The organism is Burkholderia torrens, assembly GCF_984668525.1.
The window spans coordinates 512,967-570,108 of record NZ_OZ480213.1; the positions used below are offsets into that span (position 1 = coordinate 512,967).

Genomic DNA, 57,142 nt, shown 5'->3' on the forward strand with positions numbered 1-57,142 from the left:
GACCGGCGATCCAGTAGGGCGCCGTCCCCGCGCGCATGACGCCGTTCGGGTAGCTCAACCAGCCCGTCGCGGCAGGTACGGTGTCCCAGCTCCAGCCGAGCGTCGTGACGACGGTGATCAGCGCGGCCTCCCGGGACGGAGTGCGGGCGCGCAACAGGTGGGCGCCCGCGAGCAGCACGGCGCACACTGTGCCGATCCAGCCTAGCCGGTGCGCCGCGCTCAGCACGCAGACGAGCCAGCCGGCCTGCGACAGCACGAGATAGGCGGCAGTTTCGGCGAGGGCGGAATCGTTCATGGGCCGATCCGTGCGAGGGGCGGTGGTGGTCATCGTTGCGCGTTCCGCCGTCAACGTGCGGTGTCGCCGAGCAACTGGCGGCGCAACGATTGTGCACGGGTGCGCGGATCGAGCCAGATGTCGAAGAAGGCGCGCGCGAAGACCGGATCGGCGATGTCGGCCGTGAGGCGGCCGTTCGCGTAGAAGCGTGCGCCTTGATCGGGTAGATAGACGCCGCACAGCACGTCGCCGCGCACGACGTCGGTGAATGCGCGCGCGATGTCGGCGCGCCACGCGTCGCGGGTCGCCGCGGGCAACGGCGCGGTTGCAAGGCGCTCGATTTCGGCCATGCCGGCCGCGACGAGCCGCGCGCCGCTCACGTCGTGGCGGTACGTGAGCGAAAGTGCGAACGGCGTGTCGAATGCCGCGGGCGACCGCTGCGCCCACAGCTGCGCGTCGTACAGACAGACGCCGAATACGCAGAACTGCCCGGCCCCGATCATCCGTGCCGACGCGACGTCGTCAACGCAGCGCGCGACGGCCTCCGGCACCGCGGAAAACGCCGCAGCCAGCGCGAGGATCGCAGCCCGGCCAATCATGTTCATGTCAGCGCGCCGACGACACGACGAAATGCATCACGTCCGTGCGCCGCTCGGCGAACCCAGCCTCGCAATAAGCGAGGTAAAGCCGCCACGTGCGGATGAAGGTCTCGTCGAACCCCAGTGCGCGCACGGCGTCGACGTGATCCTCGAACGCCGCCCGCCATGCGCGCAACGTGCGCGCATAGTCGAGTCCGAACGCGAGCACCGGCTCGGCGGCGAGACCCGCGCGGCGCGCCGCGTCGACGAAGCGCTCGGCGCTCGGCAGCATGCCGCCCGGAAAGACGAACTCGCGGATAAAGTCGCTCGACGCGCGGTACGCTTCGAACTGCGACTCGGCGATCGTGATCGACTGGATCAGCGCGCGCGCGCCCGCTTTCAGGCGCTGCCCGAGTGTGTCGAAATACACGGGCCAGAAGGCTTCGCCGACGGCCTCGAACATTTCGATCGACACGATCGCATCGTATTGCCCATCGATGTCGCGGTAGTCGCGCAATTCGACCGTCACGCGATCGGACAGCCCCGCGTGCGCGATGCGCTCGATCGCCAGCGCGTACTGCGCCTGCGAGATCGTCAGCGCATGCACGCGGATACCCTGGCGTGCAGCATGCATCGCGAAGCCGCCCCAGCCGCAGCCGATCTCGAGCACGTGCATGCCGGCGCGCAATCCGAGCGACTCGACGATCCGCTGGTACTTCGCCGCCTGCGCATCGGCGAGCGAACGTGTGTCGTCGTCGTCGAAGCAGGCGCTGGAATACGTCCACGTGTCGTCGAGCCACAGCCCGTAAAAGCGGTTGCCGAGATCGTAATGCGCGTGGATGTTGCGGCGGCTGCCGGCGCGCGTATTCATTCTCAGCCGGTGGCGCAGCGCGTACCAGAGACGGGCGAGCCGGCCGCCCGTCACCGTCTGCGCGATCGCGGGCTCGTTGCGGATCGCCAGACGAAGCAGCGCGACGAGGTCGGGGGTGTCGACCTGGCACGCGCGATACGCTTCCGCAAACCCGATGTCGCCTGCGCGCAGGATCGCGCGGCACGCGCGCCAGTCGCGGATCTGCAGCGTCGCGGCCGGCTGGCGATGCGGATCGCCGAACACGTGTTGCGCGCCATCGGGCGTCACGAGTGTAAGGTGCCCGTGACGCAGCCGCCGCAGCAACGCGACGAACAGCCGGGGCGCGAGCGACATCGCCGGTTGCGATGCGCCCGAGAGCAGACGCGGCAGGGTCATGGGCGGACCTCGTGATCGGACATCGTCGGACGACATGGCGATGCGGCCTGCGCCGGCGGGGGCAAGGTCGCATCGGCGGCGCGTGCCCGGGAGGGCGGCATCCTGCCGTGGAACGGCACGCGCTTGAGCCAGAGCCGCAGCGCCTGCCAATGGATGCGGACGACGACGTTGACCGCGTTGAGCGGCTGCCGTGCAAGCGCGCGCCACGCGCGCGCGGCGGTCAGCGGCTGGGCCCGCATGCCGAGCGCGGTCCGCAGCAGCAGGCCGTCGTCGTCGCAGTAGTCGATCGCGACGAACAGGCGGTCGCCGCTCTGCCGCACGCGAAACATGTAATGTCCGACGACGTCGCAGAACGGCGATACGTGGAACGTCTTGCGGCACACGAGCACGGTGTCGCCGCCGATCGGCGCGTGGCGCGGCGCGCTCAGCAGATAGCCGTGGTGTGCGCCGAACGTGTTGCGCACGTCGGCGTACAGCGCACGCAGCCGGCCCGCGCGGTCGTAGCAGTACCAGAAGCTCACGGGATTGAATGCGTGGCCGAACAGGCGCGGAATGGTCTGCAGCCAGATCGGGCCGTCGGCGGGAATGCCGGATTCGGCGAGGCGGCCACGCATCCACGGCGCGAGCGGCTGGCCGTCGCGCGGGCCGTAGTCGCGCGAAACGAGCGCGAGCGGCCGCCAGCGATCGACGCCGAACCAGGCACTGTCGATCTCGCCGAGCCGCTCGACGTCGCAACAGACCTGGAAGAGCGGACAGCTGAATGTGTGGTGCATGGGCCGCAGCCGTTCGTGCATCACGTGCCCGACGAGAAGCCGCGCGGCGCCGCCGTCGTTCGCGAAAGGCGCGTTCATGGCTTGGCCCACGCCGGCTTCACGCCGAAGTCGACGGCTACGCGCAGTGCGGATTTCACGCCGTCCTCATGAAAGCCATAACCCGTCCACGCGCCCGCGAACCACGTGCGGCGCCGCCCCTGCAGCATGGGCAGGCGTTGCTGCGCATCGACGGCGGCGAGATCGAGCAGCGGATGCTCGTAGTCGTAGCGGCCGAGCTGCGTGTCGGGCGCAGGCGCGTCGACCGGATTCAGTGTGACGACGACCGGCGTGCGGAAAGGCAGCGGCTGCAGCTGGTTGATCAGGTAACTGACGCATACGGGCGATGCGCAGCCGGTAGCAGGCGCCGCGCCGCTGCTCAGATAGTTCCACGCGGACCACACGCGTCGGCGGCGCGGCAGCAATGCCGTATCGGTATGCAGCACCGCGACATTGCGCTGATAGCGGACGGCGCCCAGCACGCCGCGCTCGGCGTCGCTGGCGTCCGCGAGCAGCCGCAGGCTCGTCGGCGCATGGCACGCGAGCACGACGGCGTCGAACCGCTCATGGCCGGTCGCGTCGGTCGCTACCGTGACGCCGTGTTCGTCACGACGAATGGCACGCACCGGCGTGTTCACGCGCACGTCGTCGAGCGTCGCGGCGATGCGCTCGACGTACTGTCGTGCACCGCCTGCCACCGTGCGCCATGGCGGACGGTCGTTGACCTGCAACAGCGCGTGGTTCAGGCAGAAGCGCAGGAACGTCGCGGCCGGAAACCGCAGGACGTCGCCGGCCGCGCTCGACCAGATCGCGGCTGCCATCGGCAGCAGGTAGTGCTCCTGGAACGATGTGCCGTAGCCGCCCGACGCAAGCAGCTCGCCGACCGACAGACGCTGGCGGTGCGCCGTTTCGAGGTGATGCTGCGCGCAGGCGTTGAAGCGCAGGATGTCGCGCAGCATGCCGAGAAACGTCGGCGAAAACAGGTTGCGGCGTTGCGCGAACACCGTGTTGAGATTGCGGCCGGCCCATTCGAGCCGGCCGCCGTCGACCGACACCGAGAACGACATGTCGCTCGGATGCGCGGCCACGCCGAGTTCGTCGAACAGCGCGATCAGGTTCGGATAGGTCCGGTCGTTGAAGACGAGGAACCCGGTATCGACCGGATGGCTCGCGCCGTCGAGTTCGACGTCGACGGTGTGCGTGTGACCGCCGAGGTAGTCGGCGGCTTCGAACAGCGTCACGCGGTGCCGGCGCGCCAGCAGGTAGGCGCTTGCAAGGCCGGCGATGCCAGCGCCGACGACGGCGATCCGCTGGCCGGGCAGCGACACTGAAAGTTCCGGGTGCATCGCGAAGGGTCTCCGTCAGGCGGGTGAGCGGTTTCGGGAATGGTCCTCATGAGATACGGAGCAAAGCGGGCGGCGGATGCACCGTACGCCCGTCAGTCGCGCTCGCCCGGCGATGCGAAGCCCGGTTGACCGATCTGCCCGGGTGTTTGCGGCACGCGCCTGAAGCGCGACGTGTCGTAGCCCATCGCGTCGAGCCGCGCGAGCAGCGAGCGGTACGTCGCGTCGTCCATCATCGGATCGCGGGAGAAGATCCAGCCGAGCGTCTTGCCCGGGTAGCCGAGGATCGTGTAGCGGTAGCCGGGATCGACGTAGAGCGTGAGCTGCGTGACATACACCGGCCAGAACAGCCGCACGCGCCATTCACCGCCGCCGCTGCCGGGCTTTGCCGTGTCGACGAAGTGATAGCGCTTCTCGGGCCGGTCGAACGCGCCCTTGCGGCCGACGAACACGTCGTCGATCCGGCCGTCCTCGCGCAGTGTCCACTCGGCGCGGCTGCCTACGTAGTCGCGTTCCGCGAAATACGGGATGTTGGCGATCACATACCAGCGGCCCATGTAGCGGGGCAGGTCGACGGGCACGCTCGACAGCGGCACGGCGGCGCGCGGATTCGGGTTCGGCGCATTGCCCGAGCAGCCCGCGGCGGCGGCGAGCGCAAGGCCCGACGCGAGCGTGACGGCGAGTCGGCGCATGGCCTGGAGCGGCATGACGGGCGTCACGTGCGCACCGGCCGCTTGTCGAACAGGTAGTGTGCGACGCCCCATTCCTGCCCGCCGGCATAGCCGAACAGTTCGGCGACCGCCATGTAGAACATGCGCCAGCGCTGGAACCAGAGACGGGCGTCGGGGCCGTAGACGGTTTCGGCAATCGGCATGATCCGGCTGCGCGCCGCGTCGAGCGAAGCGAGCCAGTGGTTGGCCGTGCGGGCGTAGTGGGTGCCGTCGAGCCACCATTGGCGGTCGATGCGGAGGTCGTCCTGGAACCGCAGCAGCAGATCGGCCGACGGCATCGTGCCGCCGGTGAAGAAATGGCGCGACATCCAGTCGGTGTCGTCGCGTACGGCGAACTGATAGGCGATCAGCTTGTGCGCGAAGATGTGCACGAACAGCTTGCCGTCGTCGCGCATCCAGCGCGCGATTTTCGCGAGCAATTGCCCGTAGTTCTTCATGTGCTCGAACATCTCGATCGACAGCACGCGGTCGAATTCCGCTGCGCCGGGCGCGAAATCGAAGTCGACCACGTTGGCCGTGACGATTCGAAGATTGGTCAGCCCGCGCCGCGCCGCGCTTTGTTCGATGAAATCTCGCTGGCCGCGAGCATTCGACAGGCCGACGATCTGCGCGTGCGGATAGCGCTCGGCGAGCCACAGCGACAGCGAGCCCCAGCCGCAGCCGAGATCCAGGATGCGCTGGCCGTCCGCGAGGCCGGCCCGCTCCGCGTACAGCGACAGCATCGCGTCCTCGGCTTGCGCGAGCGTTTCGTCGCCGCGCGGGTAGTGGGCGCACGAGTATTTCATTCGAGGCCCGAGATGGGCTTCGAAGAAGGCGCCCGGAACTTCGTAATGCTGAGTATTTGCCGACTGTGTCTCGATCGCGATCGGGCTCGCGCCCAGTTCGTGTACCAGCCTCTCGAAGGCGGCCGCGCGCCGCTCGCCGTCGAGCAGGTGTTCATCGCGCAGGCGCTGCCGCAGCAATGCGCGCATCCCGGCGCGGATCAGCGGGTCGGGCAGCCAGCCGCGTTCGCAGCAGCGGATCAGCCACGTGTCGCCTGGAGCCGGTAGCCGGGCGGGGGACGGTTGCGAGGCGGTGGCGGTCATGATCGCGTACTCCTGTCGTCTGGATGATCGGGGTGGGCAAGGGGCGCGCGTGCGGCGTGCCTGGGCGGCCATGGAACGAGGGCGCTGGTCGTCCGCATGTAGTCCCGGTAAGCCGGCCGCGTCCGCACGAGATGCGCTTCGAGCAGCGGCAGGCCGGATACCTTGAGCAGCAGCCACGCCATCAGGAACGGCGGCACCAGCGTGAGCCAGCCCCACGGCATGCCGATCGCCAGCGCCGCGTACGCGCACCAGTGCACGCATTCGAAGAAGTAGTTGGGATGCCGCGAATAGCGCCACCAGCCCACGCTGCAGACGTGGCCGCGGTGTGCCGGGGCGGCGACGAAACGCTTGAGCTGCCGGTCGGCGGCAGCCTCTCCGGCCACGGCGGCGAGCCAGATCGCGATGGCGGCGGCGGCCGTGAACCGGGACGGTGCTGCCGGACTGTAGGCCGGAACGAAGAACGCGACCGACAGCAACATCGAGATCAGCGCTTGCAGCTGAAACAGCCAGAACATGTTGCGCGGTGCAGCATTGCCCCATTGCTGGCGGAATTGCCTGTAGCGTGCATCTTCCGGCTGCCCGTGATTGCGGCGCCACAGGTGCCGCGCGAGCCGCAGGCCCCAGAGGCCGCCGCCGAGCGCGACGAGCACGCGGTTCAAACCGGCTCCCGTGCCGAATCCGGCAGCGAGCACGGCCACGCCGCCGAGCGTCGCGGCCCAGACCGGGTCGATCATCCCGGCATTGTGCGAGCGCAGTTGCACCACCCATACCGTCGTGAACACGACGATCAGTCCGACGAAGGCAAGAAGGGCGACGGCGGCGGCAGGCATGCGAGCGGCTCCGAGGACACGATATGCGTCATATACGGAGCCGAAGACCGAACGGATGCATCGGGATGCAATGCGGCCGGTCGCGGAAGAAAGGGACGCGCACCGCGCTCGCCGGCGCCGGGCGGCAGCCCCGCCCGGCGGCGCGATGCCTGTTATGCCGCGTGCATCGCGCCGGTGGCGATTACCGGGCCGGTCGGTTGGCCGCTCGGCGAGCCGCCATGCGGCTCGATCGACACGGCGAGCACCGCGCGTGCGCTGAGCTGCGCGACGATCGCGGGCGGCAGCGTCATCGTCGCCGACGTGTCCGGCGTGAACACGCCGAGCGAGATCGGTTTCGCATTCGGCGGAATCAGCCAGAGCTCGGTCGAGCGATTCGCGGCGATCGTCGGTTTGTCCGCCGGCACCACGACCATCCGCGCCCGGCGCAGGTCGACCGTGGCAGTCCAGTGTGCGACGCCGTCCGATCGTGCGATCGTGGCCACCATGTAGCTGCCCTCGACGGCGGCCACGCGTGGCGGCGCTTCGCTGACCCGGATCAGGTTGATCGCGAGCAGTCCCAGCGCGGCAGCACTCGTGCCGATGCCGACCCAGCGCCACAGCGACAGGCTGTTCCACCATCCGCCCGATGGCGCGGCGCCGCGTGCGTGCGGCGAAGCGAAGAAGCCGAGGTCACGCTGGATTCTCGTCCAGACGCGGCCGGGCGGCGCGACGAGTGCGACGTCTTCCGCGAGGGGCGCGAAGCGGCGCTGCCAGCGTTCCAGCGTGGCTTGCAATTGCGGATCGCGCGCGGCGGACTGCTCGAGCGCGCGCCGCTCATCGGCGTCGAGCACGCCGAGCGCGTATTCCGCGCAGCGCAATTCGGGATCGTGATCGGCGGGCGTATTCATTGTTCCAGACACACCTTCAGCTGCATCAGGCTGCGCCGGATCCAGCTTTTCATGGTTCCGAGCGGCACACGCAGTCGCGCGGCCAGTTCGCTGTAGGTCGCGCCGCTGAAAAAGGCCTCGCGCACAGCGCGGCCCTGTGGCGGATCGAGCCGCTCGAGGCAGCGTTCGAGGCGTTGCCGCTCCTGGCTGGCCTCGGCCAGCGCGGCGGGCGTCGGATCCTCGTCGGGAAGCTCCAGTGCCTGTTCGTCGTCGAGTTGCGCGTCGCGATGCTGCCGCAACCGGTCGATCGTCCGGTTGCGCGCCAGCGTGGTCAGCCACGTCATCGCACCGCCGCGGGCCGGGTCGAACGCGTCGGCGTGGCGCCATGCGGCGGTGTAGACCTCCTGGAGCAGGTCCTCGGCTTCCCCGCGATCGTGAATCATGCGGAGAATGAGGCCGAACACCCGCGACGAAGTCAACCGGTACAACTCGGCGAAAGCAGCCTGATCGCCGCTCGCGACCTGCGACATGACCTGATTCAGGTGTGCGCGACGCACCGCATCCGCGTCGGCATCGCGCGAAGCGATTGACGGGTCGAAGGGCTCGGCACCATCCGGCGTGTCGTTCATGCTGAAGAAATGGCGAGCATCGCCATGGCGTGAATGTCGAGCGAAATATAGCACTGGCGGATGCATCTGATCGAGCGATCGACGGCTGATTCGTTGAATGTCGCGCATGGTGGCGAACCGTATGAATACGTTGCAGCGAGATACGAGCGAATCGAGCGCCGGGATGCAACCGGCCGCTGCCGCGGCGGAGTGGCGGCGTGCACAATGGTGCGATTTCGTGGCCGAGGGGGACTCGATGAAGCGAGCTGTTCTTTACGCGTCCATGCGGACGGCCTCCGTGGCGCTGGCTGGCGCGGCACTGTTGCTCGCGGGATGCGCGGGCCTCGCGGGAGGCCCGCGCGGCAACGTCCAGGTGCCGCAGCCGGCCAAGGCGGTCGATCTCGATCGCTATCTGGGTAGATGGTATGAGTTCGCGCGCTATGAAAACCGTTTCGAGCGCGGTTGCGACGGCGTCACGGCCGAGTACGCGAAACGGGACGACGGCCTCGTCGGCGTGCGCAATACGTGTCGCGAAGGTGGGCCGGGCGGCCGCGCGCGCAGCTCGGACGGACGAGCGAAGATCGTCGCGAACAGCCGCGACGCGAAACTGAAAGTGTCGTTCTTCGGGCCGTTCTTTTTCGGCGACTACTGGATACTCGATCACGCCGACGACTATTCGTGGTCGATCGTCGGCGAACCATCAGGCCGGCTCCTGTGGATCCTGACGCGCGACGCGAAGCCGTCCGCCGAGCAAGCTGAGGCGCTTGTCGAGCGAGTCCGGACGCTTGGTTACGACACGACGATGTTGCGGCGCATCACGCACTAGGCCGACTGCTGCGCCGTGCTGATGACGATTGCGAAGGAGGCGAGCCGGATCAGGCCGACGGCGGAGTGAGGTCGCGAGACGTTGCTCGACGCGCGTCGCGCGGAACGGCGTCTGCTCGATGTCCCAGGACACGCGCGCGGGACCGCGCACTGCGTATGCACGCCCCCGTTCCGTGCAGGAACGGGTCGTGTTCGCGCCCGACGTCGGGCGCGAGCTGGTGGGGAGGCTAGACCTGCCCGCGATTGAGCGAGCTCACGGCGACGACCGTGGGCGACTCGGCAAGCGAGACAAAACGTCGGGTGGCGCCGTCCAGCGCATCGATGCCGCCTGTCTCGATGTCGTAGACCCACCCGTGCAGATTCATGCGCCCCTGCTCGAGCGCGAGCGCGACGGAAGGGTGAGTGCGCAGGTTGGCCAGTTGCGCGATCACGTTTTCACGCACGAGCCCGTCGAGCTTCGCGCGAGGCGTATCGTATTCATGTGCGGCGTTGATGACTTTGGCGGCGTCTGCGTGACGCAGCCAGTTCGCGACAGCCGGCAGATGATCGAGGCAGGTGCAGCGCGAAATCGCGCCCATCGCGCCGCAATCGGAGTGACCGCAGATCACGATGTCGCGAACGCCGAGGACCGCGACCGCGTATTCGACGGTGGCGGACACGCCGCCGGGCTCGGGGCCGTAGGACGGCACGATGTTGCCTGCGTTGCGGATCACGAACAGTTCGCCCGGCTCGCGCTGCGTGAGTAGTTCGGGCACGACGCGACTGTCCGAGCACGTGACAAACAACGCCTTGGGATTCTGTGATGTGGCGAGTTGTTTGAAGAGCTCGACACGTTGCGGATAGATGTCGCGTTGAAAACGAAGAAAACCGTCGATGACGTCGCGCATGTTTGCTCCCGGGCTTCAGATTCGGTTCAACCTCGCGGTAGCGACAGGAACGCTCGCGCGGCGCGCGATATTATGCCGATATCTCGCGGATGCGGGCCTCCATTCGTCGTTCGATCGGTTCTCGGGGGGCATTGTTTTGTCGCTTTTGGTGACATTCAAGTCATGGGTGATGACTTTGTCAATGTAGACGTTTAAATCTATACTTGGGCACGAACCAGGATCGAACACGTCATGACGAATACACCGAGTCGCCGCACGCCCAAGCGCCCCGCTCCGGAAGCATCCAGCCCGGTGGCCGCCGTCGCCGAAGAGCACGAGCCCCGTGGCGCGCGCCGCAAGCGGGAGACCCGTGGCCGCCTGCTGGACGCCGCGCTCAGACTGATGGCCGCGAAAGGCATGGAAGGCGTCGCCATCAACGAAATCACCGAAGCCGCGGACGTCGGCTTTGGCTCGTTCTACAACCACTTCGAATCGAAGGAGGCGATCTACGCCACCCTGGTGGAATCGGTATTCGAGGAGTTCGCGGATTCACTGGATCGCTTGGCCAGCGGCCTGTCCGACCCGGCGGAAATCATTTCCGTCTCGGTGCGGCATACGTTGATGCGCGCGCGGCGCGAGCCGGTCTGGGGACATTTCCTGATCCGCGAGGGCTTTTCGGCGCGCGTGCTGACGCTGGGCCTGGGGCAGCGGCTGCTGCGGGATATCGAGCGCGGCATCGCCGAGAAACGCTTCGTGGTCGCCGATCCGTTCATCGGCTTCCTTTCGGTTGGCGGTACGGTGCTGACCGCCATCGCCGCCGAGCTCAACTTCGTCGCGCCGGGCGCACCGGCGTCCGGTGTGTTCAAGGAACTCGGCTTCAGCGGCGAGCATTTTCCGGAACGCACGGCGGCGACGCTCCTGCATATGCTGGGGCTCAAGCGTGCGGAAGCGGAGAAGATCGCAAGCCGGCCGCTGCCGGTCGTGGAAACGGCCGCGACCGCACAGTGATGCAACAGGGTGATGCGGCGCCGGCCGGGTCACCCGCACCGGTCGAGGGCGGCTGAAACGATGGGCGGGGCGATCGCCCGACCAGGCGTGAGCGTCGCGGCATCCTGGGTTGGCTCGTCGTGCCGTGGCGAACCGGCCTTTGCCGCCCGGCGATTTCACCGCTGCGGAGTGCGGTTGACGGCGGGTTTCCGCTGAAGCAGGACCGGCCGATTCAGTCGGACGACGAAGGCGGGACCACTTTCATGTCCGGTGGCGGGCATGCCGTGAGTTATCCGCGCAATCGCCATGCCGTGGCGTAGGCCCGGACGGCGCAACCTGTTCAGGCTTCCGCGCCGGGGTCCCCGATAACGCGCATTGCCGGCTCATGTTCGCATCGGCACGACGAGCAAGCTCGCGAAGCGAAAGGCGTTTTCGCCGAGATCCGCGCCACGCGCGATTTGCACATGGTTCACGCCGGGCGCGAACGGGAATATGTCGTTCGTTTCGTAATGGAAGAACTCCCGGCCGTCCTCGCCAAGCAGCGCGGGGCCGCTTCCATGCGCGGCGAGCGTGACCGAGGCGAGCGTGCGCTGCGTGTCGGGCGTCACGAGCGTCAGATTGACGAACGTGTCCGAGCTCGTCCGGACGTCTGCCAGAAGCGGGACAAGGCGGCAGGCGACAGGTGCCGCGGTCCGGTTCGTCACGACGAAGGTCAGGTGCTTGCCGACCAGGATCGACTTGCCGATCATCACGTCCGGATAGCCGGTCGGTGCGCCGAGCGTCGACGAATCCGCCAGGCTGAAGCCGCAGGTGAGGTCGAGTTCGAGGCCGACGTCGGCGCCGTGCAATTCCGCGAGTTGCGATGCGGACGAGTAGTGTCGCAGTGCCATGCCGGCATATGGAACGCTGCTGCCCGAATCTTCGCGACACGTCTTGCCGGAATAGGTGCCCGGTGCGGTCAGGAACGCCGAGACGAAGTAACCCGGCTCGAGCCTCGCCGGGTTGCCGGGCGCATACGACTGTATGTAATCCGGATTGTCGACCAGATCGAGGACGCTGCCGTATCCGTCGACTGCCGCCGAATAGCGTGTGCCGGTGCCGTCCTGCACCTGCAGCGCATAGAGATACTGGTTTTCGTTGCGGCTGAAGATCGCTCCCCGCACGGACGCTTTCCAGATGCAGCCGAGACCATCCGTCAACTCGCCCGCCGACTGATTCGCGGCGAACGAGTGCTGAATCGCGAGCAGGCTGCCCGACACACCGTCGAAGTCGCCGGTGCAACCTTGCGAGTCGATGTGGGTCGCTCGGCCTGCGCCGTCGACGAATGTCTGATTCATGCGGACGACGCACGGATCGCCGCCGTAACCGCAATGGCAGATGGCGAGCAGGTCCGTCACGTACGACGTGCGTGACGGAAGCGTGGCGTCGGCCGTTCTGCGCAAGACCTCGTGCGTGTAGATCTCCATCGAGTTGCGAAAGTCGATCTTCGTCTGGTGCAACGCCGTGAAGTAGCCCTTCGCCGAATCGAGAAACTTCGCATAACCAAGGGTATAGAAGTTGCGGACGTACTCGTTCTTCTTGTCCGGATCGGAAAGCGAGTTCAAGTGCGCGGCGAGCACTTTCTGCATGGCATTCTGGTATCGATAGATCTTCTCGCGCATCTCGCTCAGTGTCGCGGCGACCGTGTCGGGTGCGAGAGCGAGTTCCTTGCGCATCGACAGGTATACGCCATACATCGACAACTGCGCGCCGCAGGCGAGCGCATGCATCGTCAGCCCCTGATATTCGGAACCCTTGATCAGGAACAGCGGCGTGAGCATCGTGCAACCGCTCCAGAACGCCACGAACTTCGCGACGATGGTGTCGCGCATCGACGCCGAATAGGGCGGTGCGTTGTTTCGCACGAATTCGACGAGGAAGTGCAGGTCGTCGTTGATGCCCGCCAGCGTCTGACGCATGATTTCGACGTTGTTTTTCGAAATCTCGTCCGTCGCAATGCGACGGATCACCGATTCTTCATCCGGCCCGCGCTCGAAGAGCGTATTCAGGTGGGTGAACAACAGGTTCAGTACTTCGCCGACGAGCGGCCCGGCGCCCGGAATGAACGAGGCGAGTGCCTTGATCGTGACTTCGCCGAATGCGATGAGCCCCGGCAGCGTATCGGCCGACAACGCCGCATTGACGACATCCGCAATCGCGATGGCCGCCGGCTGGTATTGCTCGATTTGCGTCCTGATGTCGCCGAGCTTCATTTTGAAACCGGGAACCAGCAAGTCGTTCTCGTCGAACGCATGGAGGGGCGGAGCGGCTTTTTCCCCGAGACCCGATGCGATGGCGCGCGATCGGGTCAGTGGCGTGCCGTCGTCGCCGCCGCACGCGGCGAGAAGCGGCAGTACTGCGCTGCAGGCGCTGACCATCAGGAAGGCTCGTCGGTCGATTCGAGTTGTCATCGCGTCTCCGTAGGAAAGTGACGGTGCAACGTACGGCCGGCGCAATCGGTGGGGAATCGGCTGGCTGACGTGCGGATGCCCGGTTTTGCCGGGCAACGGGAACGGATGTGGGGAGGGGCGGTTCGGGTGCCGCGAGTGTCCTGGACGAGGTGGCGTTTTGCTTGCTCGCCTTCTGCCTTATGGTCGAAAGGATAGCACTTCTGGATATCGGATCGGATGCAGAAGCGTGTCGCGCCATGCTGCGAGGGCGGGGCGCCGCCCGCGAATGCGACGCGCGTTGCGCCGCATCGAACGGGAACATGACGCCTCGTCGGCGCCTCGGTGGACATGAGTCATGGATCGGCGCGTGGCCACCGACCGGTCACGCGCGCCCCATGATCCGGGTGCCGAGCGAGATGCCGAGTTCGGACAGCGACGCATTGGCCGCGAGCTGAAGGGCTTCCCAGCGCGACAGCGCGGCGTCGAAAGCGGGGCCGCGCGCGACGCCGCGCAGCGCCTCGGCGAGACCGACCGCATTCTCGGCCGCTTTCGCGACGCCGGCGGCCGTGTGCGGCCGGACGAGGCAGGCCGCGTCGCCGAGCAACACCGCGCGGCCGAACACCATGCGGTCGACCGCGAGATCGCGGATCGCCTGCGCGAACGGCGCGTGCGTCGCATCGACGAGCGCGGCGAGCGTCGGCGCCAGCATGCGGCGGCCGGCGTCCACGAGTTCGAGCCGGTTGTCGTCCCGCATCGCGCCGGGCGGCAGCGAACCGTCGCGCTGCGTACCGTCCCGCGCCAGGAACAGCGACGGCAAGCGGTCCTGCGCGAGCCGCCGGTACCAGACCCAGTTCACGCGCCGTTTGCCCGGTTCGATCGCACCGTCGCGGCCGGGTACGAGATAAGTCAGGAACAGATGCGCGTCGCCTTGCTGAAACGTGAAGCGGTTGCGCAGTACCTGCAGCACCGTGTCGGGAAGCAGGTGCTCGTCGACGAGCCCGCGCCACGCGACACAGCCCGCGTACGCGGGCTGCGCGTCGGGAAGCAGTTGCGCGCGGACGGTCGAGCGGCCGCCGTCGGCGCCGACCAGCAAGTCGGCCTGCTCGACGCGACCGTCCGCGAAATGCACGATCACGCCGTCGCCTTCCTGCTCGAACCGCTCGAACGACACGCCGGCGTGCACGACACCGGCGGGCAGCGCGCGTTTCAGGTCCCTGTAGATCACGTTCCACGCGGTCTGCGTTTGCGGCCGGTGGAGACGTTGCACGATCCGGTCGTGTGCGTCGAGATAGATCCGGTCGATGGAATCGACGCCCGCATCGCGCGGCATGGGCACGCCGCCGAACGTGAATGCGCGTTCGATCGGCGCTTGCAGCACGATGCCGCCGCCGCGGCTGTCGAGGTCGTTCGGCGATTGCTCGAACACCTTGACGCGCCATCCGGCCGCCCGCAGTGCGGTGGCCGTGAAAAGTCCGCCCACCGATCCGCCGACGACGACCGCCAGCGGGCCTGAAACTTCGCTCATGATTGCTTCCTCCCGATGATCCTTCGCGTGCGTGGCGATTCAGCCTTCCCAGTGCTTCAGGAAGTCGAGCAGCAGGACGACGACGGGCCCGCTGCCGGCATCGATGTAGTGCTGGCGGATGCCGTTCGCGGTGACGGTGTGATGGGTGATCGAAGGCGTGGCGTTGGTCATGCGGCGGTCCCGGTTCGGTTCGGCCTGCGCGCAACGGGCGCGGCTGCGAATGCCTGTCGAGGATAGGTGAAGCGGGCGGCGCGCCGGATAAATTGTTCTGAATTCGTCTGGTTACGCGCGCCGGCGGCGCCGGGCGGTCGCGCCCGACCTGAGCTGCTGCAGCGCGGCGGGCGTGCCGTTCAGGAACGCGTCGACCAGCCGCTCGATTTCGGTGTCGAGATCGTCGGGCACCGTCAGGCCGTAGACCCATTTGCGGACGCCGAGATAGAAGATGCTCGCGTGCAGGCTCCAGACCAGTTCGATTTCCGCATTGCGCTGCGCCTCGGTCGCCGGCGTGGCGATCGCGTATTCGTGCCGCAGTTCGCGCAGCACCGGCAGGAATACGCGTTCGCGCAGCCGCGACAGGTAGCGCGTGTTGAAACCCTCGCGGCTGAGCCCCGCGAAGATGAAGGTACGGATCCATTCGCGCCGCAGGATGGTTTGCGCGTAGTCGCGGTAGAACGCGACGAGCCGCTCCTGCAGCGGGACCTTGCGATCGGAGATCATTTTTTCCCAGTCGGGATTCCACGTGTAGATCTCGTCGTAGACGCGATCGATCAGCGCTTCCTTGCTCGGAAAGTACCGGTACAGCAGCGGCTGGGTGACGCCGATCTGCCGCGCGAGCTCGCGCGTGCTGCCGGAAAAGCCGTGTGTCGCGAAGTGCTCGATCGCCTTCTCGACGATCTGCCGCTCGCGCGCTTCCGGCGTGAGCCGACGGCCTCGCGTGACGGCGTTGCCGTCGGCGTCGGTCCCGGGTTCGCGGGTCGGCGTGCTGCGTTTTCTTTCGGTCATTCATCGGCTCCTGACGGCGCGCATGCCTAAACTATCGATCGAAAAATAACACGATCGCGGCCAGCGAATCCGGCTGGCGGCGCGGTTTGGGTGGCCGCGCGGGATGTCCTGCGTCGCATTGGGCCGGCCGCACCGTCTCGCGCGCGAGCGACGCATTCAGAAAAATTCAGGCCGCCGCCATGACATTAAGGCTGCCCTTGTCTAGTCTGGCTGACGAGCCGTTGCATGGGTCGGACGCCAGTCGGCAAGCCGGACCGGCCGGCGAAACCGGAGCGGAACATGCGTTATCTGATCTCGCCGGGCGCACGCATTGCGGTCGCCGGCGCAATCGACACCTTCAAGGAAGCCGCGTCATGCCGTCGCAACCAGTAACCGCAGGCGCCGCAGCAGTGCCCGATCGCGTGCGCGGCGAGGACGTGTTTCTCGCGTCGATCGCGGGTTACGTCGACACGCTCGGCTTCGTCGCGCTGTTCGGCCTGTTCACCGCGCACGTCACGGGCAACTTCATCCTGATCGGCTCGGGGCTGGCCGGCGTCGGGCAAGGGCTCATGATCAAGTGGCTCGCGTTTCCGGCCTTCATCGCCGGCATCGTCGGCGCGCGCGTGCTCGATCATCGGATGCGTTCGCTGGGCCATGGCGTGCGTGCACGTTCGCTGTATGCGCTGCAGGCCGTGCTGCTGGCCGGGTTCATGCTGGCGGGCGTGATGGCGTCGCCGATCGCCGACGCCGATGCGCCGCGGACGATCCTGTGCGGCCTGCTCGGCGCCGCGGCGATGGGCGTCCAGAACGCGCACGGCCGGCTGACGGCCCGCTCGGTCGTCGCCAACACGGTGATGACGGGCAACGTCACGCAGGCGGTGATCGATGCGTTCGACTGGCTCGTGCCGCTCGCGGCGCCTGCCGAACGGGAGGCCGCGCGAGTGCGGCTGCGGCGCATGCTGCCGCCGATCGTGGGTTTTGCGCTCGGGGCGGGCGCGGGTGCCACGGCCTATCTGTTCGCGGCTTTCTGGGCATTGGCGCTGCCGCTCGCGGTGCTGGGCTTCCTCACCTATCAATCCGGTCGGCCCGACGTGCGGCCGACGTCACGCTGAATGCGCGCGCAGCGGGCCGCTGCGCTTGCCACTATCAAGGAGAACACGATGATTGCACTTAAATTGCGGCAGGTATGGGGGATGACGGCCGCGTCGACGGTCGTACTCGGCGCGTTGCTGGCGACCGTGCCGGCCCATGCCGACGAGACGCGTCTGCTCGAGACCTCGTCCGCGCGTGTGCCGGCCGTTGCTGTCGGCCCGCAATACGACACGACGCACGTGTGCGTCGCGCCCGAAGACTTCGACCGCTTCACCGACAGCTTCGTCGCGACCTTCGGCGGCAAGAAGTCGCAGCAAGGTGTGTTCCAGGTCACGCCGACGCCGAGCCAGACGATGTCGCAGCTCGTGCTGACGCCGGTCGGCACGATCTCGGTGTTCGGCTTCAAGACGCCGATCCCGTATCCGTTCTGCGAGGAGCGCACCGGCTATCTCGTCACCGACATGGACGTCGCGGTGAAGTCGGCGCGCGCGCACGGCGCGGACGTGATCGTCGACACGTTCCCCGACCCGATCGGCCGAGACGCGATCGTCCGCTGGCCGGGCGGCGTGAACATGCAGCTTTACTGGCACACCCAGGCGCCGCACTACGATCCGCTGCAGACGGTGCCGGAAAACCGCGTGTACGTCTCGCCGGAAAGCGCGAGCAAGCTGGTGCGCAACTTCGTCGCGTTCTCGCGCGGCAAGGTCGTGTCCGACGTGCGCAAGGCGCCGGGCATCGAGATCGGCCGGCCGAACGACACGTACCGCCGCATCCGTATCGAGTCGGGTTTCGGCAAGATGACGGTGCTCGCCACCGACGGCCATCTGCCTTACCCGTTCGGCCGCGAGATGACCGGCTACGAAGTGCCGGATCTGGCCGCGACGCTGAAGCAGGCGCAGGCCGCTGGCGTGACCGTGCTGGTGCCGACGTTCACGTCGGACGGGCGCGACGCCGCGCTCGTGCAGTTCCCGGGCGGCTACGTCGCCGAGATCCACTCGCGGTCGAAATGATGGGCCGCCGGCCGATGAAACGGGCGTGGCGGCGCGTGCTGCCCGCCGCCGTGCTGGCGGGCGGCGTCGCGACGTACGCCGGTACGGCGGCCGGTGCCGAGGAATCCGCGGCGCCGGCATCGACCGCCGGCGCCGCGTGCACCGCGAAGCGTCCCACGGTGCTGTTCAACCGCTGGCAGGAAGACTGGTCGGTGCTCGCGAATCCATGCGTGCCGCGCAAGCCGCTCGATTCGCTGAAGTACATCCCGCTGGGCGCCGACCCGTCGACCTATCTGTCGCTCGGCGCGAACCTGCGCGAGCGCTTCGAGCTGAACAACGCGCCGCTGTTCGGGCTCGGTGCCGCGCATGACGACAATTACGTGATCCAGCGCGCGACGGTGCACGCGGACCTGCGTTATGCCGGGCATTTTCAGGCGTTCGTCCAGTTCGTCGATGCGCGGCCGTTCGGCAAGGACACGGTCGGCACGGTGGACAAGGATCAGCTCGATCTCGAGCAGGCGTTCGTCGCGTACGTCGACCAGATCGGCGGCGGCACGTTCAAGGCCCGCATCGGCCGGCAGGAGATGGCCTACGACTTGCAGCGTTTCGTGTCGGTGCGGGACGGCCCGAACGTGCGCCAGGCGTTCGACGCACTGTGGGCGGATTACGAAATCGGCAAATGGCGGCTGATCGGCTATGTGACGCGCCCGGTGCAGTACCGCAACGACGCGGCGTTCGACGACGTGTCGAACCGGCACCTGAGATTCGACGGCGTGCGCATCGAGCGCAACGGCACGGGCCCCGGCGACCTGTCGGGCTACTGGTCGCGCTATACGCGCGACAACGCGCGCTATCTCGCGGGGGCCGGGAACGAGCGGCGCGACGTATTCGACATGCGCTACGCGGGCAAATCCGGCCGGCTCGACTGGGACGTCGAGGCGATGCTTCAGACGGGGCACATCGGGCAGGACACGATCGGTGCGTGGGCGTTCGGCGCGCTGGGCGGCTACACGTTCACGAAGACGGCGGGCACGCCGCGCATCGGCCTCCAGGTCGACGGCGCGTCGGGCGACAGGCATCCCGGCGACGGGCGCATGGGCACCTTCAACCCGCTGTTCCCGAACGGCTATTACTTCACGCTTGCTGGCTACACCGGCTACAGCAACCTGATTCACGTGAAGCCTTCGCTGACGTTCAAGCCGGCGAGCAACGTGACGGTGCTGACCGCGGTCGGTTTCCAGTGGCGCGAGACGACGGCCGACGCGATCTACGGGCAAGGGATGTCGGCGGTGCCCGGCACGGCCGGCAAGGGCGGCTCGTGGACGGGCATGTATGCGCAGGCGCGCGTGGACTGGCTCGTCAATGCGAACGTGGCGCTGGCCGTCGAGGCCGTGCACTTCCAGATCGCCGACTCGATTCGCGCGCTCGGTGCGCGCAATGCCGACTATGTCGGCATGGAGGCGAAGTTCGGCTGGTAGCGCGGCGATCTGCAGGTCGTTGCGCTGTCCGACGGCACGCATCCGTTTCCGGTCGATACGGTCTTCCGCGATATGTCGAAGGACGAGATCCGGCGCGATCTCGATCGCGCGTTTCCCGAGCCGCCCGTTCAGGGATCGATCAACGGGTTCCTGGTCGACCACGGCACGACGCCGCTTCGATGACGAGCATGGCGCATGGGAGCCGTTGCCGCGCGTGACGGAATCAGCGCGACAGTTCGCGCCGCCACGCGCCGGGCGGATGGCCGACGATGCGTGCGAACACGCGGTTCAGATGGCTCTGGTCCGCGAAGCCGCAGACGGCCGCGATTTCCGCGAGCGTCATGTCGGTCGTTTCGATCAGTTGTCGGGCGCGGATCACGCGCTGCTCGAGCAGCCATTGATGCGGCGTGCGTCCCGTCGTGCGCGAGAACGCACGGATGAAATAGCCGCGCGACAGGTCGCATTCGCTCGCGACCTCCTCGATCGACACGCCGAGATCCGCCTTCTCCATCAGCAGTTCCTTGGCGAGCGCGGCCTTGGCCGGCGACAGCACGCCCTTGCGTTGCAGGTCGCGCGCGCGCGTATTGCCGTATTGGCGCGCCAGATGCGTGCCGATCGCCAGCCCCATCTGCTCGACGAACAGCGTGTTCAGCGCGCCGGGCCCGTCGAGGCTGTCGGCGACCGCGTGCGCGAGATGGCCGAGCACCGTGTCCTGCGCGTCGGGCGCGCAGGTCAGGCCGCCGATTTCCGTTCCGTCGTGCTCGCGACTCAAGTCGTCGAGGTAGCCGTGCGACAGCTCGACGAGCACAAAGTCGAACTTGCCGTGCAGGTCCGCGCGGAAATTCCGGGAAAAGTCGCGGATGTAGATCGAGTTGTGCTGAAACCACCGCTCGGATTTGCCGGCCCCGCCGTAGATCGTGCGCCGGTGCCCGCCATTGAGCGATACGCCGATCAGGAAGCCGCGATCGCTGGGCGCCATCTCGATGCGCTCGAATTGCTCGTCACGCATGCATTTGCGATGGAGCTTCAGCCCGCCGACCGACCTTTCAATATCCTTCGACAGCAGGCTCGACAGGCATCCGAGCGTGTCTTTCGGTTTCGCGACAAGTGGCGCGGCGAGGGGATCTGGCATGGCGGAACAATCCTTCGATGGGGTGCGGCGGGCGAGCATTTTTACGTGCAGTTTATATAGCACGTCTGACAGGCCCAAGATAACTTGAATAAATGTCCACTGGCTGACGGCATGCCGGATTCGGCCCGATCCGTGCCGCGCCAGGCCCGGACGGCAAGCGAAGGCGCCATTCTGATCGATATCGCCCCATTTGCAATCGCGCGACGCGGGTACGGCGGCGTGCCCGCGCGGTGGTCGCCAGCGCATTTTCCTTCAAGATTTTTATATTTCCGGCGTTTACACTCGGCCCACTTTTTTGAGATTTGCACCCGGCCTGCAGGGCTGGCCGGGTGCGCACTCCCGCCCCGGTGAACGGCCGTGTTCACATGGCGGTCATCGTGGGGAACCTGGAGGCGGCCATGATCCAGATCGGGACGTTGTCGGTGGATTTCGAGCAGCGGGACATTCGCTGCCGCGGCGCGTCGCTGCGTATCGGCGCACGCGCGCTTGACATACTGGAAGTACTGCATCGCGCCAACGGTTCCGTCGTGTCGAAGGACGACATCATGGATGCCGTCTGGCCGGGCCTGATCGTCGAGGAGAACCGCCTGCAGGTCCATGTCGCGACGTTGCGCAAGGCGCTCGGCGCGAGCCGCGACCTGATCAAGACGGTGCCGGGCCGCGGCTACGTGCTGATCGCGAATCCCGCCGTCGCGCACGAGCCGGCGCCGCGCGCGACCGCGTTGCCGCCCGACGCCGTCGCGGCTGCCCGTCCGGTGCCGCTCGTCGGGCGTCAGGCCGAGATCGAGCAGATCCTCGACATGATCGAACGTGCGCCGGTCGTCACGCTGGTCGGCGCGGGCGGCATCGGCAAGACGAGCCTGGCCGACCGGGTCGCGCACGAACTGCGCAGCCGCTCCGGCGAGCGCGTCCTGTTCGTGGCGCTGGCAAGTGCCGTGACGCGCGACGACGTGCTGCTCGCGATTGCCGCGGAACTCGGGCTCGATGCGGATGGCTTGCCGGACATCGACCGGATCGGCGATGCGTTCGCCGCGTCGCGAGGCCTGATCGTGCTCGACAACGCGGAGCACGTCGTCGACCTGGTTGCCGACCTCGTCGATACGCTGACGTCGCGCGCCGCATCGCTGCGCGTGCTCGTGACGAGTCGCGAACCGTTGCACATCTCGGTCGAGGCCGTATTTCGCGTGAGTCCGCTGGCGGTGCCGGACGGCAGCGCAACCGTCGACGAGATGGTGCGCCATTCGGCCGTCGAACTGTTCCTGGCGCGGATCCGTGCCGCCACGCCCGACTGCGCGGTCGATCCGGCGGGCATCAGGCTGATCGGCGACATCTGCCGGCGTCTCGACGGGCTCCCGCTTGCCATCGAACTGGCTGCCGCGCGCGTCGCGACGCTCGGGCTCGAGATCGTCGCGTCACGTCTCGACGACCGGTTGAACCTCCTGACGGGCGGGCTGCGCTCGGCGTTGCCGCGGCACCAGACGTTGCGGGCGACGTTCGACTGGAGCTACGTGCTGCTGGATGCGGCCGCGCGCGCGCTGTTTCGTCGGATGGCGTGCTTCATCGGCCCGTTTACGTTCGATGCCGCCCGCGAAGTTGCGATGGAACCCGGCATGTCGGCCGCCGAGATGATCGCGGTGCTCGGCGAACTGGTCGCGAAGTCGCTGGTGACCGTCGAGTTCGACGGCGCGCAGGCGCGCTACCGGTTGACGGAGTCGACGCGCGCGTATGCGCTGGAGAAGCTGCACAACGAGGGCGAATTCGACGCCGTCGCCGAGCGTCACGCGTGCTACGAACGCGAGCAGGAAGAAGCGCGGATGCAGACGCAGGCACCCGCCCTGGATCTCGCGGGCCTGCGTCTCGCCGCGCATGCGCAGGCGCCGCACGAGCCCGTGGCGGCCGGGCCGCAGGCGCTGGACGCGGACGCGCTGGCGCGCGCATTGCTGGAGCCGGCGCGAATGCGCGAATGTTCGATACTGGCGAGACGGGCGCTCGACGCGATCGAGGCCGAGGGCGTCGCGCCCGTCGAAGCGGCGCGCGAGATGCGCTTGCGCGCGGCCTATGCGGCGGCGCTGCTGCATACCGACGGCGATTCGCATACGGCCGCCGCGATGTGGGACAGGACGCTCGGTCTTGCAGGCCGGATCGGCGACGAGGCGTTCGATGCGCGCGCACTGGTCGGGCTGTGGAACACGATGCTGACGCGCTCCGACATCCACGAATCGTTGCGCTACGCGACGCGCTTCGAGCGCGCCGCCGAGCGGCGGGGCGACCGGTCGCAGCGACTGCTGGCGAACGCGATGGTCGCGACCTCGCTGCATTACTTCGGCGAGCATGCGCAGGCGCGCGAGCGGCTGGAGGCCGCGACGGACGAGCTGGCCGAGGTTGGCGAACCGTCGTGCGCGGAGGCGGCGCTGGGCGTCGACGTCGCGACGCTCGGCAGGACGATGCTGACGCGGCTCGTGTGGATGCAGGGCGACCCGGAACATGCGATGCGACTGGCTGCACAGGCGGTCGAATGCGCGCGCCGCGCCGGCGCGGGGCTGGCGTTGTGCGTCGTGCTCGGCGCCGCGGCCGTGCCGATTGCATTGCGCTATGGCGACCACGACGTGATTTCCGACTATCTCGGCACGCTGCGATCGACCGCCGAGGCGAACGGGTTCGACATCTGGCTCAGCCACGCGGAATGCCTGGCCGGACAGTTCGATATGCAGAGCGGGCACCCCGGTGCCGGTCTCGCGCGGCTCGAGCCTGCGCTGCGGCGTATCGAAGCGAGCGGATTCCGGCGCGTGCTCGCGCCGTTGATCGTCGCGTACGCGGAAGGACTGACGCGTACGGGCCGCGCGGCGGAGGCATGCGGGAAGCTCGACGCGACGCTCGTGCGCTGCCGCGCGCACGGCGAGCATCTGTTCGTGCCCGAACTGTTGCGCGCCCGGGGGCTGGCGATGCTCGAACAGGCCCGCACCGCCGATGCGGACCTTGCAATGGCCTGTGAAGCCGACGGGCACCGTCATCTCCTGATGGGAATCCATGCCGCGAACGGGCAAGGGGCCGCGATGTGGGCGCTGCGCGGCACGCTCGATCTCGCCGATCACCTGATCGAGCGCGGGCGGACCGGGCAGGCCTCGTCGCTGGTGGCCGGTCTGACGGGGCATTTCGATCCGAAATCGCGTGCGTTCGACGTTCGCCGGCTGGCGCGCGTGCAGAACTTCGTGCTACCGGAGACGGCGCCTTCGACGGGCCGTACCCGCATGCGGCACGAGGCGGCGGATGCGATGCAGCAGATGGCGTAGCGGCGCGCCCGGCCCGCGCAGGACGCAGCCGCGCCATCGCGCCGCGGCCCGTCGGTCCGATCGATCAACGTTCAAGGGGAAGTGGATGGTCCGTGTATCGTCAATCCGGGTGCGTGCCGTGTGCGGCCGCATGTCGGCTTTCGGCGCAAGCGGGAGGCACGACGGTGCTTAAGGCGACGGAATCCGCCGAAGTGGCGGACCTCATCGTATGCAACGGCAAGATCGCGACGCAGGACGACCGGCAGTCGTTCGTGACCGCGCTCGCGGTGAAGGACGGCCGGATCCTCGCGACCGGCAGCGGGCACGAAGTGATGCGCCATGCGCGCGCCGACACGCTTCGCATCGACCTGAAGGGCCGCACCGTGATCCCGGGGCTGAACGATTCGCACCTGCACATGATCCGCGGCGGCCTGAATTTCAACCTGGAACTGCGCTGGGATGGCGTGCCGACGCTGGCCGATGCGCTGGCCATGCTGCGTCGCCAGGTGCTGCGCACGCCTGCGCAGCAGTGGGTGCGCGTCGTCGGCGGCTGGACCGAATTCCAGTTCGCGGAAAAGCGCGGGCCGACGGTGGCCGAACTCAACGCGATCGCGCCCGACACGCCGGTCTTCATCATGCATCTGGGCGACAGCGCGCTCCTGAACGCGGCTGCGCTGCGTGCGATCGGCTATGGCCGCGACACGTCCGATCCTCCCGGCGGCGAGATTCAGCGCGATCGCCTCGGCAGGCCGACCGGCATGCTGATCGCGCGCCCGGACATGGCCGTCCTGCACACGGCGCTCGAGAAGGGCCCGAAGCTCGGCCATGACGACCAGATGAATTCGATGCGGCACTTCATGCGCGAACTGAACCGCCTCGGCGTGACGAGCGCGATCGACGCAGGCGGCGATTTCCAGTCCTATCCGGACGACTATCGCGTGATCCTGGCGCTCGCGCAGCGCGCCGAGATGACGGTGCGCATCGCGTACAGCCTGTTCGTGCAGCATGCCGGACGGGAACTCGACGACTACGCGCGATGGGTGACGCTGGCGAAGCCCGGCGACGGCGACGCGTTCCTGCGGATGAACGGCGCCGGCGAACTGCTGGTGGTTTCGGCCGCCGATTTCGGCAATTTTCTCGAACCGCGCCCCGATCTGCCCGAAGCGCTCGAGGCCGAACTGGCCGCGGTGGTTCGGCTGCTGGTGCGGCACCGCTGGCCGTTCCGGCTGCACGCGACGTACGACGAATCGATCGGCCGCTTCCTGAACGTGCTCGAGGCCGTGAACCGCGACATGCCGTTCGACGGGCTGCGCTGGTTCTTCGACCACTGCGAGACGATTTCCGATGCGAACATCGCGCGCATCGCCGCGCTCGGCGGCGGCGTGACGGTCCAGCACCGGATGGCGTTCCAGGGCGAGTACTTCATTGCGCGCTACGGTGCCGAAGCGGCCACGCGCACGCCGCCGATCCGCGCGATGCTGGCGGCCGGGCTGCCGGTCGGCGCGGGCACCGATGCGACGCGCATCGCGAGCTACAACCCGTTCGTGTCGCTGTACTGGATGGTGTCCGGGCGCACGGTCGGCGGCACGGCGCTCTATCCCGAACGCAACCGGCTCAGCCGGATGGAAGCGCTGCGCCGCTACACGGTCGGCAGTGCATGGTTCTCGAACGAGGACGACCGCAAGGGCGCGCTGGTGCCCGGCCAGTATGCGGATTTCGCGGTGCTGACGGACGATTACTTCACGATCGACGAAGCGCGGATCAAGTCGCTGTCGTCGGTGCTGACCGTCGTCGGCGGCAAGGTCGTGCATGCGGACGACGAGTTCGCGCCGCTTGCGCCGCCGCCGCTGCCGGTCAGCCCCGCGTGGTCGCCGGTGGCCGAATTCGGCGGTGCCGTCCCGCGTCGTCCGGCCGCGTCGGCGCAGCCGTGCTCGGCAGCCGACGCCGGCCCGGATGCCGGTTCCGCACGCGCTCGCGTCGGTCGTCTCGCGCAGCGCCTTCGCGCGGCCGCTACGGAAGTTGTCGAGCAATGCGAAGCATTTGGCCAACCCGGTGTCGTCTTGTAGGATGGCGTCGATCAGCGGGCAGGCCGGCTACCCCGGCGCGTGCCGCGCGAAGAACGAACGATTTTTCGCCCCCGGTGCGGGGCAGAGGGAGACGAGATGAGTGCTGCGCACACCTGCGCATCGGCCGATGACGAAGTCGCCGGCGTCCGCATTCCCCGGACGCCGATGGCGATCGAAGCCGCCGAAGCGGCACGCGCGTCGCTGCCGCGGGTGATCACCGATCACGCGTGCCGGGTGTTCGTCCTCGCGTCGCTTGCCGCGCGCCGTGCCGGCGAGCGCTGCGATGCCGAGGCGCTGTACGTGGCCGCGATGTACGCGAACATGGGATTGAGCCCCGCGTATGGCCGCTCGACCGAGCGCTACGAGCTCGACAGCGCCGATGCCGCGCAGGCGTTCCTGTTGCGTCATAAGACGCCGCAGCATGTGTGCGACGACGTGTGGCGCGCGATTGCGCTGCATACGACGCCCGGCGTGGCCGCACGCGTGTCGCCGCTCGCACGTGCGCTGGCGTCCGCCGTAGCGACGGACCTGATGGCAACCGACTTCGACGCGTATTCGGTCGACGAGCGCCGGGCGTTGCTCGCCGCGTACCCGCGCGGCGACGGGTTCGGCAATGCGTTCCTCGACGCGATCGCGCGCGGGGTCGCGCATCGGTCGGCGTCGACGTTCGGCACGTGGAGTGCCGACGTACTCGAGCGCGCCGATCCGGATTTTCACCGGCCGAATTTCTGCGGACGCGTGCTGGGCGCGCGCTGGAAAGACGCCTGAGGGCGTCGTTCCGGAAGATCCGGCCGGCTTCGCCGGCAGCCGCGGCAGCCCGGCGACGGCCGCGCCGGGCTGCCGCCGGTGCGGCGTTCAGGCAGTTCGGCCCGTTGCGTCGAGACGCGCATAGTCGACATATCCCGCGCGGTCGCCGCCATACCAGCCGACCGTCTTCGGTGCGGCGAGCGGCGCATTCGCCGTGAGGCGTTCGACGAGATCCGGGTTGGCGATGTACGCGCGGGCGAACGCGACGAGATCGGCGTCGCCCGCATCGATCAGCGCATTCGCGGCATCCGGCGCGATACCGCCGTTGACGATAAGCGTGCCGCCAAAGGACTTGCGCGTGTTCTCGACGATGCGCGGCAGGTCGGGCTCGCCGCTCCAGCCGTTGGTGTCCGCCGCGTGCAGATAGGCGACGCCGGCTTCGTCGAGCATGCGGCCGACGTACGCGTACGTCGCATCCGGATCCGCGTCGCGCACGTTGTTGTACTTCGCGTACGGCGAGATGCGCACGCCCACACGGTCGAGCGGCATCACGTCGCCGACCGCGTCGACGATTTCCTCGAGAAAGCGTGCGCGGTTCGCGACCGAGCCGCCGTAACGGTCGTCGCGGCGGTTCAGCGTCGACGACAGGAACTGGTGCGGCAGGTAGCCGTTGGCCGCGTGGATCTCGACGCCGTCGAAGCCGGCTGCCATCGCATGGACGGCCGCCTGGCGGAATTCGTCGATCGTCCCGGCGACTTCGTCCGTCGTCATCGCACGCGACGGCGTTGCGTGGATCTTCGTGTAATAGCCGTTTTGCAGCTGGGCCCACACTTGCAACTGCTCGAGATCGTCGTTGACGCCGGACGGCGACAGCGGCGCATCGCCGCCCAGCAGCGTCAGCGAGCTGACCCGGCCGCCGTGCCACAGCTGCGCGAAGATGCGGCCGCCGTTCGCGTGGACCGCGTCCGTGATCTGCTTCCAGCCGGCCGCCTGCTCGTCGGTGACGAGCCCGGGCGTGAGTTCGAACGACGCGGAGGCCGGGCTGACGTTGGTCGCTTCGGTCACGATCAGGCCGGCGGACGCGCGCTGTGCGTAGTATTCGGCCATGAGTTTGGTCGGCTGGCCGCGCGACGGCGCGCGCGAACGCGTCATCGGCCCCATCACGACACGGTTGGGAAGCGGCAGGCCGCGCAGGTCGTAGTGGCTGAGCAGGGAAGACATGATGGATTCCTTTTGCGTGGAGCAGGGCGGCGCCTGTCGTGCGACAGCGTCCGGTTGCGACCGGTGCGACGGCGCGCCCTGCGGAGAGTTCGGGGTAACGCGGGTGACGTGCCGGCAGCGTTCCCGCGCGTGAACGGCATGGCCGGGATTCGCACGTGAACCGGTGCCGGCGCCGGTTCAGGTCCGTGCGTGGTGTTGCGCGTGCGGACGCCCGATCACGACGTAGTGCGCGAGCGCAACGATCGGGAACGCGCCGGCGACGGCGGCGACGAGCGGCCAGCCACCATGCTCGTACAGCGGGCTCGCGAGCGCGGAGCCGGCGGCCCCGCCGACGAAGATGCTCGTCATGTACAGCGCGTTCAGGCGGTTGCGACTTGCGGCATGCAGCGCGTAGATCTCGCGCTGGCCGAGGACCATGTTCATCTGCACCGCGAAGTCCAGCACGATGCCCGTGATGACCAGGCCATACAGTCCCGCGCCATGGATCAGCGCGACCGCATACGACAGCGTGCCGGCGACCAGGGCGATCAGCGTCGCCCGAACGGTATGGCCGGCATCCGCGAGGCGGCCCGCGACCGGCGCCGACGTCGCGCCGATTGCACCGACGAGCGCGAACAGGCCGATGGCCGATTGCGACAGCCCGTAGTGACGCGTCAGTTCGACCGGCACGGCCGTCCAGAACAGGCTGAACGACGCGAACATCAGGCCCTGGTAAAACGCGCGATGGCGCAGCACCGGCATCGTACGGACCAGATGGAGCAGCGAACCGATCAATTCGAAGTAGGTTGCGCGGTGATCGGGCTGGCGCGACGGGATCGTCAGCGCGAGCACGGCCGTCACGAGCGTCATCAGCACGGCGGCGGCCGCGAACACGAAGCGCCAGCCGAACGCGTCGGCCACCACGCTCGACAGCGGGCGCGCGAGCAGGATGCCGAGCAGCAGCCCGCTCATGATCGTGCCGACCACCCGGCCGCGCGAATGATCCGGCGCGAGATGCGCGGCGAGCGGCACCAGAATCTGTACGGCCACCGAGCTGAAGCCGACCAGCAGCGAGATCGCGAGGAACAGACCGGGGGTCTGGACGACCGCGGCCGCCGCGAGGCTCACGATCGACACGATGGCCGTGACGATCATCAGCTTGCGGTTTTCGAGCAGGTCGCCCAGCGGCACGATGAAGAACAGGCCGAGCGCGTAGCCGATCTGCGTCAGCGACACGATGAGGCTCGCGGTTTCGCCGGACATGTGCAGGCTGGGTGCGATGAGCTCGGTGATCGGTTGTGCGTAATACAGGTTCGCGACGATCGCGCCGCAACTGAACGCGAACAGCAGGATGAGGCCCTGCGTGAGCTTCGTCGCGTGCCCGTGGGAGGCGCCCGCGGTGGATTCTGCTGACATGGTCGACTCCTTGAAAAGAGATGTCGGGTGCCCGTTCGTCGAGCGGGCGTGACGGTTGCCGTCTCGGCGAAACGGAAGTCGCCGCATTGCAGTCAAGGCTATTGACCGATAACAAGGGAATATGTCCGGGGCGCAACCGAGCTTTGCGCGCCACGCAAAGGGGGCGGGCCGCGGGTTCATGCGCGGGTGCCGAGGCAGGCCGACGCGACGTGCGGCCGCCTGAGACGGCGGGGCCGAGGACGTCGAAAACGGCCTGGACGGACGGTGCGGCGATCGCGATCTGCATGACGCGCCTCTCGAAACGGGCCTCCGGTGCGGTTGTCGCGGATCGCGAAGCCCGACGACCAGTCTGGATCGGCAGGACTGAATGGTTCCCGGAGCCGTCTTGATTCGCCTGATTGATGCGATGCGCGCGGCAGCGCTGACGATCGGCATCACCTGCGGACATCAACCGCGTTTGCCCTGCAGCGTCGGAATCTGCGCGAACAGCCCCGCGAGCCAGTCGACGAAGACCTTGAGTTTGACGGGCGTATGCCGATTGGGCGGATACAGGATCGAGATCGGCCGGGGCGGCGTGTTGAAATCGGTCAGCACCTCGCGCAGGCGCCCGGACTTGAGATACGGCTCGACCAGGTACAGCGAGGTCTTGATCAGGCCGATCCCCGCGACGCCGCACTCGATGTAGGTATCGGCGTCGTTGACCGCGACCGTGCCGCACATCTGCACGATGCGCGTTTCGCCGTCGACGACGTAGTCCCAGGGCCGCGGCCGGCCCGTATCGGCCGACATGTGGCTGACCGCGACGTGCTGGGCGAGGTCGTCCACCGTTTCGGGCGCGCCGCATCTGTCGAGATAGGTGGGCGACGCGCAGGTGCAGGTCGTCAGGCTGCCGATCCGTTTCGCGACCATCCCCGAATCGTCGAGCGCGCCGATCCGCACCACGCAGTCGACGCCTTCGCCGACGAGGTCGATCTGGCGATCGGTCACGCCGAGCTCGACCATGATGCCCGGATGGGCGGCGAGAAATTCGGGCAGGGCGGGCACCATGATCTGTTTCGCCATCGCCGGCGGCAGGTTCACTTTCAGACGGCCGCGCGGCACATTGCGTGCCTGCGAGACGGCCGCTTCCATGTCGTCGATTTCGCGCAGCACGCCGACACAGCGTTCGTAATAGGCCTGCCCGTCCTCGGTCAGCGAGATCCGGCGCGTCGTCCGGTTCAGCAACCGGCAGCCGAGATGCTGCTCGAGCGTGCTCAGCAGCGCGGACACGCGCGGCGTCGTGAGCCCGGTCGTGTCCGACGCGCGCGTGAAGCTGCCCGTCTCGACGATGCGCGTAAACACGCGCATCGAAAGCAAGGTATCCATCGTTGAGAAATCTCCAGCCTGTGTGTTGCCCGCGCCGGTTCGTGCCGGCGCGATTTGTCGTGGTCGTGTCGTGCCGCTATGCGTCGATGCGCTTCCTGAGCGTGTCGCCCGCAAAGGGCATTTCGCGCAGGCGCTGGCCGGTCGCGTCGAAGATCGCGTTGGCGAGCGCGCCGGCGGTCGGCCCCATCGACGCCTCGGCCGCACCGAGGAACGGTGCGCCGGGACGATTGACCAGATGCACTTTCACGGTTTGCGGCGCAGCGTCGAAGCGGAGAATCGGATAGCTGCTCCAGTCGAAGCTGCGGATGCGCTGCGTGTCGTATTTCAGCGCCTCGTACAGCGTCCAGCTCGCGGCCTGCACGATGCCGCCTTCGATCTGGTTGCGAATGCCGTCCGGCGACACGATCTGGCCCGCGTCGACGGCCGCTTCCGCATGTTCGAGCGTCACCTGGCCGGTTTCCGGAACGACCGACACCTCCACCGCGATCGCGACGTAGGCCATCAGGTTCTTGTATTTGCCGAAGGCGAAGCCGACGCCGCGGTTGCGTGCGCGCGGCGGCCGCGGCCAGCCGAATTTCGTCGCGACGAGCTTGATCACCTGGCTCGCGCGGTGATCCTGCATGTGACGCAGCCTGAATTCGACCGGGTCGACGCCGGCGGCGTGCGCCAGTTCGTCCATGAAGCTTTCGATCGCCCAGACGTTGGTGTGCGCGCCGAGCGAACGCATCGCCGACGTCTGCAGCGGCATCGTCGGCGAGAAGTTGTTGACGATGTGCATGTTCGGCAGTGCGTACAGCGGGATCGCGTTGCGATCGCCGCCGCCCTCGGGCTGCAACATCGGCGTCGACGGCGCGGGGACGAACGGCGGCTCGAGCATCCGCGCGGGCAGCAGCCGGCCGGCATTGACGATGCGCTCGTTGTGCGAGCTGCTCCACAGTGCGTAGTTCCAGTCGACGATGCGGCCGTTCGCGTCGAGCGACGCGCTGAGCTCGGTGACCATCGCCGGCGTGAAGTGGTCCCACGTATGCTCCTGTTCGCGCATCCACTGGACGCGGATCGGCTTGCCGGGCATCGCGGCCGCGATCAGCGCCGCATGCGCGGCCGCGTCGTCCGCGCCGTTGTGTCCGTAGCAGCCCGAGCCCTCGGTGTGAATGCAGCGGACGCTCGGCTTCGGCATCGACAGCATCTCGGCGAGCGCATCGCGCAGCGGGTACACGCCCTGCGAGTGGGTCCACACGGTCAGCGTGCCGTTCTCGAGATGCGCGACCGAGCAGGACGGCCCGATCGAGCCGTGCATCAAGTAGTTCTTCAGGAACGTGGCGCTCAGTGTCTTCGCGGCCGGCAGGGTTTGCGCATGCGTATTGGCGATCTCGATGCGCTGCGTCGCGATCCGCTTCAGGTCCTGATGCACCGTATCGCGATCGGGCAGCGTACGGCCGGGCGACCAGCGGCAGCCGGCGGACAGCGCGCGCTGCGCAACGACTGCCTGCCATTCGCCCTGCGCGACGACCGCGATCATGCTGCCGTTGCGCACGATCCGCACGACATCCGGCATCTTCAGGATCGCGGCTTCGTCGAACGACAGCAGTTTCGCGTCGTACACGGGCGGCATCACGACGCGCGCATGCAGCATGCCGGGCAGTTCCATGTCCTGCACGTAGCTGACGCCGCCCGTGACCTTGTTCGGAATGTCGACGCGCGGCAGCGACGTGCCGATCACGGCGAACGTGGCCGGGTTTTTCAACGGGGAGGTCGGTGTCGCGTTGCGATGCAGGTCGACGGTCCGGACCGCGTCCCCGTAGCGCATCGTGCGGCCGTCCGGCGCCTTGATGACCGCGTCGGCGACGGTGAGCAGGCGCGGATCGACGCCGAACTGCTTCGCCGCGCCGTCGACCAGCAGCCCGCGCACCTGCGCGGCGGCGTTCAGCAACGCGGAGCCGCTGTCCGCCATCGTGTGGCTGCCGGCCGTCAATCCCTCGTCCGGCGACGCGTGGGTGTCGGCGGTCAGGAACGTGATCAGCGAGGGCTTCATGTCCAGCTCCTCGGCGGCCACCTGCAGCAACGCGGTGCGCACGCCGGTGCCGAGCTCGACCTTGCCCGTGAACACGGTGACCTTGCCCTCGGGCGTGATCTTGATCCACGCGTCCAGCAGCGGATTGGTCTTCAGGCTGCCGGCCAGCGTCTCGGTGGCCTTGGCCACGTGGACGGCGGCGCCTTCGTCCGCGATCACGACCTCGGCGGCGGCGCGCGCGACCGGTGCGAGGCTGAACGCGACGAACAGCGCGCCGGAAACCATGAAGTGCCGGCGGCCTTCGTCGATGTCGTCGGGTGGGTTCATCAGAGCCCCTTTCTGATCATGGCCGGAGCGCCTGCCGGTTCCGGTTCCGGCAAGCCCGCGACCTGGCGCACGGCCGCCAGGATCCGCATGTGCGTGCCGCAGCGGCACAGATTCGGTTCCATGTGCGTGCGCAGCTCGCGTTCGGTGGGTTTCGGGTTGCGTTCGAGCAGCGCCTGCGCGCGCATGATCATGCCCGCGATGCAATAACCGCACTGCGCCGCCTGATGATCGATGAACGCTTGCTGAAGCTTGCCCGGATGCTCGGCGGTGCCGAGGCTCTCGAGGGTCCTGACGCGGCGCTCGCCGATCGCGGCGACCGGGATCAGGCACGAGAACATCGGCTTGTCGTCGACGATCACGGTGCATGCGCCGCATTGTCCGAGGCCGCAGCCGAACTTCGCGCCGTGCAGGTGCAGGTCGTTGCGCAGCGCGTAAAGAAGCGGCGTGGACGGATCGATGTCGAGCGTGTGCCGCACGCCATTCACGGTGAGGGTGATCATCGCGCGCTGTCCTCCTTTCTGAGCTTCGCGGCCAAGGTGTCGATGCCGCTCCACGCGGGGCGATCGGAATACGTTTCGCGGAGGTAGGCGGCGAGATCCGCGATCTGCGCGTCGTCGTACTGGTCGAGATAGGACGGCATGTAGTTCAGCGTGTCCTCGCCATGCCAACCGATCCCGTTGAACATCATCTGGATCGCGTTGCGCGGCGTGTCGGCGGCGACCGCGGTGCTGAACGCGAGCGTCGGACGCTCGCCGATCGACTGCATCGGCGCTGCCGGCCCGTGGCACTGCGCGCACGACGCCTGGAACAGCACCGCACCGCGTCGGCCGGCAGGCGTCGTCGCTTCGCGTCCGGCGGCGGCCGTCGCGGGCCGTGGCGCGGCCGGCTTCTGGATCGACAGGAGATAGGCCGCGATGGCTTCGACATCCTCCACCGGCACCGTCGCGAGATCGCGCGTGACGGGGAGCATCGGCCCGGCGGCCGCGCCGTGCTCGCTCGCGCGGCCGGTGCGCAGGTACGTGACCAGCTGCGCTTGCGTCCATGGGTGGACGGCGTTGCCGAGCGCGTTGAGCGGCGGTGCTTCCCAGCCGTCGACGATGCCGCCGTCGAACATCTTGCCGGCCTGTTCGCCGCCGATTGCATTCAGCGGCGAATGGCAGGACGCGCAGTGTCCGAGTCCGTCGACGAGCAACCTGCCGCGATTCCATTGCGCGGATTGCGACGGGTCCGGCTGGTAGGCGCCCTCGCGCAGGAACAGCACGTTCCAGAATGCGACCAGCGGACGGAAGTTGAGCGGGAAGATCAGGTCGTTCGCGGGCGTCTTCGTCTGGACCGGTTCGCGGGTCATCAGGTACGCGTACGCGGCTGCGATGTCGTCGTCGGACATCCGCGTGAAGTGAATGTACGGAAAGGCCGGGTAGAGCGGATGGCCGTCGCGGGCGATGCCGCTGCGCAGCGCGCGCGCGAACGCGTCACGCGACCAGCGGCCGATGCCGGTGTCAGCGTCCGGCGTGATGTTGGTCGCGTAGATCGTGCCGAACGGCGTCGCGAGCGGCAGGCCGCCGGCGAACGGCTTGCCGTCCTGTGCGGTGTGGCAGACGACGCAGTCGCCCAGTGCAACCACGCGTGCGCCGGCCTTGATCAGTTGCGGATCGAACGACGCACGGGCAGGCGGATCGATCGGCGCGATCGACGGCCGAACCATGATGCCGATCGCGACCGCCAGGCCGGCGATCGCGACGCCTGCCGCGCCGAACCAGAGTCGTTTGTGCTTCATGCGCGCTCCACGCGAACCGGTTTGGCCGGTATGGGGGCCCGCGTGCGGACCGTGGCCTGCATGCGAGTGGATGGAGGCAGTCTACGCGTGCGCTGGCACCATTTCCTGAAGCTGCGCTGAAACGTTCTGAACGGGCGCACGGCCCGTTCCAGCGCGGGCGTTCATGCGTCAGCCTGTCGTCTACACCGGCAGCCGGAACGTCAGCACGGTGCCGTTCCCGTCGCGCGGCGCGGCTTCAAGCGTGCCGCCATGCGCTTCGACGATCGAGCGGCAGATCGCCAGGCCCATCCCCATGCCGTGCGATTTCGTCGTGAAGAACGGATCGAAGATCCGGTTCGCGATGTCGGCATCGATACCGGCGCCGCGGTCGGCGACGGAGATGACTGCATGACCGTCGCGGACATGCGACGCGATCTCGAGTTCGCGCAACGTGGCCAGGCCGTCGGTCGCGTCGAGCGCGTTGGTGACCAGGTTCAGGATCACCTGCTGGAGCTGGGTGCGATCCGCCATCACGGCGATATCGCCGCAATGCAGGTCGACGCGTAGCGCCACCTGCTTCGCGTCGATTTCGGTCGCGGTGAGATGCAGCATGTCGCGAATCAGGTCGTCGATCGCGAGCGGTGCCAGCGCGGGCGGTGCCTGGCGTGCGAGCGATCGCAACGCGCGGACGATGTCGGCCGCACGCACGCCGGATGCACGGATGTCTTCGAGGCTCGCGAGCGCTTCGCCGAGATCGGGTTGCGTGCCGCGCAGCCAGCGCATGCACGCGCCGACGCTCGACACGATGCTCGTCAGCGGCTGATTGATCTCGTGCGCGATCGACGCGGCCAGCTCGCCCATCACCGTCATGTGCGCGGTGCGCGCGAGTTCGGTGCGAGCATGCCGCAGCGCGGCCTCGGTTTCGAGCCGGCGCGCATTCTCGTCGATCAGTTCCGCATAGAGCCGGGCGGATTCGAGCGCATTGGCCGCTTGCGGCGCGAGCACTTCCAGCATTGCGATACGCCGCGGCGAAAACACGCCGTTGGTCAATGCATTCTCGAGATACAGCATGCCGATCAGCGCACCCTGCTTCAACAGCGGCAGGCAGAACAGCGAGCGCGTCGGGTGGGCGCGCAGGCTGTCGGCGTGGTCGGGTACGCCTTCGCGCTGTGCGTTCGCGAGCACGACCTGCTTGCGGGTCCGGGCGACGGTATTCAGGATCGACAGCGGGACATCCTGCTCGGTGGGTTCGCTGCGGGCAATATCGACGATCACGTCGCTGCCGACGACGCGCGCGGTCGCCTCGATCGTCAGCCGGTCGTGCCGGGCGAGCAGCAGCAGGCCGTAGCGTGCGCCGGCGTATTCGATCATGTTGCGCATCAGCGTCTGGATCAGGCGCTCCAGCACGATTTCTTCGGACAGCAGATGAGCCGCGCGCATCGCGAGCGCGAAATCGAGATCTTCGCGTGCGGGCATGGCCGTGCGGCCCGGCGACGGGTCCATCACGAGGAACGGATGCCGTGCTTCCATCGCCTGCGCCTTGCCGGTCGCGCCCCAGCGCCGATAGCACGCATGGGCGAGCCGCAGCTGGTGGCGCGCGGGGCCGGCGAGCTCGAGCGAGGTGGCGTGATGCGCGGCCAGTTCGTGCGCGAGCGCCTGTTCGTGCACGAAACCGTGTTCCGCCGCGAGGCTGGCCGAGGACTCGTACTGCTGCATCGCGACGACATGATCGCCGCGCACGCGCGCGAATTCGGCGTCGATCAGCGCGAGCTTGTTGCGGAACGTGGCCGGATTGTGCTCGCTCCACGCGGCGAAGCGGGCGCGTTGCGGCGCATGGCGTTCGAGTAGCCGCTCGGGCGGCGTGGCACCACGATCGCTCGCGATTCCGGCCAGCACGCCGAACAGGTGGAAGTCGGACAGCATGATGTGCGCGGGTGTCGACCACGCGCTCGATGCGGCGGCATCGAGCGACGCACGCGCCGCGTCCGCGTCGCCGTAGAGGAAGGCCGCCTGGCCGGCGAGCACGTCGGTCCAGAACTGCAGGACCGACATCGGCGTCTTCGTCGACGCACGGGCGCGCCAGGTGCCGATCGGCCGGTCGTAACCGAGTTGCAGCGCGTCGACGAATTCGGACTGGGTGGACACGAGGTCGGCGATGTCGTCGTATCGCGCGCCGCGCGCGATCTGCAGCAACGGATCGATTTCGTCGCGGATCGCCGGCAGCGCTTCGCCCATCGAGAGCAGATCGCTGACGATGTGGTTGCAGCTGTAGCACATCCAGCGCAGCTCGGCGCTCGCATTGCCCGCCGCTTTCGCATCGCGCGCGCGGCCGAGTGCGTAGGATAGCGGCTGGGTCCAGACGCTCACCTGGTCGAGCGCGATCAGCGTCGCCGAGCGGTAGCGCTCGAAGCCGTGGCGATCGACCAGCGCGAGCGCGACCTTCGCGAATTCGAAGCCTTCTTCATACGCGTCGTGATGCTCGGCGATGCCGACGCCGTACCACGCGAGCCCCTGCACCGACGCGGCGGTGACGCCATGGCGCAGGGTCAGCCGGACCATCGTCGCGAAGTGCAGCAACATCAGCCCGCCGCTCGGATAGAACATCGCGGCTTCGAGTGCGGTCAGCAGCGCCATCGTGGCTTCGACGCGCGTATCGGTCATCACGGGCAGGTCGACGAGGTCGCGGATGGCGCGGCCGCCGAGCGCTTCCCGCACGGCGTCGCAGGCCGCCGCGAGATCGGCCTCGGCCGGCTCTGCCGGCAGTTCCACGCCGAACTGCGCCAGCCCGGCCAGCGCGACGTCGACGGCCTGCCGGAAGCGCGACTCCACGGTGAGCTGCGCGGCCTTCAGCCGGTGTGCCTCGGCGCGATCGGCCGGCGTGCGTGTACGGGCCATGAGCTCGTCGATCGCGTCCGATGCCTGCGCGGTTTCGCCGATCGCGAGCAGCAGGCGGCTGCGCAGGATGCCGATCCGGCTCGCGAGCTCGTAGTGTTGCAACCATGCGTGCGGACCGAGCAGCGCTTGCGCGGACGCGAGAAACGACAACGCGCGCTCGCGCGCGGCGGCCGTGGCCGCCGCCTCCGCCGCCGCGACCAGCGCCTCCGCGAAAGCGAGCGCGAGCGTGCCGTCGAGCGGCGCGGCTTTCGCCTGCTCGATCTGGGCGGCGAGTTCCAGCAGGGATTCGGTCGACTGCGCGTTCGTACGGCCGAGCATCGCGGCGGCGATCCGGGCGTGGCACTGCGCCCGCTCCGCGCGCCCGGCGAGCGCATGGACGGCCTCGACGACGCGATCGTGAACGCAGCGCCAGCGGTTTTCCGAAAGCGACACGAAGCCCGCCTGGCGCACGGGGTCCAGCCAGAAGCGGAGTTCGGCAAACGTCTTGCCGGCGGCAGCGCACAACAGGGCGTCGTCGGCATCGGTGCCGATACACGCCAGCAGCGACAGCAGCATTCTCGATTCTGCCGGCAACCGCTGCATTCGGGTCGCGAGCAGGCTCACGACGTTCTCGGTCAGGTGGCGCGCGTCTATGTCGGCCGAATGCCATTGCCACGTTTGCGTCGCCGGGTCGTAGCCGAGGAGCCGCTCGTCGATCAGCGTGCGCAGCAGTTGCTGGATGTAGAACGGATTACCGTCCGTCCTGCGGTGAACGATGTCGCCGAGGCCAGACAGCCGGGCCGGCGCGTCCCCGAGCATGCCTGCCAGCATGTGCGTGACGTCGGGCATGTCGAGCGGCGCCAGCGTCAGCGCCGACAGGCGGGCGGGGTCGAGCTGTTGCAGGAAGCGGCGGAAGGCCGGCGGGTGGTCGTGTTGCGGGCCGCTTCGATAACCGGCCACGATGCAGAAGTTGGCCGGCGGGTCGACCGCGATCGACGCAAGAAACGCGAGGGTCGCGTCGTCTGCCCACTGAATGTCGTCCAGTGCCATGACGAGCGGTTCGGCCGGCGCCGCGAACGCACGGAAGGCATTCACGACGATCTGGCACAGATGAAATTCCGGAATCGTATCGGCAGGATCGAACGCGACGGGCTCGACATCGAGCAGCCATGCAATCTCCGGGAAGATGCCGGACAGCGGGCCGGCCTGACGGCCCACGCAGTCGCGCAGTCGCGCGGCGATTGCCGCGATCTCGTCGTCAGGCCTGGCCAGCGCACTGCCGAATAGCGTGCGCAATGCCTGCAGCACGGGCGCGTAGGGCCGTGCGGGCTGGAACTGATCGACTTTCGCCGACGTGCACCAGGGCGGGCGCGATGCCGCTCGCGCGTGGCGCATGAAATCCTCCGCGAGCGCGGTCTTGCCGATGCCCGCCGGCCCGTCGATCAGCACGATGGCCGTCTCGCCGGTTCGCGATACGGCCGCCAGCACCGCCTCGAGCCGGCGGGATTCGGCTTCGCGGCCGACCAGCAGGTCCGGCGCGTGCAAACGGGCGAGCGGATCGTTGCCGCAGAGCGCGAACGGCTCGACGCGGCCTGCCGCCAGCCAGTCGCGCAGGACACGTTCGAGATCGTGCTGCACCGATTCGCAGGACGGATAGCGATCGGCGGGCTCCTTGGCGATCAGTTTCAGGATCAGGTCGTTCAGGACGGCTGGCACGTCGTCGCGAAAGGTCGTGGCCGGCGCCGGTTGCATGGCGACGTGCGCGTGCATCCATTCGGACGTCGACGCCGCCTTGTAAGGCATCGCGCCCGTCAGCAAGCGGAACAGCGTGATGCCGAACGCGTACAGGTCGGAGCGCTCGTCGACCCATGAGCCTTCGGAGACTTCGGGCGCCGCGTAGGCAGCGAAATCCGCGCGCATCGCACTTGCCGCGGCGCGTTCCGCCTGGCGGTCCCACGCATGGGCGAACGAGCGGAGCATGACCGTGCCGTCCGGCGCGATGACGAAACTGGCCGGTTGCAGATCGCCATGCAGCCAGCCGCGCCGATGAAGCTCGCCGAGCGCGCGCACCGCCTGGATCGCCGCATCGAGCAAGACGTCGAGCGGCAGCCGCCCGTCCGCCAGCGTGTCGAGCACGCGCACGTTCGGGCGGGGATAGACGAGCACCGGGCCGTCCGCGGCGCGGATTAGCGCGACCGGCGTGAGCGCCCACGCCGGGTCCAGCGCTTCGTTCAATGCGTATTCGTGCTCGAACTGCCGGCAGCGCTGGTCGGATTCCCACCCGGTCTGGCACGCGGACCACACGCGCCCCGTTCCGGCGTCGGTCAGGTCGAACCACAGCACGTCGCCCGAGCGGACGGCATTCGACAGGCGGGCGCGCGACAGCCAGTCGGCATCCATGGGCTTCGTGTCGTCCGGGGTGCGCAAGGGTTGGTTCACGGTGGGGGCAGGCTGGGTGGAACAGGGCGTAACCGGCTCGTCATACGGAATCGGCCGGGCTGGACTGCGCACGGTCGTGCGGCGGCCCGTGCATTGTCCACCAGCCGGATGAACTCCGCAGTACCTGCGTGCACGTCGTTTCCGGCGACCGGGCCGGCCGGTACCCGACTAAACCTATGGATAATGGCCGGCGCGCCTGCCGCGCCATACGATAGGGTCAAGTCTCCCGGCACGCAGCGATGCGGGTCCGGCGGACGAACCAGGGGGTGTCGCTTCGCGAGGCGGCGCAAGGTGCGGAGCAGCATAAGCGAGTGCGGATCATGTACACGTTCGGGCGGGTAACGGTTTCCCTTGAATGCCGCGAAGTTCGCGTCGACGGGCAGCCCCGGTATATCGGCGCCCGGGCATTCGAGATTCTCGAGCTGCTGGTGAAGGCGGCCGGCCGGCTCGTGTCGAAGGACGAGATCATGCAGGCGGTGTGGCCGAACACGATCGTGGTCGAGAACAACATCCAGGTGCATATCTCGGCGCTGCGCAAGCTGTTCGGCAGCAAGCACGGCTGGATACGGACCGAATCGGGGCGCGGCTATCGGCTCGCGCCGCCGGTCGACCTGGCGCATGCCGTCCGTCAGCCGGACGGGATCGAGCCGGCGCGCGGCGTCCGCCTGGGTACCGCACCGCGCAAATGTCCGCTGATCGGCCGCGAGCAGGAAGCAGCCGAGCTGCACACGCTGCTCGAGCACGAGGCGCTCGTCACGCTGGTCGGCCCCGGCGGCGTTGGCAAGACGCATCTCGCGCTGGAGGTCGCCACGGCCTGGTCGGCGATGCACGGCATCGAGATGGCCCGGATCGATCTCGCCGGCTGGCAGGGCGGCGCGACGCTGGAGTCCGCGGTGCTGGACGCGCTCGACCTGCCGGGCGGCCCGCACGCCGGGCCGGCCGATGTCGTGCGCGCGATCGCCGCGCAGCGCGTGATGCTGGTGCTCGATAATGCCGAGCAGCATGTCGACGAACTGGCGGATCTCTGCGAAGCGATCGCGGACGCGAATGCCGGCGCGATACTCGTCGTGACCAGCCGCGAACCGCTGCGTGTCGCCGGCGAGCGCGTCTATCGCGTCGGGCCGCTGCCCGTGCCGCCGGCCGGCGCGGACGACGGCGAGATCGTCGCGTGCGGCGCCGTCCGCATGTTCCTGGCACGGGCTCGCGCGATGGGCACCGACATTGCCGCGGATGCGAATACGCTGGACGCGATCGCGTCCATCTGCCGCCGCCTGAGCGGCCTGCCGCTCGCGCTCGAACTCGGAGCGGCCCGCGTCGCGTTGCTCGGGATCCAGGGGTTGGCAGCCGATCTCGACAAGTCCGTGCTGTCGTTGTCCGGCGGTTTGCGTACGGCGCATCCGCGCCAGCAGACCCTCAGGGCCACCATCGAGTGGAGCTATCGGTTGCTCGACGATGCGGAGCGCACCGTTCTGTGCCGCCTCGCGGCGTTTCCGGATGCATTCCGGCTGGACGCGGCATGCGCGCTGGCGGCCTGCGACGAACTGGGTGCCACCCGCGTGCTCGACTGCCTGGTCGGCCTTGCATCGAAATCGCTGCTGGTCGTCCATTCGGTCGGACTCTCGAAGCGTTATTCGCTGCTCGAGGTCGTGCGCGCGTTCGCGCTCGAGAAGCTGATGGAGTCGGGCGACGCCGGCCGCGTCCATGCGCGGTGTGCGTCCGTCGTCGGCGAGGAACGCGCTGCCGCGCCGCCGCCGGCAGCGCCCGCGCAACCGCTGCTGGCGGCAGGGGCGTACGCATGACATCCGGGACGGGCGGGCGTGGCGCGCGGCGGTAACGCCTGTCGGCGCGGCGCACGCGGCGTCGCGCTGTGCTGGATTGGCAAAATTTTCAGGTTCCCATTCAATGGCGATTGTTTGCATCATCGATGACGATGCGTCGGTCCGTAAGAGTCTTGCCAGCCTGCTGAAATCGGCTGGCCATACCGCATTGCCGTTCGAGTCGGGCGAGGCATTCCTCGCGGCCGGCTTGCTGGACGGCGTGGCTTGCGTGCTGGTCGATCTGAAGCTGAAGGGGATGAGCGGTTTCGACGTCCAGCGTCTGCTGGTCGAGCGCAAGGTGACGCTTCCGGTCATCTTCATGTCGGCGCACGGCGACGACGAATCGGTCCGCCGCGCGCTTGCGCAAGGCGCGGTCGCGTTCCTGCGCAAGCCGTTTCCATCGGACGACGTGCTCAACCTGATCGAGCAGGCCGCATCCGGCGCGCCGCCGGCGTGAGCGGCGGCCCGTCGACCGGCCGCGCCGCTTTCGGTGCGGCGGTTCCGGTCGGTTCCTTCTTCGTTTATCATTCGATAATGAAGCGGATGCCTTACACGGGGAATGCAATGGCGAGCACGCCGGACATGACGTCGATCGTCTATGTGGTCGACGACGACGAAACGCTGCGACGCGCATTGAGTTCGCTGTTGCGTTCGGCGGGATGGCGCGTCGAGACGTTCGCGTCGTCGCAGGCGTTTCTCGCATTCGAGCGGCCCGCCGTGCCGAGCTGCCTGATCCTCGACGTGCGCCTTGCCGACGAGAGCGGGCTGGCGCTTCAGGAGGAAGTGGTGCGGGCGGGCCTGAACGTGCCGATCCTGTTCATGACGGGTTACGGCGACGTAGCCACGACGGTCAAGGCGATGAAGGGCGGCGCGCTCGACTTCCTGACGAAGCCGTTCGACGACGAAACGATGCTCGATGCCGTCGGCCGCGCACTGGCCCGCGACGGCGAGCGCCTCGCGCGCGATCGTGCGCTGGACGCGGTGCGCGGCGCCTATGCCTCGTTGACGCCACGCGAGCGCGAAGTGATGAGCCAGGTGGTCGCGGGCCTGATGAACAAGCAGATCGCAGCGAATCTCGGCCTGCAGGAAATCACGGTGAAGGTGCATCGGGCCCAGGTCATGAAGAAGATGCAGGTCCGCACGCTGCCGGATCTCGTGCGGCAAGCCGAAGCGCTGGGCGTGGGCCCGGCCGGCGCACGCGACTGAGCGGGCGCGCCGGATCGTTCGACGCAACGGTGCCGGCTTCGACGGGGCCGGGCGTGACGATCGTCTTCCCGCAACCGTCTTGAGTATTCCGAACGTTTTCGCGCGATCCGCGACGGGTCTTGCTTCGGCGGATGCAGCGCGATCGATTCACGCGGCGCGTCGACGTTCTTTCAGAACCGCGCTTCGCGATTCGCGACGGTCGCCGGTTTCGCAGCAGGCGGCGTCCACCCGCCGCCCAGCGCACGGACGAGATTGACCGTTGCGATGGCGAGTGCCTGCCGGCTATGGATCAGCTGGCGTTGCGCAGTCAGCGCGTCGCGGTCCGCGTCGATGACCTCGAGATAGCTGACGTAGCCGTGCCCGTAACGGCTCAGCGACAACCGCGCCGCTGCTTCGGTGGCGCGTGCCGCGCTGTCGTAGCGCACGATCCGCTCTTTCTGCGCGGCGATGTCGTTGAGTGCGTCCTGAACTTCGCGCAGCGCACCCAGCGCGGTCGTGCGATAGTTCGCGTCGGCGAGCGCCGCGCCGGCCGTCGCGGCGGCCACCGCGGCGTTGCGCTTGCCGCCGTCGAACACCGTTTCGGCCAAGCTCGCGCCGAGGCCCCACAGCGAACTGTTGCGGTCGAGAAACGTGCCGAGATCGCGGCTGGCGAACCCGCCCTGGGCGGTCAGCGTCAAGGTCGGAAGCCACGCGGTGCGGGCGACGCCGATTTGGAGCGACGCCGCGTCGACGCGGCGCGCCGCTGCATAGACGTCCGGCCGTTGCGCGAGCAGCACGGACGGCAGGCCGGGCGGCACCTCCGGCACGCGGATGGAGGAGGCCGTCGGCGCGACCGTGAATGCGGTCGGCGAGACACCGGTCAGCACGGCGAGCGCGTCGACGAGGTTTTCGCGCAGTCGCCGGCTGTCCGCGAGATCGGCACGCGCCGTATCGAGATCGGCCGCCGCACGCAGCGCGTCGAGGTCGCTTGCCGCGCCGGCCCGCACGCGCGCGGCGATCACGTCGAGCGCGGTGCGTCGCAGCTCGATCGCGCGGGCGAGCGTCGCGAGATCCTGCTCGACGAAATGGAGCGTCAGGTAGTCGCTCGCGACATCGGTCGCGACGCGCAGGCGAACGGCCGCACGATCCGCGTCTGCCTGCAGCACGTTCTGCCTGCCGATCTCCGCATCGCCGCGCAGGCGTCCCCACAGATCGACTTCATAGCTGGCATTGAACGGCACCGACCAGTTGTGCATCGTGCGTTTCGGCAACTCGTTGTCGACGGTGCCGGATACGCGCGAGCGGCTGAACGACGGATCGACGCCGACGGTGGGCGCCAGTGCGGCTTCGCGCACACCGAGCAGCGCCTGCGCCTGGTCGACGCGTGCCGCGGCGGCGCGGATGTCGTGGTTGCCGGCGAGTGCGGCATCGACGAGCGCGACCAGAGGCGGATCGCCGAACGATGCGGGCCATTCGGCAAGCGACGGGGCCGGTTCGCCGCGCGCATCCGCATGGCGGAACCGGTCGGATCCGACCGCGACGGGGGCGAGCGGCTGCGGCGCGATCGTGCACGCGCTCAGCAGGCCGGCAGCGAGCAGGGCGGCGATGCGGGTCATGGCTGCGTGCGGCCGCGTTGCAGCGAGACGATGACCGACAGGCCGGGCCGAATGCGCGGTTCGGTCGAGGCCGGGCCGTCCAGCAGGATCTTGACGGGCACCCGCTGCGTGACCTTCGTGAAATTGCCGGTCGCGTTGTCGGGCGGCAGCAGTGCAAATTGCCCGCCCGTCGCGGGCGACAGGCTGTCGACATGTCCGCTGTAGGTCCGGTCCGGCAGCGCGTCGAAGCGCAGTTGCACGACGTCGCCGGTGCGGACGTGCCGAAGCTGGGTTTCACGGAAGTTCGCCACCACCCACGGGCGCGGTTCGACGACCGTGAGCAGCGCCTGTCCGGGCGCGACGTGCTCGCCGGTCTCGACGGTCTTCTTGCCGACGGCGCCGTCCGACGGCGCCACGACGGTCGTGTACTGGCGCTGGAGCTCCGCATCGCGCAACTCGGCGTCGTTCTGGTTCGACACGGCATCGGCAGCCTGCCGCGCGGCCTGCGCGCTGCGCTGCTGCGCTTCGGCGGCTTCGATGCGCGCGCGGGCGGACTTGCGTGCCGCGTTGGCGGCATCGAATTCCTGCTGCGACAGCCCGCGCGGCGTTTCGCGGGTCAGCTCGCGTGCCCGTGCGTAGTCGAGCTCGGCCTTCTCGGCGTCCGCGTGCGCCGACACGAGCGCCGCGTCGGCCTGTTCGACCAGTGCCTTCGCGCGGCTCGCATCGGCGTGCGCCTGTGCAACGCGGGCTCGCTGCAGCGCGACGCGCACGTCGAAATCGCGCGGGTCGAGCTGCACGAGCGGGTCGCCCGCGTGCACGAACTGGTTGTCGTTCACCAGCACGCGCTCGACCGTGCCGGCCACGCGCGGCGAGATCACGTGCAGGTGGCCCGTCACGTACGCGTCGTCGGTGCCGCGGTCATGCGCGTCGAATTCGTAGACCAGCAGTGCGACGAGCGACAGCGCGCATCCGGCGATCAGTACGACTGGCCACCTGCGCGACCGTGCGGTGGCAGTGGGCGGCGTGTCCGGCGAGTTCGTGGTCAAGATCGGGATACTCCATGGAACGGACGGGATTCGTCACATCGCGCTATGCTTGCGCGAGCCTTTTGTGCGGGAGTCGCTCGACGATGAATACCACATTCGCCCCCGGTGGCGCGAAACCGGGACCGGCCGCCGCGCCGGCCGCCGACATACCGACGTTTCGTTCGATCGCCGCGATCGCGGCCGTACTGCTCGGCGCGATCATCTCGACACTGACGTCGCGCATCACGTCGCTCGGGCTCGCCGACGTACGTGGCGCGCTCGGCGTCGGGTTCGACGAGGGCGCGTGGATCAACACCGCGTTCACCGCGGCGCAGATGTTCGTCGGGCCGCTCGCGATCGCGGCGGCCTTCGTGTTCGGGACGCGCCGCGTGCTGCTGGCGGGTGCCGCAATATTCCTGGTCATCGAAAGCGTGCTGCCGCTGTGTACGAACTTCGGCGCGTTCATCGTGCTCCAGAGCGTGGCCGGCCTCGCGTCCGGCGTGTTCGTGCCGCTGACCGTCGGGTTCGTCGTCCGCACGCTGCCGCCGCGGCTGATCCCGTTCGGCATCGCCGCGTATGCGATGAACCTCGAGATGTCGCTCAACCTGTCGGCGACGCTCGAAGGCTGGTACAGCGAACACCTGAGCTGGCGCTGGCTGTTCTGGCAGAACGCACTGCTGACCGTGCCGTTCATCGTCTGCCTGATGCTGTCGCTGTCCACCGAACCCATCAAGCGCTTCGCGTCCGGCATCGACACGCGCGGCATGCTGCTTGGCGCCGGCGGGTTCGCCTGCCTGTGCGTCGCGCTCGACCAGGGCGAACGGCTGTTCTGGTTCCAGTCGCCGCTGATCGTCGCGCTGCTGGGCATCGGCATCGTGATGGTGGCCGCGTTCCTGATCCACGAACTGGCGTCGCGACGGGCCGGGCTCGATCTCGGCTACCTCGCGCTGCCCAACGTCGCGTTGCTGATCCTGCTCGTCGGCCTCGTGCGCTTTACCGTGCTCAACACGAGCTTCATTCCGTCGGCGTTTCTCGCGAGCACCTACGGGCTGCGTCCGCTGCAGATCGGCGATACGCTGCGCTGGATCGCGATTCCTCAACTGCTGTTCGCGCCGTGCGTGGCCTGGCTGCTGCAACGCGTCGATCCGCGCCGGCTGATCGTGGCAGGCTTCGCGATGGTGGCGGTCGCGTTCGCGCTCGGCGCACGCCTCACGCCCGTCTGGGCCGAACCCGACTTCATCCCGTCGCAATTGATCCAGGCGTTGGGGCAGACGATGGCGCTCACGTCGGTCATCTTCTTTTTCGGCAAGCATGTAACGGCCGAGCACGCGCTGACGTTCGGCGCCGTCGTGCAGACGACGCGCCTGCTGAGCGGGCAGCTCGGCACGACGTCGATCGCGGTGATCCAGCGCATCATGGAGGCTACCCATTCGAATCTCGTCGGTCTGCATGTCACGCTGTCGGATCCGCAAACGCTGGAGCGCCTGCGGGTCGGCGCCGCGTCGCTCGTGTCGCACGGCGCGACCTTCGCGACGGGCGACCAGGCGACTTACCTGTTGCTCGATCGGGCCGTCCGCGTCCAGGCGACGACGCTCGCGCTCGCCGACAATTTTCGTGTCGCGATGGTTTTCGCGGTCGCGGGCGTGTTGATCGGCATGCTGCTCAGGCCGGCGCGCGCGCCGTGAGCGCCCGACATGCCGCATCGACGATCTTAGCGATCGCGCCCGCCGCACCGGAATGGCGACGACCTGAAAAATCCTGAAACGTATTAAAAGGCGCGCCGGCCTGACGGTCGGGCGCGCCGTGCCATGTTGCTTACGCCTTCAGGAACGCGAGCAGTTCGGCATTGATCCGGTCGGCGTCGACGACGCACATCCCGTGCGATCCGCCGGGGATCACCTTGAGCTCCGCGTGCTTCACGATCTTCGCGGACAGGCGGGCCGAATCGTCGATCGGCACGATCTGGTCGTCGTCGCCGTGCAGGATCAGCGTCGGGACGTCGATCTTCTTCAGGTCCTCGGTGTAATCGACCTCGGAGAATTCCTTGACGCACAGATACTGGCCATGGATGCCGCCCATCATGCCCTGTGCCCAGAACGCGTCGATCGTGCCCTGCGACACCTTGGCGCCCGGACGGTTGTAGCCGAAGAACGGCACGGCGAGATCCTTGTAGAACTGCGAACGGTTCTCGGCGACGTTCTTGCGGATCCCGTCGAATACGTCCATCGGCAGGCCGCCGGGATTGGATGCCGATTTCACCATCTGCGGCGGCACGGCGCCGATCAGCACGGCCTTCGACACGCGCTTCGTGCCGTGGCGCCCGATGTAGTGCGCGACTTCGCCGCCGCCGGTGGAATGGCCGACGAGCGTGGCTTCGCGCAGGTCGAGCGCATTCATCAGCGCCGCGAGATCGTCGGCATACGTGTCCATGTCGTTGCCTTGCGACGGCTGGCTCGAACGGCCGTGGCCGCGACGGTCGTGCGCGATCACGCGGTAGCCGTGCTGCACGAGGAACAGCATCTGCGCGTCCCACGCGTCGGCGCACAGCGGCCAGCCGTGCGAGAAGACGACCGGGCGGCCGCTGCCCCAGTCCTTGAAGTAAATCTGCGTCCCGTCTTTGGTGGTGATCGTATTCATCGCATGGGCTCCTTGATGGGCGGAAGCGGCGTGTTTGGGGGCGGCGGCAGCGGCAGCAGCCGGCAGCGCGGCGGCTGCAACGGCGGTCGCGCCGGCAAGCAGCATGTCTCGGCGACGCGCCGAGGGAATGGCGTCGATGTCTGCTGGACGCATTGGGACTCCTTGAACGTGCGGTGGAACGATGCCGCGTTGGATGAATGGTTCGGAACTGCCCGCGCGAGGCACTTGCGCCGGCAGCCGGCGTGTGTTCGCGGTCGCGTGCCGGCAGGCGCGAGAAGGGTGCGAACGAACGCCGACAGGAGGCTATCGCGCGGCCATGCGCCATGTACTGAAATTCCGCTGAATTTTCGTGAACACGGTTGCGGTGCACGCGGTGCGGCCGAGCCGGCCAGAAAAATTAAGCGCGGAATCAAGACTCTTCAGCGGCGGCCCGTTATCGTCAGCATCAGGTCATCCCGTCGCGGGTCGCTGCCGGTTCGCGCCGGAGGATGACGATCGAGACGCGGGTGGGTGCACGACATCCGAACCCCTCGCCACTTGCCTGGTACGCCGCCATGAACGCATTCAATCGCTGGGAGCACGTGATGACGCTGCTCGACCCGTCGCCGGCCCTGAGCCGCGGTGCGCCGTCGCATCTTCGCGACCCGGACACCGCGCGCCGTCGCCATCGCGACGACGCGCCGCCCGCGTCGAGCGGTGGCGTGCGCCGCCGGTGCGCGATCGTCGCCGCCGAGCGGCAGACCGATTCGTCGGTATTGATCTCGTGGAGCGATCCGACGCGCTGCCGGTACGACGAGCAGCGCTGGATCAGCGCAAAGTCCCGCGCCCTTGGGCGCTGCGCGCTGACCGGCATCGTGATTCGCTACGGCGATGCGATCTACAAGCCGCAATGGCGCGGAGCGAAGCGCCCCGCGAACTTCCGGGAGGTGATCCTCGCGTCCGAACTGGACCGGTTCATCGTCAGGCTGTCCCATTCATGATGCGGAACGGCGCGCCCCGGCCGTCGGCCGCTGCTTTTTCACCGCTGAGGAAGGCATTCTCATGAGCACGTTCACGACACGCGACGGCGTTTCGATTCACTACAAGGACTGGGGCGCAGGGCGCCCGCATGCGTTGTATCTGACGCACGCGCAACGATTGAACGACGAGCTGCTGGCGTTCGCCCGCGCATGACCGGGCGGCGGCCGCCGCGACGTGGCGAGTCGGGCCCGGCCCACCGGCCGGCTCACTCCGGCCATTTCGACCCGAGCACCAGGCCGCAGAAATTCGTCCGACGATAGTCCGGGTCGCACCGCTCGAGCACGTCGGCGCAGACGTTGCCGAACGCAGTCGCGGGGCGATGGGCGGTGCCCGCGGCGAGCGCCTCGAGATACAGTTCCTTGAAACACGGACCGCGCGGCCACGCGTCGACGATCTCGTCGCGTTCGGACCGGCTCACTTCGTCGAAATGGCGTGCAAAGAGATCCGTCTCGATGGCTGCGCCGAGCAACGTCGTCAACGGCGTCATGTACGGGTGAAGGCCAAAGGCCGTGTGCAGCGCGATCGCACGCCACACCTCCGCCGCATCGTGGGCGGCGATGCCGTATCCGTCGAGGAATGCGTGCGCGGCATTCGCGCCATCGATTTCGAAGCGCCGGCGCGAATGCCGGTAGCGCTCCGTCAGTCCGAAGTCATGAAACAGCGCGGCGACGTACAGCAGCTCGGCGTCGAATGCAATGCCGCGACGCAGCCCGATGATCGACCCGAACGCGAACACGCGCATCGCGTGCCGAAACAGGAGTTCCGGTTCGTCGGCGCGCACGATCGCGGCGGCCTCCCGTGCGATCGGGCCGTCAGGAATCCTGATACCGGCGATACGGTTGCTCATGTTCTGTTCCTCGCGGCGTGACGGCAGTCGCTCGACGCTGGCGCCGTGGAATCATCGTCGCGCGCCGCGCTGCTGAATGTCCTGAGCGGCGCCTGAATCATTCTGAACGGAAAATTCGACCGGCCGTCACGACCGGATTCGGCTTCGCCGTCCTTGGCACGTCGTATTACCGGTTTTTTCTGCCGCAAGCGATGCGAACTGCCATTTGAATTAACGAGATTGCGAAAAAAAATCGGCAATTCGGCCGTTTGATCCTGCGAAACGGATTCATGGATGAACGACTGTTTCGTACCTTGAAAATGCAGGATGCCGCGGTGCGCCGTACGTTGCCTGGCGGGGCGCGGCAACCAGGCGAGAAACGTCGCGACGATCGTGGTTTTCGTCGATTCAAAAAATTTGCTCATTGAGTTCTGATTATTTGAATCATTTCGCCGTGCAAATGCCGTAGCATTGCCATCAAACCGGTGTCATTTCTGACAGGGCATCGATGAAGGCAATCGATTGAACATTTCCATGATCCGGATCGGAACACTTCACGTTTTTCTCGACAGACGTGAAATTCGCTCGAACGGCAAACTGCTGCGTGTCGGCAGTCGCGCATTCGAAATTCTCGAACTCCTGATTCGGGCGAACGGCGCATTGGTATCGAAAGACGAAATCATGCAGCGCGTGTGGCCGCACACGATCGTGGAGGAAAACAACCTGCAGGTGCATATCGCCACGTTGCGCAAGGCGCTGGCCGACGACCGGAACCTGATCGTCACGGTGGCGGGGCGCGGCTACCGGCTGGTCGGCCGGCAAGCCGAAGGCGCGACGCCCGCGCGTCCCGCGACGTCGCGGCTGACGGCCGCACCGACCGCGCTCGTCGGCCGTGAGCAGGCCGTCGCCGAGGTCCTCGCGGCGCTCGACACCGCACGCGTCGTGACGCTGGTCGGCGCGGGCGGCATCGGCAAGACGCGGGTCGCGCTCGAAGCCGCGATGCGGGCCGAGGCGAACTTTCCGGATGGTGCGGCGTTCGTGTCGCTGGCCACGGTTGCGTGTCCGCGATTCGTGCCCGACGCACTGGCTGGTGCGTTCGGCATCGCGCAGCCGGCCGGATCGCTGACGCTCGAAGCGGTGCTGGCCAGCGTGGCGAACCGCCGGATGTTGCTGGTGCTCGATAATTGCGAACATCTGCTCGACGCCGCCGCGCAGATCGCGACTGCACTGACCGAGTCCGACGCCGGATTGCGCGTCCTCGCGACCAGTCGCGAGGCGCTGCGTATCCAGGGCGAGCGGCTGTGTCCGGTTCTGCCGCTCGATGTCCCCGGCGAAGGCGCCGACGATGCGGAGATCCTGAACGCCAGCGCGGTGCAGTTGTTCTCGGCGCGCGCGCGTGCCGCCGATCCCCGCTTTCCGCTCGACGAACGCAGTGTGGCGCTGATGGCATCGGTGTGCCGGCGTCTCGACGGCCTGCCGCTTGCCATCGAACTGGCGGCGGCCCGCGCGGCCGTGCTCGGCATCGACGTGCTGGCCGAGCATCTCGACGACCATTTCAGGTTGCTGACCGGCGGTTTTCGTACGGCGTTGCCGCGTCATCAGACGCTGCAGGCGATGTACGACTGGAGCTACCGCTTGCTCGGGGACGCGGAGCGCTTGCTGTTGCGGTGGCTCGGCGTGTTTCGCGGCAGTTTCTCGATCGATGCGGTGCGGAATATCGTCGGAACGAAGGGGTTGGCCGATGCGGACCTGCTCGATACGCTCGCCGGCCTCGTCTCGAAGTCGCTGCTGAGTCTCGAGAGCGCGCACGGCGCGCCGCGCTACCGGCTGCTGACCACGACGCGCGCCTATGCGCTGCAGCAGCTAGAGAACAACGGCGAATGTGCGGCCGCGGCACGCGCGCACGCGGACTACTTCCATACGTTGTTTAGGCTTGCGCCAGACGCCGGCGACGGGCTGCGAGCCGAATCGCGGCTCGACGTGATCCGGCGCGAACTCGGCAATCTGCGCGCGGCGCTCGACTGGGCGTTTTCGCCGAATGGCGATGCGGACATCGGCATCGCGCTGGCGGCTGTCGCAGTCCCGAGCCTGTTCGACCTGTCGCTGGTGGACGAAAGTCGCGAACGGGCGCGCGCAGCGCTCGATGCCATCCGGAACATGGACGAGACACGGGCACGCGCGGATGCGCGCGTGCGCCTGCTGGCCGCCTATGCCGCCGCGCTCGCCCATACCTCGGGGCCGACGCACGTCGTACGCGACGCTTGGTCCGAACTGCACGCACTCGGGTTCGAGGCGGGCGAGGCCGAGGCGCCGTCGCGCGAATCGTAACGGCGCGCACCGCCGGCGAATTCAGAACGTTTCAGCCCGAACACAGGACCTGGCCGGCCGGTGCGGCTACATTGCATGCACGGAGACTCTCGGCGATCGGCACGCGTGCGCCGGGAGATCGGCTCGCACCGCCTCGCATCGATGTCGCGACGCCACTGAATGCCAGCGCGGGGTGGCGGCACATGCGTTGCCGCCGCGACTTCGCGCGTCATTGAACGACTACCGCATGAAACCTGTCCAGTCCGACCTGTCTCGCCACGATTCGCTGCCGGCGGCCGCTCGCCGGATCGGGTAGCGCACGCCATGCAATCGCGCAGATTCTCCGCCGGTCGCGCAGCGCGCACGCGGCCCGTTCCGGCATGCTGAGCGTGTCCGCCACGGTCGCCTGGGGCGTGCCGATCGTCGTGGCCGACCTCGCCGCATGGCGGTTGCTCGGGCCGGGCCGTTCGACGACGAAGGCGGTCTGGCGCTGCGCGTCGTTCGCCGCGCTGACCTATGTGCTGTTCGCAACCGGCGTGAGCCCGCTCGCGGTGCCGCCGTCACCCGACCGGTTCGACCGGCTGGCGATCCAGGCGATCGGCGTCGCGTGGTGGCTGCAGTGCGCGCTGGTGTTCAGCCTGTTGCTCGACCATCTGCTGCTGCCGCGCGCGTGGCGCAACCAGCGGCTCTTTCACGACATCGCCGCAGGCGCCGTGTTCGGTGCGGCCGCGGTGGCCGCGCTGGGCTATGTACTGGGCCTGCCGCTGAGCGGCCTGGTCGCGACCTCGGGCGCGGTGGCCGTGATCCTGGGCCTGGCCGTCCAGAACACGCTGAACGACGTGTTCTCGGGCCTCGTCCTGAATACGACCCAGCCGTTTCGCCTGGGCGATACGGTGACGATCGGCGAGCTGGAAGGGCGGATCGTCGAAAGCAACTGGCGCGCGACCAAGCTGATCAACAGCCTCGGCAACCTGGTCGTCGTGCCGAACAGCGCGGCCGCGAAGGCGACGATCGTCAACCTGAGCGAACCGCCGAGCGTGCACGGTGTGACGCTGACGATCGAGATCGATCCGGAAGTGCGGCCGGCCGTCGTCGTCGATGCGCTCGACCGGGCTGCCGCCAGTTCGCTGGACGTACTGGCCAGCCCCGCGCCGGTTCCGGTCGTGAAGGCATTCAGGACCAACTCCGTCGAATACGAGCTCGTCTGTTACGTCGACGCGCTGGAGAAAAAGGTGTCGGTGCGTAACCGGCTCTACGACCTGGCTCACCGGCACCTGGCCGCCGCCGACATCGCGCTGCGCCCGCTCGGCGGGACGGCTGCTGCTCACCGGCCGGTGTCGCGCGGTCAACGGCTGCTGCGCGCGGTCGAACTCTTCCGGCAACTCGGTGACGACGATCTGGCGGTGCTGGCCGATGCGCTGGCGTCACGCGTATTTCACAAAGGGGAAGTCATCTACGCGTCGAATGCCGATACGCGCCTGCTGACGATCGTCGGGTCCGGTGTCGCATCGGTGTTCGTGCCGGGCGCGACCGGCGACATCGAGGTCAGGCGGATGGCGCCCGGCGATGCGATCGGCCAGTCCGTCGTGCTGGCCGGCACGCAGCTTCATGCGAGTGTCTACGCGGTGACCGCCGTGACGGCTTATCAGTTGAGCAGCCGCGACCTGACGCCGCTGATCGCGAGGAAGCCCGAAATCGGACGGCTGATGTGCGAATCCCTGACCGAACACATCGCGACCGAGGAGAAGATGATGATCCCGCCGGCCGCGAAGGCGCATGCATCGTTCAACCTGATCGAGTGGCTCGAGAAGGAGATGAAGCGCCTGCACGATTCGTTCGGCTGATGCGGCGGGAGATCGCGGAGAAACGCTCGACCGGGCGGCGCGGCCGACGAGCGGCGGAATCAGGCGAGCGCGGTGAAGCGGTCGACGAGATCGGGGCGGGCAAGCTGATCGACCCACCAGTGCAGCGCGCGGCCGGCCTCGTCGCCGCGCCACGCGATATAGCAATGCGTCGTGTCGCGCATGCCGGTCACCTGGCGTGCGACGAGCTTGCCCTGCGCGATCGCGCGTGCCGCGATGCAATCCGGCAGCGTGCCCACGGCGAGCCCTTCGCACTGCGCGGCCAGTTTTGCGGCGAGCGTGGGGACCGCGAGATACGGCTGCCCGGCGTCGACGGCGACCGAGCGCGGCTGCAGTTCGCGAGAGGTATCACTGATGACGGCGCCGCGATGCTCGACGACCGACGCCATCGACAGCGGTTCGGGGAGCGCCGCGAGCGGATGGGTCGGGGCCACGGCGAACACATGCTTGAGCGTGCCGATCGGCTTCGCGACGATGTCCGGCAGTTCCGGCGGCTCGCCCGCCGCGCCGACGACGAGATCCGCGCGGCGCGAAATCAGCGCATCCCACGTGCCGCCGAGGACTTCGGTGGACAGGCGCAGCCGCGTGTTCATCTCCAGTCCATAGAACGTATGCACGTAGGGCCACAACGCCTCGAACGGCAGGATCTCGTCGATGCAGATGCGAAGCTCGGTTTCCCAGCCCTGCTGCGCACGCAACGCCTTGAGTTCGAGCTGTTCGGCGGCATGCAGCAACCGGCGGCCCTCTTCGACGACCACGCGGCCTGCGTGCGTGAGCTTCGCCCGGCGCCCGCTCCGGTCGAACAGTGCGACTTCGAGGTCGCTTTCGAGCTTTTGTACGAGATAAGTCAGCGCAGACGGGACGCGATGCAGGAGTTCCGCGGCTTCGGCGAACGTGCCGGTGCGGTCGATCGCGTCCAGTGCTTCAAGCGCTTCGAATGACAGCTTCATAGTGAATTCCACGGGCGTCGGGCTGTCATGTTATCGCCAAGCACCGTCGAGTCCAATATGAATCGGAACAATTCATCCGGGGGCCGGAGCCGCAGCGCCATCCTGTTCCGGGCCGGATGGGCGCCTGCGGATGCAGCATCCGGTCGGCATGGGGTACGACGATGTCTATCGACGTTTCTTTGCAGCGGCATCGGATGCCTGCGCACCGGGCAGGGCGCCGAACATGTGCTGGCTGCACTTCGCGTCGCTCCATGCGGTTCGCAACTGGATCCCCGAGAGCATCCGGCGTGCGATCGGCAGGATCTGTTCGCCGGCAAGAATGCCCAGCAGGCCGGCCAGCGCGATCGTGGGCGGAGCGGGAGATTGCACGCCGATCAGGTAGTAGACGGCACCGGCGAGCATTCCGGCCAGCAGCGATGAAATATATGGCTTCATGATTCGGATGCAAGTAAATGACAACCGTTAAAAAATACGGATAACTACTGATCCGGAGGCGAGCATGAATTCATTCGATAGCGTAGCAGGTCTTTTTCGATGTGATCAATCGATTCGGCGGTTTTAAGATCTTTTAAGGCCTTTATTTAGGGATTTTATTAATCGATTTGATTAAGTGGCGTTAGCATGATTTCGCGTGTTGAATGACAACGGCTGGTAGCAGAACCTCCCGGCACAGCGCATTGGGCACCTCCCGGCTCGTCGGAGAGGCAGGCTCACTTTTCACCCGCGTCAAAGGACATGATCGCCATGAGCAATCCGAAACTTGAAGTACTCACCCCCCATAACAGCCAGCTGATCTTCATCGACCAGCAGCCGCAGATGGCGTTCGGCGTGCAGTCGATCGATCGCCAGGTGTTGAAGAACAACGTCGTCGGGCTCGCGAAGGCCGCGAAGGTCTTCAACATCCCGACCACGATCACGACGGTCGAAAGCGAAAGCTTCTCGGGCCACACCTATCCCGAGCTGCTCGACGTGTTCCCGAACCAGAAGACGCTCGAACGTACGTCGATGAATTCGTGGGACGACCAGAAGGTGCGCGACGCGCTCGCCGCGAACGGTCGCAAGAAGGTGGTCGTCTCCGGCCTGTGGACCGAAGTCTGCAATACGACGTTCGCGCTCTGCGCGATGCTCGAAGGCGACTACGAGATCTACATGGTCGCCGACGCATCGGGCGGCACGACGCAGGCTGCGCACGACTTCGCGATGCAGCGCATGGTGCAGGCCGGTGTGGTGCCGGTCACGTGGCAACAGGTCCTGCTCGAGTGGCAGCGCGACTGGGCACGCCGCGACTCGTACGACGCCGTGATGGCAATCGCGAAGGAGCACTCGGGCGCGTACGGGATGGGCGTCGACTACGCGTACACGATGGTCCACAAGGCACCGCAGCGCACCGCGACGCCGCACGAGTCGATCCCGCCCGTGCCGGCGAAGTAACCGCAGGCCGTCGCGACTGTCGATGCCGGTGCGGCGTGTTCCGGACGAACACGCCGCACCGGCGATACGAAATCGCGGGCGGCGGTACGTGGTCGATTCACGTATGCCGCCCGCCGCGTGTTTGCCAGGACGTTACGACCTGCATTCCAACCTGTCCGAGAAATTGATCGTATGGAATCCTATCTGGTTTCCCTTGGTGCGGGCTTGCTGATCGGTGTCATCTACAGCGCAATCAAGGTTCGCTCCCCGGCACCGCCGCTGATTGCCCTGGTCGGGTTGCTCGGCATGGTAATCGGCGTGCAGGCCATCCCCACCCTCAAACAGCTTTTTGGCTTCTGATCGA

At 67.7% G+C, this 57,142-nt stretch carries 47 protein-coding genes and 2 pseudogenes (1 of these 49 running past the window's edge); 19 read left to right on the forward strand and 30 right to left on the reverse strand.

The features are described from left to right. From AC5LXX_RS32770 to AC5LXX_RS32815, 10 genes are all read right to left on the reverse strand, one after another. Window positions 1-295 carry the 5' portion of a DUF2878 domain-containing protein gene (locus AC5LXX_RS32770; RefSeq protein ID WP_493414244.1) on the reverse strand. 242 nt of this gene lie to the left of the window's left edge, so only the first 295 of its 537 coding nucleotides appear in the window; it begins with the start codon at window positions 293-295; its stop codon lies beyond the left edge, outside the window. A 50-nt stretch (window positions 296-345) separates the two neighbouring features. Then, entirely contained in the window at window positions 346-873 is a 528-nt protein-coding gene (locus tag AC5LXX_RS32775; protein WP_493414325.1) for a chalcone isomerase family protein, read from the reverse strand. 7 nt (window positions 874-880) lie between these two features. After that, entirely contained in the window at window positions 881-2,098 is a 1,218-nt protein-coding gene (locus tag AC5LXX_RS32780) for a class I SAM-dependent methyltransferase (protein WP_493414245.1), read from the reverse strand. Then, entirely contained in the window at window positions 2,095-2,949 is an 855-nt protein-coding gene (locus AC5LXX_RS32785; protein WP_493414246.1) for a DUF1365 domain-containing protein, read from the reverse strand. Before AC5LXX_RS32785 ends, AC5LXX_RS32780 begins: the two co-directional genes overlap by 4 nt. Beyond that, window positions 2,946-4,253 carry an NAD(P)/FAD-dependent oxidoreductase gene (locus AC5LXX_RS32790; protein ID WP_493414247.1) on the reverse strand — a complete coding sequence of 436 codons (1,308 nt, stop codon included), beginning with the start codon at window positions 4,251-4,253 and terminating at the stop codon, window positions 2,946-2,948. Before AC5LXX_RS32790 ends, AC5LXX_RS32785 begins: the two co-directional genes overlap by 4 nt. Window positions 4,254-4,345: 92 nt before the next feature. Next, window positions 4,346-4,957: a lipocalin family protein gene (locus AC5LXX_RS32795; RefSeq protein ID WP_493414248.1), complete on the reverse strand. Its 612-nt coding sequence runs from the start codon at window positions 4,955-4,957 to the stop codon at window positions 4,346-4,348. An 8-nt stretch (window positions 4,958-4,965) separates the two neighbouring features. Next, a complete protein-coding gene (locus tag AC5LXX_RS32800; protein ID WP_493414249.1) occupies window positions 4,966-6,066 on the reverse strand; it encodes an SAM-dependent methyltransferase in 1,101 nt (366 codons plus the stop codon). Then, a complete protein-coding gene (locus tag AC5LXX_RS32805) occupies window positions 6,063-6,896 on the reverse strand; it encodes a DUF1295 domain-containing protein (RefSeq protein ID WP_493414250.1) in 834 nt (277 codons plus the stop codon). Before AC5LXX_RS32805 ends, AC5LXX_RS32800 begins: the two co-directional genes overlap by 4 nt. 152 nt (window positions 6,897-7,048) lie before the next feature. Beyond that, window positions 7,049-7,783, reverse strand: a complete 735-nt coding sequence (locus AC5LXX_RS32810) for an anti-sigma factor (protein WP_493414251.1) — start codon at window positions 7,781-7,783, stop codon at window positions 7,049-7,051. Continuing rightward, window positions 7,780-8,391 carry a sigma-70 family RNA polymerase sigma factor gene (locus tag AC5LXX_RS32815; protein WP_493414326.1) on the reverse strand — a complete coding sequence of 204 codons (612 nt, stop codon included), beginning with the start codon at window positions 8,389-8,391 and terminating at the stop codon, window positions 7,780-7,782. The genes AC5LXX_RS32810 and AC5LXX_RS32815 overlap by 4 nt, the downstream gene beginning before the upstream one ends. A gap of 262 nt (window positions 8,392-8,653) precedes the next feature. Between AC5LXX_RS32815 and AC5LXX_RS32820 the strand changes: the two genes are divergently transcribed. After that, window positions 8,654-9,196, forward strand: a complete 543-nt coding sequence (locus AC5LXX_RS32820) for a lipocalin family protein (RefSeq protein ID WP_493414252.1) — start codon at window positions 8,654-8,656, stop codon at window positions 9,194-9,196. Between the two features lie 226 nt (window positions 9,197-9,422). On the opposite strand, the gene AC5LXX_RS32825 is transcribed toward AC5LXX_RS32820, so the two are convergent. Beyond that, entirely contained in the window at window positions 9,423-10,082 is a 660-nt protein-coding gene (locus AC5LXX_RS32825; RefSeq protein WP_322080981.1) for a carbonic anhydrase, read from the reverse strand. 231 nt (window positions 10,083-10,313) lie between these two features. Here AC5LXX_RS32825 and AC5LXX_RS32830 point away from each other — a divergent pair, with 231 nt between their 5' ends. Next, on the forward strand, window positions 10,314-11,069 hold the full coding sequence (locus AC5LXX_RS32830; protein WP_493414253.1) for a TetR/AcrR family transcriptional regulator: 756 nt from the start codon (window positions 10,314-10,316) through the stop codon (window positions 11,067-11,069). Between the two features lie 362 nt (window positions 11,070-11,431). Here the strand turns inward: AC5LXX_RS32830 and AC5LXX_RS32835 are convergent, their stop codons facing one another. The 4 genes and pseudogenes from AC5LXX_RS32835 to AC5LXX_RS32850 all read right to left on the reverse strand — a co-directional run bounded on the left by AC5LXX_RS32835 (window position 11,432) and on the right by AC5LXX_RS32850 (window position 16,004). Beyond that, the gene (locus AC5LXX_RS32835; RefSeq protein WP_493414254.1) at window positions 11,432-13,498 is read right to left on the reverse strand and encodes a hypothetical protein; all 2,067 of its coding nucleotides are present in this window, start codon (window positions 13,496-13,498) and stop codon (window positions 11,432-11,434) included. Window positions 13,499-13,859: 361 nt separating this feature from the next. Further along, the gene (locus AC5LXX_RS32840) at window positions 13,860-15,002 is read right to left on the reverse strand and encodes an FAD binding domain-containing protein (protein WP_493414255.1); all 1,143 of its coding nucleotides are present in this window, start codon (window positions 15,000-15,002) and stop codon (window positions 13,860-13,862) included. A 60-nt stretch (window positions 15,003-15,062) separates the two neighbouring features. Beyond that, window positions 15,063-15,173: pseudogene (locus AC5LXX_RS32845) on the reverse strand (alpha/beta fold hydrolase); the annotation flags it as partial. A gap of 111 nt (window positions 15,174-15,284) precedes the next feature. Beyond that, window positions 15,285-16,004 (reverse strand): TetR/AcrR family transcriptional regulator, encoded by a 720-nt coding sequence (locus tag AC5LXX_RS32850; RefSeq protein ID WP_493414256.1) that lies wholly within the window; start codon window positions 16,002-16,004, stop codon window positions 15,285-15,287. A gap of 353 nt (window positions 16,005-16,357) precedes the next feature. On the opposite strand from AC5LXX_RS32850, the gene AC5LXX_RS32855 reads away from it, so the two are divergent. From AC5LXX_RS32855 to AC5LXX_RS32870, 4 genes and pseudogenes are all read left to right on the forward strand, one after another. Then, window positions 16,358-17,095, forward strand: coding sequence for a YoaK family protein (locus AC5LXX_RS32855; protein ID WP_493414257.1), 738 nt, complete (start codon window positions 16,358-16,360; stop codon window positions 17,093-17,095). Window positions 17,096-17,143: 48 nt separating this feature from the next. Continuing rightward, a complete protein-coding gene (locus AC5LXX_RS32860) occupies window positions 17,144-18,085 on the forward strand; it encodes a glyoxalase (protein WP_493414258.1) in 942 nt (313 codons plus the stop codon). Window positions 18,086-18,099: 14 nt separating this feature from the next. Then, window positions 18,100-19,542, forward strand: coding sequence for an alginate export family protein (locus AC5LXX_RS32865; RefSeq protein WP_493414259.1), 1,443 nt, complete (start codon window positions 18,100-18,102; stop codon window positions 19,540-19,542). Window positions 19,543-19,545: 3 nt separating this feature from the next. Next, window positions 19,546-19,710: pseudogene (locus tag AC5LXX_RS32870) on the forward strand (MBL fold metallo-hydrolase); the annotation flags it as partial. Window positions 19,711-19,765: 55 nt separating this feature from the next. Here AC5LXX_RS32870 and AC5LXX_RS32875 read toward each other — a convergent pair. Then, window positions 19,766-20,674 (reverse strand): helix-turn-helix domain-containing protein, encoded by a 909-nt coding sequence (locus AC5LXX_RS32875; protein ID WP_493414260.1) that lies wholly within the window; start codon window positions 20,672-20,674, stop codon window positions 19,766-19,768. Window positions 20,675-21,072: 398 nt separating this feature from the next. Here AC5LXX_RS32875 and AC5LXX_RS32880 point away from each other — a divergent pair, with 398 nt between their 5' ends. From AC5LXX_RS32880 to AC5LXX_RS32890, 3 genes are all read left to right on the forward strand, one after another. Next, the gene (locus AC5LXX_RS32880) at window positions 21,073-23,964 is read left to right on the forward strand and encodes an ATP-binding protein (protein WP_493414261.1); all 2,892 of its coding nucleotides are present in this window, start codon (window positions 21,073-21,075) and stop codon (window positions 23,962-23,964) included. A 164-nt stretch (window positions 23,965-24,128) separates the two neighbouring features. Then, window positions 24,129-26,009: an amidohydrolase gene (locus AC5LXX_RS32885; protein ID WP_493414262.1), complete on the forward strand. Its 1,881-nt coding sequence runs from the start codon at window positions 24,129-24,131 to the stop codon at window positions 26,007-26,009. 96 nt (window positions 26,010-26,105) lie between these two features. Continuing rightward, the gene (locus AC5LXX_RS32890) at window positions 26,106-26,777 is read left to right on the forward strand and encodes a phosphohydrolase (protein WP_493414263.1); all 672 of its coding nucleotides are present in this window, start codon (window positions 26,106-26,108) and stop codon (window positions 26,775-26,777) included. Between the two features lie 87 nt (window positions 26,778-26,864). On the opposite strand, the gene AC5LXX_RS32895 is transcribed toward AC5LXX_RS32890, so the two are convergent. The 7 genes from AC5LXX_RS32895 to AC5LXX_RS32925 form a co-directional block, all read right to left on the reverse strand. After that, the gene (locus AC5LXX_RS32895; protein WP_493414264.1) at window positions 26,865-27,977 is read right to left on the reverse strand and encodes an alkene reductase; all 1,113 of its coding nucleotides are present in this window, start codon (window positions 27,975-27,977) and stop codon (window positions 26,865-26,867) included. A gap of 177 nt (window positions 27,978-28,154) precedes the next feature. Next, window positions 28,155-29,372 carry an MFS transporter gene (locus AC5LXX_RS32900; protein WP_493414265.1) on the reverse strand — a complete coding sequence of 406 codons (1,218 nt, stop codon included), beginning with the start codon at window positions 29,370-29,372 and terminating at the stop codon, window positions 28,155-28,157. 447 nt (window positions 29,373-29,819) lie between these two features. Beyond that, entirely contained in the window at window positions 29,820-30,737 is a 918-nt protein-coding gene (locus AC5LXX_RS32905; protein WP_124448224.1) for a LysR family transcriptional regulator, read from the reverse strand. Between the two features lie 76 nt (window positions 30,738-30,813). Then, on the reverse strand, window positions 30,814-33,075 hold the full coding sequence (locus tag AC5LXX_RS32910) for a xanthine dehydrogenase family protein molybdopterin-binding subunit (protein ID WP_493414266.1): 2,262 nt from the start codon (window positions 33,073-33,075) through the stop codon (window positions 30,814-30,816). Beyond that, window positions 33,075-33,575 carry a (2Fe-2S)-binding protein gene (locus AC5LXX_RS32915; RefSeq protein ID WP_493414267.1) on the reverse strand — a complete coding sequence of 167 codons (501 nt, stop codon included), beginning with the start codon at window positions 33,573-33,575 and terminating at the stop codon, window positions 33,075-33,077. The genes AC5LXX_RS32910 and AC5LXX_RS32915 overlap by 1 nt, the downstream gene beginning before the upstream one ends. After that, entirely contained in the window at window positions 33,572-34,852 is a 1,281-nt protein-coding gene (locus AC5LXX_RS32920; RefSeq protein WP_493414268.1) for a c-type cytochrome, read from the reverse strand. Before AC5LXX_RS32920 ends, AC5LXX_RS32915 begins: the two co-directional genes overlap by 4 nt. A gap of 180 nt (window positions 34,853-35,032) precedes the next feature. Then, window positions 35,033-40,105, reverse strand: coding sequence for a trifunctional serine/threonine-protein kinase/ATP-binding protein/sensor histidine kinase (locus AC5LXX_RS32925; RefSeq protein ID WP_493414269.1), 5,073 nt, complete (start codon window positions 40,103-40,105; stop codon window positions 35,033-35,035). A gap of 359 nt (window positions 40,106-40,464) precedes the next feature. Here AC5LXX_RS32925 and AC5LXX_RS32930 point away from each other — a divergent pair, with 359 nt between their 5' ends. The 3 genes from AC5LXX_RS32930 to AC5LXX_RS32940 all read left to right on the forward strand — a co-directional run bounded on the left by AC5LXX_RS32930 (window position 40,465) and on the right by AC5LXX_RS32940 (window position 43,167). Next, the gene (locus tag AC5LXX_RS32930) at window positions 40,465-41,943 is read left to right on the forward strand and encodes an ATP-binding protein (RefSeq protein WP_493414270.1); all 1,479 of its coding nucleotides are present in this window, start codon (window positions 40,465-40,467) and stop codon (window positions 41,941-41,943) included. Between the two features lie 103 nt (window positions 41,944-42,046). Next, window positions 42,047-42,418: a response regulator transcription factor gene (locus AC5LXX_RS32935; protein WP_493414271.1), complete on the forward strand. Its 372-nt coding sequence runs from the start codon at window positions 42,047-42,049 to the stop codon at window positions 42,416-42,418. A 107-nt stretch (window positions 42,419-42,525) separates the two neighbouring features. Beyond that, a complete protein-coding gene (locus tag AC5LXX_RS32940) occupies window positions 42,526-43,167 on the forward strand; it encodes a response regulator transcription factor (protein WP_221623671.1) in 642 nt (213 codons plus the stop codon). A gap of 170 nt (window positions 43,168-43,337) precedes the next feature. On the opposite strand, the gene AC5LXX_RS32945 is transcribed toward AC5LXX_RS32940, so the two are convergent. After that, window positions 43,338-44,762, reverse strand: a complete 1,425-nt coding sequence (locus AC5LXX_RS32945) for an efflux transporter outer membrane subunit (RefSeq protein WP_493414272.1) — start codon at window positions 44,760-44,762, stop codon at window positions 43,338-43,340. Beyond that, window positions 44,759-45,787, reverse strand: coding sequence for an HlyD family secretion protein (locus AC5LXX_RS32950; protein ID WP_493414273.1), 1,029 nt, complete (start codon window positions 45,785-45,787; stop codon window positions 44,759-44,761). Before AC5LXX_RS32950 ends, AC5LXX_RS32945 begins: the two co-directional genes overlap by 4 nt. Before the next feature lie 83 nt (window positions 45,788-45,870). On the opposite strand from AC5LXX_RS32950, the gene AC5LXX_RS32955 reads away from it, so the two are divergent. Further along, window positions 45,871-47,451 carry an MFS transporter gene (locus tag AC5LXX_RS32955; RefSeq protein ID WP_493414274.1) on the forward strand — a complete coding sequence of 527 codons (1,581 nt, stop codon included), beginning with the start codon at window positions 45,871-45,873 and terminating at the stop codon, window positions 47,449-47,451. 130 nt (window positions 47,452-47,581) lie between these two features. Here AC5LXX_RS32955 and AC5LXX_RS32960 read toward each other — a convergent pair whose 3' ends face one another. Next, window positions 47,582-48,403 (reverse strand): alpha/beta fold hydrolase, encoded by an 822-nt coding sequence (locus AC5LXX_RS32960; protein ID WP_493414275.1) that lies wholly within the window; start codon window positions 48,401-48,403, stop codon window positions 47,582-47,584. A gap of 554 nt (window positions 48,404-48,957) precedes the next feature. Here AC5LXX_RS32960 and AC5LXX_RS32965 point away from each other — a divergent pair. Next, the gene (locus AC5LXX_RS32965) at window positions 48,958-49,383 is read left to right on the forward strand and encodes a DUF3331 domain-containing protein (protein WP_493414327.1); all 426 of its coding nucleotides are present in this window, start codon (window positions 48,958-48,960) and stop codon (window positions 49,381-49,383) included. Between the two features lie 61 nt (window positions 49,384-49,444). After that, entirely contained in the window at window positions 49,445-49,576 is a 132-nt protein-coding gene (locus AC5LXX_RS32970) for a hypothetical protein (protein ID WP_493406280.1), read from the forward strand. Between the two features lie 52 nt (window positions 49,577-49,628). On the opposite strand, the gene AC5LXX_RS32975 is transcribed toward AC5LXX_RS32970, so the two are convergent. Then, the gene (locus tag AC5LXX_RS32975) at window positions 49,629-50,270 is read right to left on the reverse strand and encodes an HD domain-containing protein (protein ID WP_493414276.1); all 642 of its coding nucleotides are present in this window, start codon (window positions 50,268-50,270) and stop codon (window positions 49,629-49,631) included. Then, complete coding sequence (locus tag AC5LXX_RS32980) at window positions 50,267-50,674, reverse strand: hypothetical protein (protein WP_493414277.1); 408 nt, start codon at window positions 50,672-50,674, stop codon at window positions 50,267-50,269. The genes AC5LXX_RS32975 and AC5LXX_RS32980 overlap by 4 nt, the downstream gene beginning before the upstream one ends. Window positions 50,675-50,783: 109 nt before the next feature. On the opposite strand from AC5LXX_RS32980, the gene AC5LXX_RS32985 reads away from it, so the two are divergent. Both AC5LXX_RS32985 and AC5LXX_RS32990 read left to right on the forward strand, forming a co-directional pair. After that, window positions 50,784-52,577, forward strand: coding sequence for an ATP-binding protein (locus tag AC5LXX_RS32985; RefSeq protein WP_493414278.1), 1,794 nt, complete (start codon window positions 50,784-50,786; stop codon window positions 52,575-52,577). A 359-nt stretch (window positions 52,578-52,936) separates the two neighbouring features. Then, complete coding sequence (locus tag AC5LXX_RS32990) at window positions 52,937-54,400, forward strand: mechanosensitive ion channel domain-containing protein (RefSeq protein WP_493414279.1); 1,464 nt, start codon at window positions 52,937-52,939, stop codon at window positions 54,398-54,400. Window positions 54,401-54,459: 59 nt separating this feature from the next. On the opposite strand, the gene AC5LXX_RS32995 is transcribed toward AC5LXX_RS32990, so the two are convergent. Both AC5LXX_RS32995 and AC5LXX_RS33000 read right to left on the reverse strand, forming a co-directional pair. Beyond that, window positions 54,460-55,368, reverse strand: a complete 909-nt coding sequence (locus AC5LXX_RS32995; RefSeq protein ID WP_124448197.1) for a LysR family transcriptional regulator — start codon at window positions 55,366-55,368, stop codon at window positions 54,460-54,462. Window positions 55,369-55,533: 165 nt separating this feature from the next. Then, on the reverse strand, window positions 55,534-55,803 hold the full coding sequence (locus AC5LXX_RS33000; RefSeq protein WP_124448195.1) for a XapX domain-containing protein: 270 nt from the start codon (window positions 55,801-55,803) through the stop codon (window positions 55,534-55,536). Between the two features lie 309 nt (window positions 55,804-56,112). Between AC5LXX_RS33000 and AC5LXX_RS33005 the strand changes: the two genes are divergently transcribed. Then, the gene (locus AC5LXX_RS33005; protein ID WP_493414280.1) at window positions 56,113-56,799 is read left to right on the forward strand and encodes a hydrolase; all 687 of its coding nucleotides are present in this window, start codon (window positions 56,113-56,115) and stop codon (window positions 56,797-56,799) included. A 171-nt stretch (window positions 56,800-56,970) separates the two neighbouring features. Continuing rightward, a complete protein-coding gene (locus AC5LXX_RS33010) occupies window positions 56,971-57,138 on the forward strand; it encodes a DUF1427 family protein (RefSeq protein ID WP_124448191.1) in 168 nt (55 codons plus the stop codon). Window positions 57,139-57,142 lie beyond the last annotated feature (4 nt).

Excerpts from the sequence above, each read along its gene's own strand:
- AC5LXX_RS32775 (WP_493414325.1), bottom strand. The coding sequence starts at position 873 with ATGATTGGCCGGGCTGCGATCCTCGCGCTGGCTGCGGCGTTTTCCGCG.
- AC5LXX_RS32780 (WP_493414245.1), bottom strand. The coding sequence starts at position 2,098 with ATGACCCTGCCGCGTCTGCTCTCGGGCGCATCGCAACCGGCGATGTCG.
- AC5LXX_RS32785 (WP_493414246.1), bottom strand. The coding sequence starts at position 2,949 with ATGAACGCGCCTTTCGCGAACGACGGCGGCGCCGCGCGGCTTCTCGTC.
- AC5LXX_RS32790 (WP_493414247.1), bottom strand. The coding sequence starts at position 4,253 with ATGCACCCGGAACTTTCAGTGTCGCTGCCCGGCCAGCGGATCGCCGTC.
- AC5LXX_RS32795 (WP_493414248.1), bottom strand. The coding sequence starts at position 4,957 with ATGCCGCTCCAGGCCATGCGCCGACTCGCCGTCACGCTCGCGTCGGGC.
- AC5LXX_RS32800 (WP_493414249.1), bottom strand. The coding sequence starts at position 6,066 with ATGACCGCCACCGCCTCGCAACCGTCCCCCGCCCGGCTACCGGCTCCA.
- AC5LXX_RS32805 (WP_493414250.1), bottom strand. The coding sequence starts at position 6,896 with ATGCCTGCCGCCGCCGTCGCCCTTCTTGCCTTCGTCGGACTGATCGTC.
- AC5LXX_RS32810 (WP_493414251.1), bottom strand. The coding sequence starts at position 7,783 with ATGAATACGCCCGCCGATCACGATCCCGAATTGCGCTGCGCGGAATAC.
- AC5LXX_RS32815 (WP_493414326.1), bottom strand. The coding sequence starts at position 8,391 with ATGAACGACACGCCGGATGGTGCCGAGCCCTTCGACCCGTCAATCGCT.
- AC5LXX_RS32820 (WP_493414252.1), top strand. The coding sequence starts at position 8,654 with ATGCGGACGGCCTCCGTGGCGCTGGCTGGCGCGGCACTGTTGCTCGCG.
- AC5LXX_RS32825 (WP_322080981.1), bottom strand. The coding sequence starts at position 10,082 with ATGCGCGACGTCATCGACGGTTTTCTTCGTTTTCAACGCGACATCTAT.
- AC5LXX_RS32830 (WP_493414253.1), top strand. The coding sequence starts at position 10,314 with ATGACGAATACACCGAGTCGCCGCACGCCCAAGCGCCCCGCTCCGGAA.
- AC5LXX_RS32835 (WP_493414254.1), bottom strand. The coding sequence starts at position 13,498 with ATGACAACTCGAATCGACCGACGAGCCTTCCTGATGGTCAGCGCCTGC.
- AC5LXX_RS32840 (WP_493414255.1), bottom strand. The coding sequence starts at position 15,002 with ATGAGCGAAGTTTCAGGCCCGCTGGCGGTCGTCGTCGGCGGATCGGTG.
- AC5LXX_RS32850 (WP_493414256.1), bottom strand. The coding sequence starts at position 16,004 with ATGACCGAAAGAAAACGCAGCACGCCGACCCGCGAACCCGGGACCGAC.
- AC5LXX_RS32855 (WP_493414257.1), top strand. The coding sequence starts at position 16,358 with ATGCCGTCGCAACCAGTAACCGCAGGCGCCGCAGCAGTGCCCGATCGC.
- AC5LXX_RS32860 (WP_493414258.1), top strand. The coding sequence starts at position 17,144 with ATGATTGCACTTAAATTGCGGCAGGTATGGGGGATGACGGCCGCGTCG.
- AC5LXX_RS32865 (WP_493414259.1), top strand. The coding sequence starts at position 18,100 with ATGAAACGGGCGTGGCGGCGCGTGCTGCCCGCCGCCGTGCTGGCGGGC.
- AC5LXX_RS32875 (WP_493414260.1), bottom strand. The coding sequence starts at position 20,674 with ATGCCAGATCCCCTCGCCGCGCCACTTGTCGCGAAACCGAAAGACACG.
- AC5LXX_RS32880 (WP_493414261.1), top strand. The coding sequence starts at position 21,073 with ATGATCCAGATCGGGACGTTGTCGGTGGATTTCGAGCAGCGGGACATT.
- AC5LXX_RS32890 (WP_493414263.1), top strand. The coding sequence starts at position 26,106 with ATGAGTGCTGCGCACACCTGCGCATCGGCCGATGACGAAGTCGCCGGC.
- AC5LXX_RS32895 (WP_493414264.1), bottom strand. The coding sequence starts at position 27,977 with ATGTCTTCCCTGCTCAGCCACTACGACCTGCGCGGCCTGCCGCTTCCC.
- AC5LXX_RS32900 (WP_493414265.1), bottom strand. The coding sequence starts at position 29,372 with ATGTCAGCAGAATCCACCGCGGGCGCCTCCCACGGGCACGCGACGAAG.
- AC5LXX_RS32905 (WP_124448224.1), bottom strand. The coding sequence starts at position 30,737 with ATGGATACCTTGCTTTCGATGCGCGTGTTTACGCGCATCGTCGAGACG.
- AC5LXX_RS32910 (WP_493414266.1), bottom strand. The coding sequence starts at position 33,075 with ATGAACCCACCCGACGACATCGACGAAGGCCGCCGGCACTTCATGGTT.
- AC5LXX_RS32915 (WP_493414267.1), bottom strand. The coding sequence starts at position 33,575 with ATGATCACCCTCACCGTGAATGGCGTGCGGCACACGCTCGACATCGAT.
- AC5LXX_RS32920 (WP_493414268.1), bottom strand. The coding sequence starts at position 34,852 with ATGAAGCACAAACGACTCTGGTTCGGCGCGGCAGGCGTCGCGATCGCC.
- AC5LXX_RS32925 (WP_493414269.1), bottom strand. The coding sequence starts at position 40,105 with ATGGATGCCGACTGGCTGTCGCGCGCCCGCCTGTCGAATGCCGTCCGC.
- AC5LXX_RS32930 (WP_493414270.1), top strand. The coding sequence starts at position 40,465 with ATGTACACGTTCGGGCGGGTAACGGTTTCCCTTGAATGCCGCGAAGTT.
- AC5LXX_RS32935 (WP_493414271.1), top strand. The coding sequence starts at position 42,047 with ATGGCGATTGTTTGCATCATCGATGACGATGCGTCGGTCCGTAAGAGT.
- AC5LXX_RS32940 (WP_221623671.1), top strand. The coding sequence starts at position 42,526 with ATGGCGAGCACGCCGGACATGACGTCGATCGTCTATGTGGTCGACGAC.
- AC5LXX_RS32945 (WP_493414272.1), bottom strand. The coding sequence starts at position 44,762 with ATGACCCGCATCGCCGCCCTGCTCGCTGCCGGCCTGCTGAGCGCGTGC.
- AC5LXX_RS32955 (WP_493414274.1), top strand. The coding sequence starts at position 45,871 with ATGAATACCACATTCGCCCCCGGTGGCGCGAAACCGGGACCGGCCGCC.
- AC5LXX_RS32960 (WP_493414275.1), bottom strand. The coding sequence starts at position 48,403 with ATGAATACGATCACCACCAAAGACGGGACGCAGATTTACTTCAAGGAC.
- AC5LXX_RS32965 (WP_493414327.1), top strand. The coding sequence starts at position 48,958 with ATGAACGCATTCAATCGCTGGGAGCACGTGATGACGCTGCTCGACCCG.
- AC5LXX_RS32970 (WP_493406280.1), top strand. The coding sequence starts at position 49,445 with ATGAGCACGTTCACGACACGCGACGGCGTTTCGATTCACTACAAGGAC.
- AC5LXX_RS32975 (WP_493414276.1), bottom strand. The coding sequence starts at position 50,270 with ATGAGCAACCGTATCGCCGGTATCAGGATTCCTGACGGCCCGATCGCA.
- AC5LXX_RS32980 (WP_493414277.1), bottom strand. The coding sequence starts at position 50,674 with ATGAGCAAATTTTTTGAATCGACGAAAACCACGATCGTCGCGACGTTT.
- AC5LXX_RS32985 (WP_493414278.1), top strand. The coding sequence starts at position 50,784 with ATGATCCGGATCGGAACACTTCACGTTTTTCTCGACAGACGTGAAATT.
- AC5LXX_RS32990 (WP_493414279.1), top strand. The coding sequence starts at position 52,937 with ATGCTGAGCGTGTCCGCCACGGTCGCCTGGGGCGTGCCGATCGTCGTG.
- AC5LXX_RS32995 (WP_124448197.1), bottom strand. The coding sequence starts at position 55,368 with ATGAAGCTGTCATTCGAAGCGCTTGAAGCACTGGACGCGATCGACCGC.
- AC5LXX_RS33000 (WP_124448195.1), bottom strand. The coding sequence starts at position 55,803 with ATGAAGCCATATATTTCATCGCTGCTGGCCGGAATGCTCGCCGGTGCC.
- AC5LXX_RS33005 (WP_493414280.1), top strand. The coding sequence starts at position 56,113 with ATGAGCAATCCGAAACTTGAAGTACTCACCCCCCATAACAGCCAGCTG.
- AC5LXX_RS33010 (WP_124448191.1), top strand. The coding sequence starts at position 56,971 with ATGGAATCCTATCTGGTTTCCCTTGGTGCGGGCTTGCTGATCGGTGTC.